This window comes from Aquisalimonas sp. APHAB1-3 (assembly GCF_048323695.1).
GTDB lineage: Bacteria > Pseudomonadota > Gammaproteobacteria > Nitrococcales > Aquisalimonadaceae > Aquisalimonas.
In genome coordinates this window covers 55384-112495 of record NZ_JBLWFT010000004.1, presented here as the reverse complement: position 1 = coordinate 112495, position 57112 = coordinate 55384, and the positions used below count along the sequence as shown (strand labels likewise).

51 protein-coding genes (2 of these 51 running past the window's edge) are annotated in these 57112 nt (G+C 65.5%); 15 read left to right on the top strand and 36 right to left on the bottom strand.

Annotated elements, in window-relative coordinates:
• From ACNSTU_RS08740 to ACNSTU_RS08715, 6 genes are all read left to right on the top strand, one after another.
• Positions 1 to 749 carry the 3' portion of a 3-(methylthio)propionyl-CoA ligase gene (locus tag ACNSTU_RS08740; protein ID WP_418212264.1) on the top strand. 886 nt of this gene lie to the left of the window's left edge, so 749 of the gene's 1635 nt are visible here — the last part of the coding sequence; the start codon falls outside the window, past its left edge; the stop codon is at positions 747 to 749.
• A 147-nt stretch (positions 750 to 896) separates the two neighbouring features.
• Positions 897 to 2348 carry a circularly permuted type 2 ATP-grasp protein gene (locus tag ACNSTU_RS08735; RefSeq protein ID WP_290630596.1) on the top strand — a complete coding sequence of 484 codons (1452 nt, stop codon included), beginning with the start codon at positions 897 to 899 and terminating at the stop codon, positions 2346 to 2348.
• A gap of 3 nt (positions 2349 to 2351) precedes the next feature.
• Positions 2352 to 3302 (top strand): alpha-E domain-containing protein, encoded by a 951-nt coding sequence (locus ACNSTU_RS08730; RefSeq protein ID WP_290630594.1) that lies wholly within the window; start codon positions 2352 to 2354, stop codon positions 3300 to 3302.
• A gap of 67 nt (positions 3303 to 3369) precedes the next feature.
• A complete protein-coding gene (locus ACNSTU_RS08725; RefSeq protein ID WP_290630592.1) occupies positions 3370 to 5904 on the top strand; it encodes a circularly permuted type 2 ATP-grasp protein in 2535 nt (844 codons plus the stop codon).
• Positions 5901 to 6797: a transglutaminase family protein gene (locus ACNSTU_RS08720; protein ID WP_290630590.1), complete on the top strand. Its 897-nt coding sequence runs from the start codon at positions 5901 to 5903 to the stop codon at positions 6795 to 6797. Before ACNSTU_RS08725 ends, ACNSTU_RS08720 begins: the two co-directional genes overlap by 4 nt.
• Positions 6794 to 7822, top strand: coding sequence for a D-alanine--D-alanine ligase family protein (locus ACNSTU_RS08715; protein ID WP_290630589.1), 1029 nt, complete (start codon positions 6794 to 6796; stop codon positions 7820 to 7822). Before ACNSTU_RS08720 ends, ACNSTU_RS08715 begins: the two co-directional genes overlap by 4 nt.
• Before the next feature lie 41 nt (positions 7823 to 7863).
• Here the strand turns inward: ACNSTU_RS08715 and ACNSTU_RS08710 are convergent, their stop codons facing one another.
• Positions 7864 to 9897: a CocE/NonD family hydrolase gene (locus tag ACNSTU_RS08710; protein WP_290630587.1), complete on the bottom strand. Its 2034-nt coding sequence runs from the start codon at positions 9895 to 9897 to the stop codon at positions 7864 to 7866.
• A gap of 41 nt (positions 9898 to 9938) precedes the next feature.
• A complete protein-coding gene (locus ACNSTU_RS08705) occupies positions 9939 to 11240 on the bottom strand; it encodes an ArgE/DapE family deacylase (RefSeq protein WP_290630585.1) in 1302 nt (433 codons plus the stop codon).
• 95 nt (positions 11241 to 11335) lie between these two features.
• On the opposite strand from ACNSTU_RS08705, the gene ACNSTU_RS08700 reads away from it, so the two are divergent.
• The gene (locus tag ACNSTU_RS08700) at positions 11336 to 11884 is read left to right on the top strand and encodes a GNAT family N-acetyltransferase (protein WP_290630583.1); all 549 of its coding nucleotides are present in this window, start codon (positions 11336 to 11338) and stop codon (positions 11882 to 11884) included.
• On the opposite strand, the gene ACNSTU_RS08695 is transcribed toward ACNSTU_RS08700, so the two are convergent.
• A complete protein-coding gene (locus ACNSTU_RS08695; RefSeq protein ID WP_290630581.1) occupies positions 11875 to 13179 on the bottom strand; it encodes an ATP-grasp domain-containing protein in 1305 nt (434 codons plus the stop codon). The genes ACNSTU_RS08700 and ACNSTU_RS08695 overlap by 10 nt on opposite strands.
• 91 nt (positions 13180 to 13270) lie before the next feature.
• Between ACNSTU_RS08695 and ACNSTU_RS08690 the strand changes: the two genes are divergently transcribed.
• Positions 13271 to 14161: an alpha/beta fold hydrolase gene (locus ACNSTU_RS08690; RefSeq protein WP_290630579.1), complete on the top strand. Its 891-nt coding sequence runs from the start codon at positions 13271 to 13273 to the stop codon at positions 14159 to 14161.
• Here the strand turns inward: ACNSTU_RS08690 and ACNSTU_RS08685 are convergent.
• From ACNSTU_RS08685 to ACNSTU_RS08665, 5 genes are all read right to left on the bottom strand, one after another.
• A complete protein-coding gene (locus ACNSTU_RS08685) occupies positions 14145 to 14963 on the bottom strand; it encodes an endonuclease/exonuclease/phosphatase family protein (RefSeq protein ID WP_290630577.1) in 819 nt (272 codons plus the stop codon). The two genes, ACNSTU_RS08690 and ACNSTU_RS08685, sit on opposite strands and share 17 nt — an antisense overlap.
• Before the next feature lie 7 nt (positions 14964 to 14970).
• Complete coding sequence (locus ACNSTU_RS08680) at positions 14971 to 15600, bottom strand: thiol:disulfide interchange protein DsbA/DsbL (protein WP_418212263.1); 630 nt, start codon at positions 15598 to 15600, stop codon at positions 14971 to 14973.
• An 85-nt stretch (positions 15601 to 15685) separates the two neighbouring features.
• Complete coding sequence (gene ccsB, locus ACNSTU_RS08675; protein WP_290636693.1) at positions 15686 to 16849, bottom strand: c-type cytochrome biogenesis protein CcsB; 1164 nt, start codon at positions 16847 to 16849, stop codon at positions 15686 to 15688.
• Positions 16846 to 18888 carry a cytochrome c biogenesis protein ResB gene (locus tag ACNSTU_RS08670; protein ID WP_290636692.1) on the bottom strand — a complete coding sequence of 681 codons (2043 nt, stop codon included), beginning with the start codon at positions 18886 to 18888 and terminating at the stop codon, positions 16846 to 16848. The genes ccsB and ACNSTU_RS08670 overlap by 4 nt, the downstream gene beginning before the upstream one ends.
• 140 nt (positions 18889 to 19028) lie before the next feature.
• Complete coding sequence (locus ACNSTU_RS08665; RefSeq protein WP_290633230.1) at positions 19029 to 19652, bottom strand: c-type cytochrome; 624 nt, start codon at positions 19650 to 19652, stop codon at positions 19029 to 19031.
• A 257-nt stretch (positions 19653 to 19909) separates the two neighbouring features.
• Here ACNSTU_RS08665 and yihA point away from each other — a divergent pair, with 257 nt between their 5' ends.
• Positions 19910 to 20515 (top strand): ribosome biogenesis GTP-binding protein YihA/YsxC, encoded by a 606-nt coding sequence (yihA, locus tag ACNSTU_RS08660; RefSeq protein WP_290633229.1) that lies wholly within the window; start codon positions 19910 to 19912, stop codon positions 20513 to 20515.
• A 219-nt stretch (positions 20516 to 20734) separates the two neighbouring features.
• Here the strand turns inward: yihA and polA are convergent, their stop codons facing one another.
• Both polA and ACNSTU_RS08650 read right to left on the bottom strand, forming a co-directional pair.
• Positions 20735 to 23434: a DNA polymerase I gene (gene polA / locus ACNSTU_RS08655; RefSeq protein WP_290636691.1), complete on the bottom strand. Its 2700-nt coding sequence runs from the start codon at positions 23432 to 23434 to the stop codon at positions 20735 to 20737.
• A gap of 13 nt (positions 23435 to 23447) precedes the next feature.
• Complete coding sequence (locus ACNSTU_RS08650; protein WP_290635473.1) at positions 23448 to 24191, bottom strand: TIGR04219 family outer membrane beta-barrel protein; 744 nt, start codon at positions 24189 to 24191, stop codon at positions 23448 to 23450.
• Positions 24192 to 24360: 169 nt separating this feature from the next.
• Here ACNSTU_RS08650 and ACNSTU_RS08645 point away from each other — a divergent pair, with 169 nt between their 5' ends.
• Positions 24361 to 25080, top strand: coding sequence for a TIGR00730 family Rossman fold protein (locus tag ACNSTU_RS08645; protein WP_290635475.1), 720 nt, complete (start codon positions 24361 to 24363; stop codon positions 25078 to 25080).
• A gap of 136 nt (positions 25081 to 25216) precedes the next feature.
• Here the strand turns inward: ACNSTU_RS08645 and uvrD are convergent, their stop codons facing one another.
• Positions 25217 to 27388, bottom strand: a complete 2172-nt coding sequence (gene uvrD, locus ACNSTU_RS08640) for a DNA helicase II (protein WP_290635477.1) — start codon at positions 27386 to 27388, stop codon at positions 25217 to 25219.
• A 40-nt stretch (positions 27389 to 27428) separates the two neighbouring features.
• Entirely contained in the window at positions 27429 to 28346 is a 918-nt protein-coding gene (locus ACNSTU_RS08635; RefSeq protein WP_290635480.1) for a LysR substrate-binding domain-containing protein, read from the bottom strand.
• A 168-nt stretch (positions 28347 to 28514) separates the two neighbouring features.
• Between ACNSTU_RS08635 and ACNSTU_RS08630 the strand changes: the two genes are divergently transcribed.
• Positions 28515 to 28928: a response regulator gene (locus ACNSTU_RS08630; protein ID WP_290635482.1), complete on the top strand. Its 414-nt coding sequence runs from the start codon at positions 28515 to 28517 to the stop codon at positions 28926 to 28928.
• A gap of 9 nt (positions 28929 to 28937) precedes the next feature.
• Here ACNSTU_RS08630 and glmS read toward each other — a convergent pair whose 3' ends face one another.
• From glmS to rpmH, 21 genes are all read right to left on the bottom strand, one after another.
• Positions 28938 to 30770, bottom strand: coding sequence for a glutamine--fructose-6-phosphate transaminase (isomerizing) (gene glmS / locus ACNSTU_RS08625; protein WP_290635484.1), 1833 nt, complete (start codon positions 30768 to 30770; stop codon positions 28938 to 28940).
• Positions 30771 to 30787: 17 nt separating this feature from the next.
• Positions 30788 to 31630, bottom strand: a complete 843-nt coding sequence (locus ACNSTU_RS08620; RefSeq protein WP_290635486.1) for a universal stress protein — start codon at positions 31628 to 31630, stop codon at positions 30788 to 30790.
• A gap of 124 nt (positions 31631 to 31754) precedes the next feature.
• The gene (gene glmU, locus ACNSTU_RS08615; RefSeq protein ID WP_290635488.1) at positions 31755 to 33125 is read right to left on the bottom strand and encodes a bifunctional UDP-N-acetylglucosamine diphosphorylase/glucosamine-1-phosphate N-acetyltransferase GlmU; all 1371 of its coding nucleotides are present in this window, start codon (positions 33123 to 33125) and stop codon (positions 31755 to 31757) included.
• Positions 33126 to 33229: 104 nt separating this feature from the next.
• Positions 33230 to 33655, bottom strand: a complete 426-nt coding sequence (locus ACNSTU_RS08610) for a F0F1 ATP synthase subunit epsilon (protein WP_091644747.1) — start codon at positions 33653 to 33655, stop codon at positions 33230 to 33232.
• A 21-nt stretch (positions 33656 to 33676) separates the two neighbouring features.
• Complete coding sequence (atpD, locus tag ACNSTU_RS08605; protein WP_290635492.1) at positions 33677 to 35053, bottom strand: F0F1 ATP synthase subunit beta; 1377 nt, start codon at positions 35051 to 35053, stop codon at positions 33677 to 33679.
• A 57-nt stretch (positions 35054 to 35110) separates the two neighbouring features.
• Complete coding sequence (gene atpG, locus ACNSTU_RS08600) at positions 35111 to 35980, bottom strand: F0F1 ATP synthase subunit gamma (RefSeq protein ID WP_290635494.1); 870 nt, start codon at positions 35978 to 35980, stop codon at positions 35111 to 35113.
• Between the two features lie 18 nt (positions 35981 to 35998).
• Positions 35999 to 37540 (bottom strand): F0F1 ATP synthase subunit alpha, encoded by a 1542-nt coding sequence (atpA, locus tag ACNSTU_RS08595; protein WP_290635496.1) that lies wholly within the window; start codon positions 37538 to 37540, stop codon positions 35999 to 36001.
• A gap of 13 nt (positions 37541 to 37553) precedes the next feature.
• Entirely contained in the window at positions 37554 to 38093 is a 540-nt protein-coding gene (locus ACNSTU_RS08590; protein ID WP_290635498.1) for a F0F1 ATP synthase subunit delta, read from the bottom strand.
• Between the two features lie 10 nt (positions 38094 to 38103).
• Positions 38104 to 38574 (bottom strand): F0F1 ATP synthase subunit B, encoded by a 471-nt coding sequence (locus ACNSTU_RS08585; RefSeq protein ID WP_290635500.1) that lies wholly within the window; start codon positions 38572 to 38574, stop codon positions 38104 to 38106.
• A gap of 46 nt (positions 38575 to 38620) precedes the next feature.
• On the bottom strand, positions 38621 to 38908 hold the full coding sequence (atpE, locus tag ACNSTU_RS08580; protein ID WP_091644757.1) for a F0F1 ATP synthase subunit C: 288 nt from the start codon (positions 38906 to 38908) through the stop codon (positions 38621 to 38623).
• Between the two features lie 51 nt (positions 38909 to 38959).
• On the bottom strand, positions 38960 to 39784 hold the full coding sequence (gene atpB / locus ACNSTU_RS08575; RefSeq protein WP_290635503.1) for a F0F1 ATP synthase subunit A: 825 nt from the start codon (positions 39782 to 39784) through the stop codon (positions 38960 to 38962).
• Between the two features lie 16 nt (positions 39785 to 39800).
• A complete protein-coding gene (locus ACNSTU_RS08570) occupies positions 39801 to 40163 on the bottom strand; it encodes an ATP synthase subunit I (RefSeq protein ID WP_290635505.1) in 363 nt (120 codons plus the stop codon).
• 200 nt (positions 40164 to 40363) lie between these two features.
• Positions 40364 to 41224 carry a ParB/RepB/Spo0J family partition protein gene (locus ACNSTU_RS08565; RefSeq protein ID WP_290635507.1) on the bottom strand — a complete coding sequence of 287 codons (861 nt, stop codon included), beginning with the start codon at positions 41222 to 41224 and terminating at the stop codon, positions 40364 to 40366.
• 17 nt (positions 41225 to 41241) lie between these two features.
• A complete protein-coding gene (locus tag ACNSTU_RS08560; protein WP_290635509.1) occupies positions 41242 to 42024 on the bottom strand; it encodes a ParA family protein in 783 nt (260 codons plus the stop codon).
• Entirely contained in the window at positions 42017 to 42685 is a 669-nt protein-coding gene (gene rsmG, locus ACNSTU_RS08555; protein WP_418212262.1) for a 16S rRNA (guanine(527)-N(7))-methyltransferase RsmG, read from the bottom strand. The genes ACNSTU_RS08560 and rsmG overlap by 8 nt, the downstream gene beginning before the upstream one ends.
• Positions 42682 to 44577 carry a tRNA uridine-5-carboxymethylaminomethyl(34) synthesis enzyme MnmG gene (gene mnmG / locus ACNSTU_RS08550; protein WP_290635513.1) on the bottom strand — a complete coding sequence of 632 codons (1896 nt, stop codon included), beginning with the start codon at positions 44575 to 44577 and terminating at the stop codon, positions 42682 to 42684. The genes rsmG and mnmG overlap by 4 nt, the downstream gene beginning before the upstream one ends.
• A 117-nt stretch (positions 44578 to 44694) precedes the next feature.
• Positions 44695 to 46035, bottom strand: coding sequence for a tRNA uridine-5-carboxymethylaminomethyl(34) synthesis GTPase MnmE (gene mnmE, locus ACNSTU_RS08545; RefSeq protein ID WP_418212261.1), 1341 nt, complete (start codon positions 46033 to 46035; stop codon positions 44695 to 44697).
• A 16-nt stretch (positions 46036 to 46051) separates the two neighbouring features.
• The gene (gene yidC / locus ACNSTU_RS08540; protein WP_290635517.1) at positions 46052 to 47728 is read right to left on the bottom strand and encodes a membrane protein insertase YidC; all 1677 of its coding nucleotides are present in this window, start codon (positions 47726 to 47728) and stop codon (positions 46052 to 46054) included.
• A gap of 6 nt (positions 47729 to 47734) precedes the next feature.
• Positions 47735 to 47962 carry a membrane protein insertion efficiency factor YidD gene (yidD, locus tag ACNSTU_RS08535; RefSeq protein ID WP_290635519.1) on the bottom strand — a complete coding sequence of 76 codons (228 nt, stop codon included), beginning with the start codon at positions 47960 to 47962 and terminating at the stop codon, positions 47735 to 47737.
• Positions 47920 to 48312, bottom strand: a complete 393-nt coding sequence (gene rnpA, locus ACNSTU_RS08530) for a ribonuclease P protein component (RefSeq protein ID WP_290635521.1) — start codon at positions 48310 to 48312, stop codon at positions 47920 to 47922. The genes yidD and rnpA overlap by 43 nt, the downstream gene beginning before the upstream one ends.
• Positions 48313 to 48324: 12 nt before the next feature.
• Positions 48325 to 48459: a 50S ribosomal protein L34 gene (gene rpmH / locus ACNSTU_RS08525; protein ID WP_290635523.1), complete on the bottom strand. Its 135-nt coding sequence runs from the start codon at positions 48457 to 48459 to the stop codon at positions 48325 to 48327.
• 375 nt (positions 48460 to 48834) lie between these two features.
• Here rpmH and dnaA point away from each other — a divergent pair, with 375 nt between their 5' ends.
• The 4 genes from dnaA to gyrB all read left to right on the top strand — a co-directional run bounded on the left by dnaA (position 48835) and on the right by gyrB (position 55027).
• Positions 48835 to 50169 (top strand): chromosomal replication initiator protein DnaA, encoded by a 1335-nt coding sequence (gene dnaA, locus ACNSTU_RS08520; protein ID WP_290635525.1) that lies wholly within the window; start codon positions 48835 to 48837, stop codon positions 50167 to 50169.
• 232 nt (positions 50170 to 50401) lie between these two features.
• The gene (gene dnaN / locus ACNSTU_RS08515; protein WP_290635527.1) at positions 50402 to 51502 is read left to right on the top strand and encodes a DNA polymerase III subunit beta; all 1101 of its coding nucleotides are present in this window, start codon (positions 50402 to 50404) and stop codon (positions 51500 to 51502) included.
• A 14-nt stretch (positions 51503 to 51516) separates the two neighbouring features.
• Entirely contained in the window at positions 51517 to 52581 is a 1065-nt protein-coding gene (recF, locus tag ACNSTU_RS08510) for a DNA replication/repair protein RecF (RefSeq protein ID WP_290635530.1), read from the top strand.
• 28 nt (positions 52582 to 52609) lie between these two features.
• The gene (gene gyrB / locus ACNSTU_RS08505; protein WP_290635532.1) at positions 52610 to 55027 is read left to right on the top strand and encodes a DNA topoisomerase (ATP-hydrolyzing) subunit B; all 2418 of its coding nucleotides are present in this window, start codon (positions 52610 to 52612) and stop codon (positions 55025 to 55027) included.
• A gap of 82 nt (positions 55028 to 55109) precedes the next feature.
• On the opposite strand, the gene ACNSTU_RS08500 is transcribed toward gyrB, so the two are convergent.
• The 3 genes from ACNSTU_RS08500 to glyS form a co-directional block, all read right to left on the bottom strand.
• Positions 55110 to 55922 carry a lysophospholipid acyltransferase family protein gene (locus tag ACNSTU_RS08500; protein WP_290637601.1) on the bottom strand — a complete coding sequence of 271 codons (813 nt, stop codon included), beginning with the start codon at positions 55920 to 55922 and terminating at the stop codon, positions 55110 to 55112.
• A 69-nt stretch (positions 55923 to 55991) separates the two neighbouring features.
• On the bottom strand, positions 55992 to 56534 hold the full coding sequence (gene gmhB, locus ACNSTU_RS08495) for a D-glycero-beta-D-manno-heptose 1,7-bisphosphate 7-phosphatase (protein WP_290635536.1): 543 nt from the start codon (positions 56532 to 56534) through the stop codon (positions 55992 to 55994).
• Positions 56535 to 56541: 7 nt separating this feature from the next.
• On the bottom strand, positions 56542 to 57112 hold the final stretch of the coding sequence (glyS, locus tag ACNSTU_RS08490) for a glycine--tRNA ligase subunit beta (protein WP_418212260.1). It continues 1508 nt past the right edge of the window; the window shows 571 of its 2079 coding nt (coding positions 1509–2079); its start codon lies beyond the right edge, outside the window; its stop codon occupies positions 56542 to 56544.

Below are 57112 nucleotides of genomic sequence, written 5' to 3'. Positions count from 1 at the left end.
TCAAGCACGTGCTCATCGGCGGTTCCGCTGCGCCCCGTGCCATGCTCAAGGAGTTCAAGGAGACCTACAACGTGGAAGGCCTCCAGGGCTGGGGCATGACCGAGATGAGCCCCATCGGCACCGTGTCGCTGGTGCGTCCGGGCGACCAGGGCCGTTCGGCGGAAGAGCAGCTGGACATCAAGTGCAAGCAGGGCCGCGCCGTGTTCGGCGTGGAGATGAAGATCGTCGACAACGACGGCAAGAGCCTGCCCCATGACGGCGAAGCCTTCGGCGAGCTGCTGGTGCGCGGGCCGGCCATTCTCTCCGGCTACTACGAGAATCCGGAAGCCAACGCCAAGGCCTTCGACGCCGAGGGCTGGTTCCGCACCGGCGACGTGGCGAAGATCGACGCCGAGGGGTACATGGAGATCGTCGACCGCACCAAGGACGTGATCAAATCCGGCGGCGAGTGGATCAGCTCCATCGACCTGGAGAACGCGGCGGTGGGACATCCGGAGATCGCCGAGGCCGCGGTCATTGCCGCGGCGCATCCGAAGTGGGACGAGCGCCCGCTGTTGGTGTGCGTGCGCGTCGAGGGCTCCAGCGTGGACAAGGACGGCGTGCTGGAGTACCTGGGTCAGCACGTGGCCAAGTGGTGGCTGCCCGACGACGTGGTGTTCGTGGAGGAACTCCCCCACAGCGCCACCGGCAAGCTGCAGAAGGCCAGGCTGCGGGAGGACTTCAAGGACTACACCCTGCCCACCGCGTAACCGAATGGCGGGCTCCGGCGATCGGCCGGGGCCCGCCCTGCCTGGTTCGGGGCGGCGGGCACGGCTTGGCGGCCTTACCGGGCGCGTGTACTCTCAAATGGGTAGGATCCGCAGGTAACCACCCACAGGCGATCACCGGGGGAGCGAATGGCCATCAACTGGCAGGCGTACGAGAATCCCGGGTTTCACGACGAGCTCATCGATTCCGGCGGCCAGGTCCGGCCTCCCGCGCGGGAACTCCTCACCTACCTCGACTCCCTCAGCACCGACGAGATCCACGAGCGCCAGCACGCCGCGGAACTGGCCATCCTGGAGATGGGCATCACGTTCACCGTCTATTCCGAAGGCGAGAACATCGACCGCGCATGGCCCTACGACATCATCCCGCGGATCATCGACGCCGCCACATGGCGCAGTGTGGACGCCGGGCTCCGGCAACGGGTGAAAGCGCTGAACCTGTTCATCGCCGATATCTACGGCGAACAGGCGGTGATCCACGACGGCGTGTTCCCGCGCACCCTGCTGGACAATTCCGCGAACTTCCGCAAGGAGTGCGTGGGCGTGCGGCCGCCCCAGGACGTGTGGGCCCACATCTGCGGCTCGGACCTGATCCGCGACCATGAGGGCCGTTTCATGGTGCTGGAGGACAACCTGCGGGTGCCCTCCGGCGTGTCCTACATGATGGAGAACCGGGTGCTCACCAAGCGGGTGTTCGGCGAACTGTTCGAGAACACCAGCATCCAGCCCGTGGGCGATTACCCTACCAAACTGTTCGACATGCTCGCGGCCCTGTCGCCCCGGCCCATGGACTACCCCGAGGTGGTGGTGCTGACCCCGGGCATCTACAACTCCGCCTATTTCGAGCATTCGTTCCTGGCCCAGCACATGGGCGCCGAGGTGGTGGAAGGTTCGGATCTGGTGGTGGGCAGCGACGACTGCGTCTACATGCGGACCATCGACGGACCGCGGCGGGTGGATGTGATCTACCGCCGCATCGATGACCTGTTCCTGGACCCTGAAGCGTTCCGCAAGGATTCCGTGCTGGGCGTCCCCGGGCTCATGCGCGCCTGGCGCAAGGGCAACGTGGGCCTGGCCAACGCGCCGGGGGCCGGTGTTGCCGATGACAAGGTGGTCTATGCCTTCGTGCCGGATTTCATCCGCTACTATCTCAACGAGGAGCCGATCCTGCCGAACGTGCCCACCTATCGCTGCTACCTGGACGACGAGCGGCAGTACGTGCTCGACCACCTGGACGAGCTGGTGGTGAAACCGGCCAACGAGTCCGGCGGCTACGGCATGCTGATCGGGCCCACGGCCACCAAGAAGGACCGCAAGCACTTCGCACGGCTGATCCGCAACGAGCCGCGCAACTACATCGCACAGCCGCTGATCCGCCTGTCCACGGTGCCCACGGTGGTGGACGGCAGCGTCGAGCCGCGGCACGTGGATCTGCGGCCATTCATCCTCCAGGGCGACGACATGTACGTCACCCCCGGCGGCCTGACCCGCGTGGCGCTGCGCAAGGGTTCCACCGTGGTGAACTCCTCCCAGGGTGGCGGCAGCAAGGACACCTGGATCGTGGATAACGGAGACGCCTGAGCCATGCTGTCGAGAGTCGCGGAACGGGTTTACTGGATGGGGCGCTACCTGGAGCGCGCCGAGAGCATGGCGCGGCTGGTGGGCGCCCACAGCAACGAGGTCATGGACCTGCCGGTGAGCATGCGCGGCGGCTGGGAGGAACTGGCGGACATCACCGGTGCGCGCGACGCCTTCGCCGGTCATTACAAGAACTACGACGAGCGCAACGTGGTGAAGTTCCTGCTCGCCGACACGTTCAATCCCGGCTCGGTGCTAACCTCCGTGCGCGCCGCCCGCGAGAACGTGCGCACCACCCGCGAGCTCCTGCCCACGGAAGCGTGGGAGGACATGAACCGCCTCTATCTGTACGTGCGCGATCACGTCCAGCGCTCCCTGGCCAGGCGTCACCGATTCGAATTCCTGCACACGGTGATCTTCCGCTGCCAGCAGATCAGTGGGGCCCTGGCGGGCACCATGAGCCACGACTCGGCGTACGATTTCGTGCGACTCGGCCAGAGCCTGGAGCGGGCGGACATGACTACCCGCATCGTCGACAGTGCCGTGGCCGTGCTCATGCCCCGGGAGGATATCCCGGAGGAGTACGCCAACGTGCTCTGGGTCCACGTGCTGAAGTCCCTGTCCGCCTACCAGATGTACCGTCAGCACGTGCACCCGCGGGTGGTCAGCCACGACGTGGTGCGCTTTCTCCTGCAGGACACCCCCTTTCCCCGCTCCGTGGACCACAACATCACGGTCGCCGAGGCGTGCATCCAGGCCCTGCCCCGCAACGAGGCCACCCTGCGCCGCGTCGGCCGGCTGCAGCGGCGCATCAACGAGGCCGAACCACGGGACATGAGCATGGATGACCTGCACGCCTACATCGACGTGCTCCAGGCGGGCATCGGCGAGATCCACGAACAGCTCACCAGCACCTGGTTCCATCTGGACCCGGACGCGGTGCCCGTGGACGGCTGACGGGTAGCACAGGCCCGCCCCAACCGGGTTATGCTGACGGCATCACCGCCGCACGGCCACCATGCCCATGTCTGCAACACCATCCTCCACGCTTCTGTCCGGTTACCGCCCCCTGCAGGGGCACCACGATGAGATGGTCGACGCGGGTGGCGGCGTGACCGGCAGCTGGCGCTACCTGGCGGATGCCTTGGATGCACTCGGCCCGGACGCGCTCCGGCAACGGCGGGAGCAGGTGCGCCGCATCCTCCGCGAGCGGGGGGTCACCTACAACGTCTACGGTGACCCGCACGGCCTGCAGCGCACGTGGGATCTGGACCCGGTACCGGTCCTCATCGACAGCGCGGAATGGGGCAGGGTGGAACACGGCTTGCAACAGCGTGCGGAGCTCCTCAACCGCGTCCTCCAGGACCTCTACGGCGACCAGGAACTGCTGACCCGCGGCCTGCTGCCGGCGGAGCTGGTTCACGGGCACGACGGCTTTCTGCGCCCCTGCCATCCCTATCGCACCGATCTGGCGCACCCCCTGACCCTGTACGCCGCCGATCTGGCCCGCGGCCCCGACGGGACGGTGCGCGTCATCGGCGACCGCACCCAGTCGCCCTCCGGCGCCGGGTACGCGCTGGAGAACCGGGTCGTCATGGCGCGGACGCTGCCCAGCCTGTTCCGGGAGTCCCACGTGCACCGGCTGGCGCTGTTCTTCCAGAATCTGCGCGCCACGCTGTCCGGCCTGGCGCCCGGGCGCGACCGGGACGACCCGCATGTGGTCGTGCTCACACCCGGGCCGCTCAACGAGACCTACTTCGAGCATGCGTTCCTCGCCAGCTACCTGGGCTACACCCTGGTGGAAGGGGGCGACCTCACCGTGCGCGACGGCCGCGTCTGGCTGCGCTCCATGGGCCGCCTGGAGCCGGTGGACGTCATCCTTCGCCGCCTCGACGACGACTACTGCGACGCCCTGGAGCTCCGGCCCGACTCCCTGCTGGGCGTCCCCGGGTTGACCGAAGTCGCCCGCCGGGGTCGGGTTGCCATCGCCAACCCGCTCGGCGCCGGCATCCTGGAGAATCCCGCACTGCACGCCTTTCTGCCGGGCATTGCCCGGCACCTGCTGGGACAGGAGCTGGCGCTGCCCGGCCTGCCGACGTGGTGGTGTGGCGATCCGGAGTCATGCGAACAGGTGCTGGCGCGACTTGAGACCCTGGTGATCAAGCCCATCGACCGGCGTGCCGGAGAACCGGCGGTGTTCCCGGGCACGCTGGACGCCGCCGGTCGCGATGCGCTCATCGCCCGCATCCGCCAGGCTCCCCACCGCTACGTGGGCCAGGAGCAGGGCCGCTTCTCGTCCGTGCCCACGCTCGGCGAGCCCGGCCTCGAGCCCCGGCTCGCGGTGCTGCGCACCTTTCTTGTAGGCCGCCCCGACGGCTACGCCGTCATGCCCGGTGGGCTCACCCGGGTCACCGGCCACCCGAACGACGCCAGCGTGTCCAACCAGGCCGGTGGACTGTCCAAGGACACCTGGGTCATCGCCTCCGAGCCGGTGCGCGAAGCGGCGCTGCTGACACCGGAGGTCACGGAAGACGGGCCCACCGACCGCTCAGCGGCCCTGCCGCCCGCCGCCACGGAGAACCTGTTCTGGATGGCGCGCTACGCCGAACGTGCGGAACAGAGCCTGCGCCTGCTGCGGATCATCCTGCGGCTGCGGGCCAGCGACGTGGGCGCCGGAACCGGAGCCCCGCTGCGGCAGCTCCTGGCCGGACTGGCGGCGATCAGCGGACAGGCCGGTGACACGCTCCGGCGCGACCCGGCTGACGACGCGCTGGTGGCGCTGCTTCAGGACGACAGCCGGACCGGCACCGTGGCGTTCAACTTCAACGCCATGATGGCCGCCTCGCACGCCGTGCGCGACCGGCTCGCGCCCGACACCTGGCGGGTCATCGGCACCATCCGTCGCCGTCTCGCGGAGCTGCCGTCGCCGTTACCGGTGGACGATCTCCCGGCGATCCTGGACGAGCTCATCACCCTGCTGGCGGCATTCCGGGGCCTGCAGGAGGACACCATGGTGCACAGCCGCTCCTGGAGCTTCCTGGAGACGGGCCGCTGCCTCGAGCGCGGCCTGCTGACCAGCGCGTTCCTGCGCGCCGTCATGGTGACACCACTGGACACACCCGACGAGCCGCGCCTGCTGGATGCCGTGCTCGAGCACCTGGAGAGCCTCAACGCCTACCACCGGGAACACCACCGGCAACCCCGGCCGGAGACCGTGCTGCAGCTGGTGCTGTCGAGCGAGACCAATCCCCGTGCGGTGGGCTTTCAGCTCGCCCGCCTGGAGTCCCGCCTCGCCTCGCTGCCGGCGGCCGGAGCACCTGACCGGCTGAGCGCCCATCAGCGTCCGGTGCTGGACGCCCGCACCAGCCTGCGCCTGAGTGACCCCGAGGCCCTTCTTCCGGGAGACGGTGGGCGGCGCGATGCCCTGGACTCCCTGCTCCGGCGGACGGCGGACCGGCTCGGTCAGGCGGCGCGTGCCCTGGCCGCCGCTTACTTCACGGATCCACAGGGTCCGCGGCAGCTGGACCCGGTTGGTGACCGCGGGGGTGAACAGACATGAGATACCGGATCACGCACCGTACCGAGTACCACTACCCCCAGGCCATCAGCCGCAGCTACAACGAAACACATCTCGCGCCCCGGCCCACGCCGACCCAGCAGATTCTCGCCCACGATCTCACCATCGCGCCGCGGCCCGACTACAGCTCCGAGCGCGTGGACTACTACGGCAACCACGTCACCCACTTCACCATCCAACGGCCCCACGACCAGCTCGCGGTCACGGCAACCACGGACGTCTCCCTGGAGGTGCCGGCCGATCCGGTTGCCGGCAAGCAGGGGCTGCCATGGGAGCAGGCCATGGCGGAAACGCGAGGAGGCACCTCGGCGGCGGCACTGGGGGCGCGAGAGTTCCTGCTGGACTCGCCACTGGTGGAAACGAGACCGGCCCTGGCGGACTACGCCAGGACATCGTTCGTCCCCAGCCGGCGCCTGCCCGAGGCGGTCCATGACCTCATGGGCCGGATACACGGGGATTTCGCCTACGACCCCGCGGCCACCACCATCAGCACGCCGCTGGAGCGGGTCTTCCGGGAACGGCGCGGCGTCTGTCAGGACTTCGCCCACCTGGCCATCGCCTGCCTCCGCGGCCTGGGCATCGCCGCCCGCTACGTCTCGGGTTACGTGGAGACCGCCCCGGAGGGCGGCGGGGCCCGCCTGATCGGCGCCGACGCCTCCCACGCGTGGTTCGCCGCCTATGATCCGTCACTGGGCTGGATCGCTTTCGACCCCACCAACAACCGCATGCCAGCGCAGCAGCACATCACCACGGCCTGGGGGCGCGACTACGGCGACGTATCACCACTCAAGGGCGTGATCTTCGGCGGCAGCCAGGGCCAGCGCAGCCAAGTGGCGGTGCACGTGCAACGACTCGACAGCGAGGACAGCCCATGACTGCAGCGCGCGCACTGACCGTCGGCGTTCTCAGCGGCGATCCGGAGCTGCCCTACAGCTACGGTGTGGACGGCCGTTTCAGCCAGGAGGACCGTGTCGCCGCGGAGACCGCCGTCACCACGGTGAATGCGCTGGACGGCTACAGCGCCGTGGCACTCAACAACCACTCGGCGCTACTGGACACGCTGCGGCGGGTCCCGCCGGATCTGGCCCTCAACTTCTGCGATACCGGTTACCGCAACCTGCTGCACCACGAACCCAACGTGCCGGCACTTCTGGAACTGCTGGAGATCCCGTACACCGGCGCGCCGTCGGGCAGCATGGCCGTATGCGCCGACAAGGCCCTGGTGCGGCTGCTGGCCGCCAGTCACGGGATTCCGGTGCCCAACGAGACGGTGGTGGACCTGCATGCCGATCCGCTGGCGCTGCCGGCACTCTACCCGGCGATGATCAAGCCCAACGACGGCTGCGGCAGCCTGGGCGTGTCACCGCGGTCCGTGGTGCATGACGCGGCCGAGGCCCTGGCGTGCCTGCACCATCTGGCGGGCGAGGCCACCACCCCCAGGCCACGGGCGCTGATCCAGGACTTCCTGACCGGCACGGAATACACCCTGGGCCTGGTGGGTAACCCGGGCACGGGCCTGACCGTGCTGCCGCTCCTGGAGATCGACTACAGCCGGCTGGATCCGTCCCTGCCGCCGATACTCTCCTACGGCTCCAAATGCGACCCCGACTCCCCCTACTGGCAGGCACTGCGGTTCCGGCGCGCAGAGCTGGATGCCGGCACGGAAGCGGCCATGGTGGAGCAGGCCATCTGGCTATTCGAACGCCTGGGTCTCCGCGACTACGCGCGGATCGACTTCCGCGCCGGCGCCGACGGCGTGCCCCGGCTGCTGGACGCCAACTTCAACCCCAGCTGGAATCCCGACGGCAAGCTGGCGATCATGGCCGGCTGGGGCGGCCACAGCTACGGCGATCTACTGCGCATGATCCTGGAGGCGGCACGCCGCCGCTACGGCCTGTAGCGCGCGATGGTCCGGCCCGGCACGACGCGGCATGTCCGGGGTCAGAGCAAACGGCGCGGTATTGTCTCGTCCCATTCGCGGCTGGAGATGCGCTCGCCCGATTCGAACGCATCCTGGGTCGCCTTCACGCGGAAGCTGCAGGCGTCTGCGGTGAGCGTGGTCCGGCACGCAATGCGCACCGACCACGCGCCCCGTCGCAGGATGGTCTTCTGCTCCACTTCGGCGCGAGCAGACAGCGGATCGTGTTCGCCGATGCGGAAGGTGCGGCGGATGGTGTAGCCGATGGTGAGGTCGATATCCTCGATGCGCGCCAGCGCGGCGCCACCGAAATCGCCGCCGTCGCCGAAGGTGGTGTAGACCGTCTCGTCCGTGGCCAGGTCCAGCTCCACCATCCGCTGTGCCTGGGCCCACTCCAGCGGCGTATGGTCGGAGACCGGGCCGCGTTCGGGTGCGTCGAACGGGCGCAGCATCTCGTCCTCGGCGCGCGGCGGGCGCACTGGCAGCTCCAGGGTGCTGGCACCGGTGAATACGGTCAGCTCCACCGGCTCCGGCGCCGGCCACAGCATGGGCCAGTAGGTGGTGGACACGGCCACGCGGATGGTGTGGCCGGGCGCAAACGAGTAACCGATGTCGTTCAACCGGATGGGCACGCGGTAGCGCTCGCCGGGAACCAGCGGCTCCGGGTGCTCGTGGCTGTCGCGGTGGGTGAGATTGAGCACACCGTAGCTCACCCGGCTGGAACCGCCGTCCGGGGCCACGTCGTTGAGGCGTACGATGACGAAGGCCACCGGCTTATCCGCGGCGAGGTCGAGGGTGACCACCGGCGCGCCGAGGATCTCCACCGGCTCGGCCAGGGGATCGGAATCGAACACCAGCGACTTGCCGTCGTCGGCCCGCTGGTCCAGGGGGGCGTCGCCGTCGGCGCCGTAACCGTAGAAGTCCCCGCCGCGCAGCCCCGTGGTCTGCGGGGCGCGGACCCGCACCGCGTCCGCGTCGGCGGCAGCGTCGCCCAGAGACAGCACGTTCAGGAACCAGCGACGCGCGCTGATACGCGGCGACGGCCATGTATCCTCCGCCACCCAGCGCCCGGGCCGCTCGGCGTGATAGGGCGCGGGCTGAATCCAGCTCTCCATCCAGGCACGCACCATGGGCTCGTCCATGATCCCCGTATCAATCCCCTTGAGCCAGTAGTCCCACCAGCGCACCGCCTCCTGAAAGAAGCCGATCTGCGGCCCCGGCTCGGCGGCGTGGGGGAAGGCGTGCGGCCAGGGTCCGATCAATGCTTTCTTCGGTGCGCTCAGCCCCTTCATCAGCCGCGGGATGGCATTCGCGTAGCCGTCCGCCCATCCGCCCACGGCGTAGACGGCACACTGTATGGCGCCGTAGTCCTCGCACACGGAGCCGTGCTTCCAGTAGTCGTCGCGATGGGGGTGCTGCATCCACAGTGCCGGGAAAAGCCGGTTCTTCTGCAGCCGCTCCAGCCACTGATCCCGCCAGCGATCGCCACTGATCAACGGGTCGGGTGGGCACGCGTTCAGGGAGAAGAAGGCGGAGCCCCAGACAAAATTCTCGTTGAGCAGGCAGCCCCCCTTGTAGTGAGCGTCGTCGGCGTAGCGGTCATCGGTGGAGCACATGGTAATGATCGCCTTTAGCGCCGGAGGCCGCCGCGCGGCCACCTGCAGCGAGTTGAAGCCGCTCCAGGACAGCCCGATCATGCCGACGCTGCCGTCACACCAAGGCTGGCAGGTGAGCCAGGCGATGGCGTCAACGGCGTCATCCTGTTCCTGCTCCAGGTACTCGTCGCGGAGAATACCTTCCGAGTCGCCGGTTCCGCGCACATCCAGGCGCACGCCGACGTAGCCATGGCCGGCGAAGTAGTGGTGCAGCGGTTCGTCGCGCAGGCGGGTGAAATCGCGCTTGCGGTAGGGCATGTACTCGAGAATGGCCGGCACCGGGGTTTGTTCGGCGTCCTCCGGCATCCACAGGCGAGCGGCGAGGTGCACGCCATCGCGCATGGGGATCCAGACGTTCTCGACCACCTTCACCCCTTCCGGGAAGGATTCAACCACCTTCATGACGCGTCTCCTGTAGCAATGACCCGCCGCGCCGCCCTCCCCTAAGGGACCGGGTCGTCGGGAATGAGCTGCATGCTCGCCGGGTCCATCTCCAGCAGGCGTTCGGTGGTCTTGACCAGAGTGCGGGCGACCTTGTAGGTGGCCTCAAGGGAGACGGACTCGTTGGGGGCATGCGCCAGGTCGATCTCGCCCGGCCCATAGATCACCGTGGGCACACCCGCAAGCCGCACCCAGCCCGACATGTCGCAGCCGTAAGGAACGGCGGCCACTTCGGGCGTGCGGCGGAACTCCTCTTCGGCCGATTCCGCCAGCGCCTCCACCAGCGGATGATCACGGCGGGTCTGGGCGGAGCCGAATCCGGACGCCAGACGGGTGATGCGTGGCGGATTCTCCCGCAGCCAGGGGTCGTTCTTGATCTGCTCCATGATGGTGTCTCGGACGCGCGCCTCGGCCTCATCGATGGTCTCCCCCAAGGCGACCCCCACGCGCACGTGCGCCTCGAGGTGATCCATGACGCTGGACGACCACAGACCACCCTGAATGGTGCCCACGTTGGTGGCGTAGGGTAGCGGGTGGACGGCCATCAAGGGATGCTGCTCGCGCTCATTGAGCCGCCGCTCGTCCTCGCGCATGGCCTGGTAGATGGTGAAGAAGTGATCCAGCGCGCTCTCACCCTGCAGGCGTTTGCTCGCATGAGCAGATTTTCCCGGCACCCGGATTCGGAGCGACATGGCGCCGGCATGGGCGATCACCAGCTCGGGTACTCCGCTGGCGCCGTTAGTGGGCTCGGGGATGATGCAGGCATCGGCCTGCCAACCGCCGCGGATGGCGGCCAGGGTGCCCAGTCCGCTGTCCTCCTCCGCCGGCACGGCAGCGAAGATGATGCGCCCCGGGAAGTTGCGGCCGCTCTCGGCAAAGGCTTCGAAACAGGCCATGGCGGCCACCAGCCCGGACTTCATGTCGGAAGCGCCACAGCCGAAAACGCGGTCGCCGCGGGTGACACCGGAGAAGGGCTCATCCTGCCAGCGCGTGTAGTCACCGGGTGGCACCACATCCACGTGTCCGGTGAGCAACACACTCGGCCCGGGCTGCTCGCCTCGCAGCACCCCCACCACCACCGGCGCCCAGGCGCGCTCCACTTCGTGGCCCGGATAGCGCGGATCACGCTGGAGGGAGGCGATGCCGTCGTTCCAGTAATCGATCTCGGCGTCGAACTGCTGCAGCCAGTTGGCAATATGGGAGACTGCGGCGTCTTCCTCGCCGGTAATCGAGGGGATGCGGATCAGCGATACCAGGCGGTCGCGAATCCTGTCGATATCAACGTAGGAGCTTCGTCTCGCCATGGCTGCGCCATCCTATCGCCGTCTTTGAGCTAGTATTGGCCCACCTTCGCGCAACGGTCAATTTCCACAGGACCTCACGGTGATATCCTGACGCCATGAGCAGAGCAGATGCCGAAAACCGCCCCGCGGACGCCCGGGCCCCGATCCGGCGCGGCGGCATGACCCTGCGGGCGACCACCCCGGACGACTGCTCCTTTGTCGTGGAAGTGGAGCGCCACCCGGACAACGCCCGGCACGTGGAGCAGTGGAGCGAGGCCCAGCACCGCGCCGCGCTGACGCTGCCGGGGACCCGGCACTGGATCATCGAGCACCGCGGTACGCCGATCGGCTACGTGGTACTCGAAGACACGGACGACCCCAACGGCAGCGTGCTGTTGCGGCGCATTGCCATCATCAGCAAGGGGCGCGGCCATGGCCGCAACGCGGTGCTGCTCGCGGCGCACGACTGCTTCGAAGTGCTGGGGTGTCACCGGCTTTGGCTGAACGTCGCCCGTGACAACCGGCGCGCCTTCAATCTCTACCGTCGTCTCGGCTTCGTGGAGGAGGGCGTCGCCCGCGAGAGCGTGCGCAAGGGCGACCGCTTCCTCTCCATGCATGTGCTCTCCATGCTCGACCGGGAGTACCGGGCGGCCCATCAGCTGTAGTTGGTGGGCACCACGTCCGCGAACTGGAAGTCGAGCACCTCCATGACGTAACGGAATTTCTCGTGCAGCGCCTCCTCGTTGTCCGCGCCCAGGAACACGTCGGCGATCTCGAAACTGTAGCTGTCCTGCGCGACCAGCTCCGACAGACGCATCCCCTCGTCCACGCCGACGTGGACGATCACCTCCGGGTGCTGCTTCTGTAGCATGGCGATGTCGTCCGCCGACGGCACCCGCGTGACCACGGTATCGCCGAACACCCGTGGCATGAACTTGCCGGCCATGGGGAAACGCCCCTCGGCGCGCGGAAAATCCGGTCTGCGGCCCAGCGCGATATCGATGGCTACCTCGTGGTGCGAGGACCCCGTGGCGATCTGAAAGATCGGGCAGTGGGACTTCGAGATGCGCGGATTGATCTCCAGCAGCCAGAGCTTGTCCGTGGCCTCCTCCCAGAAGAACTCCATGTTGAACGGCGTGTGGTCCATGCCGATATGATCCAGGATCCGCCCGGCATGGGCGATCATGCGGTTCTGCACCCCCGGCGGCAGGTGTGACGGATACTGGTAGCTGTAGAAGCTGACCTGGTTGGAGGCGCGCAGCGAATCCACCACCGCGTAGACCACCACCTCGCCGTCGTAGACATACCCTTCCAGCGTGCACAGGCGCCCGCTGATGAGCCCCTCGGCAATGCAGGTGGCCCCGCTGCCACGGCCGGGCAGCACCCCGGGGTTCTCGCAGGAGCGCATGATGTAATCGAACGGCTCCGCGAACACGTGGATGCGTTCGCGGATAGTCTGCATGGCCTGCAGGTACTGCTGCTCGTTCTCGATGCGAAAACCCAGATAGGAGGAAAACGCCACCGACGGCTTCAGCCAGAAAGGGTAGTCCATGTCCAGATCACCCAGCGGGTCATCGGAGTATGGATCCAGCCCCTGGAAGTCCGGCGTGCATTCGGGCAGGGCCTCTTCCCCGGCCAGCCGGTTCCAGTACTTGTTCTCGCAGTACAGCACACTCTCCAGCGTCGGCGTTGGCAGCCCCCACTCGCGCCGCAGGATCGGCAGCATGGAGGTGGTGGGAAAATCCCAGTGGCCGATGATGCCGTCCACGGCCGGGGCGGCGGCCAGGGTCTGGCGCGCCTCCGCCATGATGGCATCCATCGGGTAGCTGGGCGGGTTGACCATGGTGTCGTAGTCCACAAGACCGTGGAACGTGTAGTCCCCGGCATTGCGAACCGTCTTCAGCTCGCTGAGGTTGAAGTCGTCGAGGCCGATCACGAAAATGTGCCTGATATCAGTCATGCCAATGAACTCCCTGAGCGATGGGCCTGCCCTGAGCATAACCCTCAATTGCCACAGGCGGCAGAGAAAGGCAGCCGGGAATCCACAATCGATGCAACCAGCAGCGACAGCCCCTCAGCCGCAACCAACAGCGGAGACACGCACGCTCACAGCCGCCGACGGCGGTTGCTTCGAGGTCACCCTGGTACCCGCCGCCTCCGCGCTGCAACGTCCGCCGATCGTCTTTCTGCCCGGCATGTTCAGCGGTCGCGGGTTCTGGCTGTCGGACCGCGGCATCGGCCTTGCGGCCCACCTGGCCGGACACGGCTTTCCCGGGCTGATCGTGCAACGCCGCCGGAACGGGCCGGGACGACCTGGGCTGGAGGAGCACTTGCAGTGCGATCTGCCCCTGGTGAGGGACTGGGTCCGCAGCCACTGGGGCCAGCCCGCATTCTGGATCGGACATTCATTCGGCGGGGTGATTGCCAGCCGGGCCGCCGCGCAACTGCTGGAACCCGAGGATCTGGCCGGACTGGTCCTGTTCGCCGCCCAGTTCGAGGATGGCAAGCGCATGCTGGATTGGCCCGGGAATCTGCTACTGGCGGGTTTCCTGCGATTGCGCCGGCGCTTTCCCGCTCCCTTGCTGGGGATGGGGCCCAATGACGAACCCGGGGCGGCCATGCGCGACGCCATGGCGCTGGTCACCCGCGGCCGGCGGGAACCGTGGCTGCGGTCGACCCTCGGACGCATCCGGGCACCGACACTGGCCATTGCGGGGCTCGGCGATACGGTTGATCCGCCCACGGGCTGCGAAAAACTGATCGCGCACTTCGGCAGCGAAGACCGCCGGTTTATTGCCGCAGGCCGTGCAACCGGCTTCCGCGAGGACTACACGCACCCGGGTGTCGTGGTCAGCAAGCCGGCGCAGGCCGAGATCTGGCCACTGGTCACCGACTGGTTGCTCGAGCGCGCCGGGCCGGGACCTCTCAGGGCAACAGAATGACCGACTCGGGCAGGCGCACGTCCATGGCCACCGGAAGGTGGTCGGAGACGGCGTAATCGAGGACTTCGGCGCCCTCTACGGTGAGCGACGACGACACCAGGATATGGTCCAGGTGGTGGAGTGGCCGCCAGCTGGGATAGGTTGGCAGGAGTAGCTCCGGCTCCGTGAGATTGGTATTCGCCAGCAGGGCCTGGAATTCGGGGCTATCCACGGCACAGTTCAGATCCCCCATCACCACCACGTGGTCCAGACGCTCGATGAGGTTACCCACGTAGGCGAGCTGGCGCATCCGCGTGCGGCCGCCCAGGGCCAGGTGCAGCAGAATCACGTGGAGGGACTCACCGGGGCCGCCGAAGGTCATGTGCAGTGCCCCGCGCCCCGGAATCAAGCCCGGAAGGGCGTGCTCGCGGATCTCCAGCGGCCGGAAGCGGCTGAGAATACCACTGCTGTGCCGTGCGAGGCGGCCGATGTTGCGGTTGGTCTGGTCGTGCCAGTACGGAAAGCCGCCGGCGCGGCTGACGAACTCCGTCTGGTTCATGAAGCCGCTGCGCAGGCTGCCACCATCCACTTCCTGCAGGCCGACGAGGTCGTATCGACGGGTGAGCCGCGCGATGCGACGCAGCGTCCGGGGCCGTTCGGCGTGGGGAAACAGGTGCTGCCAACTGCGAGTGAAGTAATGCCCGTAATGGCTGCTCTGAATGCCGGTCTGGACATTATAGGTCAGCAGCCGCAGCAGATCCGGTCGGTCCTCATCCAGCTGCGGCGCTTCCCGAGGCTCCAGTTCGACGCTTCTATCGTTCACTTATAGATCACTGGACTTGTTCGTATTCCTTCTCGACCAGGTAACGGATGACCTGGATCATGCGCTCCTGCCGGCCCGCATCGCGGACATCAATCAGGTACTTGCCGGCCACGGCCACGGTGGGCGTGCTGCGCACGCCGTAAGCGCTGGCAATGCGATCCCCCTGCCGCATGGCCGAGTCAACGGAGAACGACTCCCAGGCATCACGAACGGCGTCCTCGTCGACGCCCTGCTCGCCCATGACCTCGGCAATCTCGTCGATCCCGCTAATACGCCGGTTGTCCTGATGCAGTGCATTGAATACCGCGCTGTGGGTGTCATCGGTAACATCGAGCACACGGCTGGTGTAGTACGCGCGCGCCAAAGGCTCCCAGCTGCGGTTGAACACCACCGGGGTGTGGACAAGCTCGGCCTGCTCGTCCAGATCCGCCATCAGGGACTGGATGAGCGGGCTGAACGTGTGGCAGTGCGGGCACGCGTAGGAGAAGAACTCGCGCACCTCGACCTTGCCGTCGGCCACGTTCGTGGGCAGGGGCTCGTCGAGAACCTGATAGTGCTCGCCTGCTTCGAAGGACTGGCCCATCACCAGTGCCGGAACCATCAACAGCCCGGCCAACAGCGCCCGAATCGCGGTCATGCAGTTGCTCCTCTCTGTCTCAACCGGCGCCCCGTGGCGCCACAGGGTCAGACCGCACCGGAACGCGGACGTTCCGGCGGTCACCTCAAAGTTCGCCGTACGAGTGCAATCCGCTCAGGAAGATGTTCACGCCGAGGAAGGTGAACGTCACCACGAACAGACCCGCCACGGCCCACCACGCCATGGGCGTACCACGCCACCCCTTGGTGAAGCGCAGGTGCAGCCAGGCCGCGTAATTGAGCCAGGTGATCAGCGACCATGTCTCTTTCGGGTCCCAGCTCCAGTAGCCGCCCCAGGCCTCCGCCGCCCACAGGGCACCGAGAATGGTGGCAAGGGTGAAAAAGGCGAAGCCCAGGGCAATGTTCTTGTACATCAGGTCGTCCATGACCTCCGCCGACGGCAGTCCGCGCCGTGCCCACCCTTCGGGATTGCGCGCCTGTATCAGGTAGGCGACGCCGATCATGGCTGCAATGGCGAAGGCGCCATAGGCGACGAAGTTGGTGGGCACGTGGATCTTCATCCACCAGCTCTGCAGGGCCGGGATCAGCGGGTCGATCTCGTACGCCCCCTGGGCGAAGTGGTACCACAGCAGGAAGCCGATGGAGGCACTGATGATGAGGCCCACGAAACCGCCCATGGCGCGGGTCTGATAGCGGTACTCGTAGTACAGGTAGATCAGGCCCGTAGTGAAGGCGAACAGAACGAACACCTCGTAGAGGTTGGTCACCGGGATCCGCCCGATGTCCGGCCCCATGAGGTAGGACTCCCACCAGCGCACCAGCAGGCCGACAAGGCCGGCGCCACTGGCCAGCCAGGTCAGCGCCGTGCCGAGCTTGTTCAGAAACTCCGAGCGCAGCAGCAAACCGGCAAAGTAGACCGGCGTCGCCGCCAGGAACAGGGCGCACATCCACATGATGGCGGCCTGGCTGGAGAACAGATAGTTCAGGAAGAAGTCGCTCTCCGCAGCGGCCAGATCCGGGTAGCGCATCACCGCAAACAGGGAGACCACCGCCACCGCGATCGTGAACGCCCGCGCCGGCTTCCACATCCAGCCAATAGCCACCGTCGACGCCCACGTCAGATACAGAATGCCGTGCTCGTAGCGGTCCATCCACGGGGCAAAGTGGTAGCTGGCGTAAACGCTTCCCACCAGCAGCGCGGCCGCCCACAGCCAGTCGAACCAGGACAGGCGCGCGAAGAAGCCGCGATCGTCGAAGGTCTCCCGGCCCAGGATCTGTTGTGTGCTCATGACCTTTCTCCATTCGTGTCAGCCGGTGGCTGGCCATCTCCGCCGAGGCGGTGATCCAGCTCGGCGCCAAGGCTGTCGAACGCCTTGGCAAAACCCAGCGGGTCACGCTGACTGTTGCCCGCCAGCAGCACCCGTGTCCCGCCACCTTCCGGCCGTATCAGGCACCACGCGCGCCGGTGCGATACGTAGAACAACAGTAACAGGCCGATGGTCAGCAGCAGTGAGCCGAAATAGACGATGTTCTGCCCCGGTGCCCGCGCAATCTGCAACCCGGTGGCCTGACGGTGATCGTAGTCGGTCAACTCCAGGAAGACCGGCGCGTCGTAATCCGCCAGCGCGGTCATGGCCGAGATGGCGTCACGGTAAAAGACCAGATCCTCCTCGGCAGGTTCCCCGGGGTCGATCCCTTCATCACGCAGCACCTGCGCATAGCCCTCCCAGAGGGTGCGCTCGATGACCAGCCGGTAGAAGTCCATCAGCCGCTCCGGCGCCTGGCCGCCACGCTCCTCGGCGCGGGCCTGCTGTTCCGCCATGACCGCGTCGAAACCGGACTCCAGCAGCGTATCAACCATGTCGTGGGCCTCGGCTGCAATCCGGCCACGCACCTGCGGGTCCTCGACGCCGATGCCATCGAGTGCGCGGTCGGAGGCGGCGGCGACCCCGTCCGGCTGCCGCAACTGCTGCAACAGCGCCATGAAGCGATCCAGTCCGCCGTCGGGATCCGCCGGGATGTAGAGGTAACGGAATTCCTCGGCGGCAGACCGGCGTACGCCGCTGAGAAAATACCGGCCGCCATCCATCTCGACGGGGAGCATGTAGTTCTCGTACTCCAGCGCTTCACCCGTTGGACGGCGCAGCAGGAACGTGAAACTGGGGCCGACGTTGCGCACCTGTCGGCGGTCCGTCGCCTCCGGCTCGGGGTGGATGTTGAACACCTCGAAGCCGGTGATTTCCACACGCCGGGCGCCCCGGGCGCCGTCGATCTCCAGTTCCTCGTTGACCCGGGTCTCGAGCCCCTCGGGATCGCCACCGTCCAGTGGCCAGGCGCGCAGGCCGAGGCGTGAGCCACCATCCCCGAAGCTGGCCTGGTAGATGGCATGGCCGTTGTGGATGAGCGGCTCGTTCACCCGGATGGTCTGGCGGATGGGCTCATCCAGCTCGGGGTCGTGCAGCACCAGGTCACTCTCGTAGGAACGGGGCTCCCCGGTATCATAGTGCTCAATCCGGAAGTCCTCCACTTCGATGCGGAACGGCAGCTCCTGCACCACGTACCCCTCACCGAGCTGCAGGAACACCACGCTCGCCCGCCCCTGCTCGGGAATCGTCACGTTCCCGCGGAACGCCGTCTGCCGTGGTGGCAGTTTGCTGCTGTCATCGATCTGGGAGACGGGGATGTTGCGGGTCTCCACCACCAGATCACCGGTCCAGTACTTCCACTGCATCAGCAGGTTCCCGTCGATCAGTCCGCCGACACAGATGACGACAATCGCCAGGTGCGTGAAGATGTAACCCAGCCGGTTGCTGGTGCCCCGCATGGCGGAGACCAGGCGGGCCTCCGGCTTGCTCTTGTGGCGTGTACGGTAGCCATTGCGACGGAGCGTGGCGTCGGCCGCCGCCGCGGCCTCGTCCGGCGACATCGCCACGAACCACTCCCGCTTGTGGCTGAATGCCCGCAGCGAACGCTCCTGCTGGTGGTCGCGGAAGCGGGTCATCTCCTTCCACATCACCGGCGTATGCCGCGTCAGGCAGACCGATGTGGAGACCACCAGGAACGCCAGCATGAACAGAAACCACGGGGCACTGTAGACGTCGTAGAGCGCCAGGCGTTCGTAGACCTCGAACCAGAACGGCCCGAACTTGATGAGGTAGTCCTGGTAAGGCTCGTTCTGGTGCAGGACCGTGCCGATCACCGAGGCTATCGCCACCGCTACCAGCAGGGTGATCGCCAGGTTCATGGAACCGAGGAAATTCAGCAGGATGGACGCCGTGCTCTTGCGCTGCCGTCCACCTCGCTTCGTGCTGTCAGCGGCTGTCGCCATACCTTAGGATCACCCGGTGCCGTGGAGCCGGCCCCTGAGACGCGCCCGCCAGAGTGGCGGCTGCAAGATGGTTGACCGCCCCCGGAAGGCCGGCGTGCTGAGCCCGGGTGCTCGTCGCGACGGGCACCCGGGGAAGACGCTTACTCCGATTCCCGCTTGTGCAGGCCGGAAATGTAGGAGGAAACGGCTTCAATCTCCTCATCGGACATCCGCTCGGCGATGTCCCGCATCATGCGGTTGCGGTCGGTGGAGCGCTCACCATCTCTGTACTTTCGCAATTGATCCGCCGTGTACTCCGCGAGCTGACCGCTCAGGCGGGGGTACCCGGCGCCGGGCATGCCTTCGCCGGCCGGACCGTGACAGGCCATGCAGGCAGCGACGCCTTCATCAGGCAGACCGCCGCGATAGATCGATTCGCCCAGGTCCTTGAGGTCCGGGTCCACGCCACCGGAGATGCCGCCTTCCTGCGAGGCGAAGTAAGCCGCCAGATCCCGCAGGTCCTGATCATCCAGGTCGGCGACCTGACTCTGCATCACGGCGTTCTCGCGGTCACCGCTCTTGTACGCCTGCAGCTGCTCATACAGGTAGCGCTTGCCCTGCCCGTGGATGATCGGCCAGTCCGGGTTGTCCGTGTTGCCCTCGGCAGCGTGGCAGGCCATGCACTCACCGGAGAGGTCTTCTCCGCGGGACACGTCGCCGGCCTGAAGGAACGGGGTGGCGATCAGCGCCGAACCGGCGATAACAACCTTGATCCAGTTGTTCATGGAATTGATTACTCCTGGCGAAGCGGAATCTCTGGGTATGAGAGTCTCTGGTGCCGGGTCGCTGCCCATCCCTCGAGGGCAAGGCACCCTGACGTGTCTGCGGCACCCGACGCTGTCAGCAAAGCGACCCGAAGTTATACCAGCCACCCCGGACACGGTCAATTTAGGCCACCGGACCGTGCCGAATGGATACCCGGGCCGCGCAACGGGTAGCATACCCCAACCGCCATCCCGCAAATCCGGAAGAAGGTCACACCATGTCAGACCGCTACACCCAGACCCGGTTCCTCAAGAGCGCCAACGAGCTCTCGCAGCTGCCCCCGGATACCGGGCTCGAGGTGGCCTTCGCCGGACGCTCCAATGCCGGCAAGTCGAGCGCCCTGAACGCGCTGACCGGGCAGAAGCGCCTGGCCCGGATCAGCAAGACGCCCGGCCGAACGCAGCTGATCAACATCTTCCCGGTCGACGAGGAGCGGGCACTCATCGATCTGCCGGGCTACGGCTACGCCAAGGTGCCGGCGGCCATCAAACACCACTGGGACCGGGTGCTGCCGCAGTACCTGGATCGCCGGCAGGCGCTGCGCGGTCTGATGCTGATCATGGACATCCGCCACCCGCTCAAGGACTTCGACCGCCAGATGCTCGCCTGGTGCGACCACGCCGGGCTGCGCGTGCATGTGCTGCTGAACAAGGCCGACAAGCTCAAACGCGGCGCGGCGGCATCCGCGCTGATGGCGGTTCGCCGCGAGTTGGAGGCGGAGTTCCCGGAGACATCTGTCCAGTTGTTCTCCGCCCTGCGGGCCACCGGCGTGGAGGAGGCGCGGGATGTGCTGGATGCGTGGTTCGCGACGGACCCGCACTGATCCCGCACGCGCCCCGATTCCCTTCATGAAAGGGGAACTTCCGATACATGAAACGGTCTCATACAGTGCGCCAGTGCCCGGCGCCGCCCGCTCACCCCCCTGTATGCTGAGCGGGCTGTCGCGACTCTCCCCAGGGTCGCACGTTGGTCCCGGTCTTTCCCCCCGAGAGCCGGGACCTTTTCTTTTCCGACCCACGATAGCCCGGCCCCTGCCGCCGATTCAGTGCGCTTCTTCCCAGTTCTGTCCGACGCCGATGTCCACCTCCAGCGGCACATCCAGGGTGGCCGCCTCGACCATGAGCCCCCGCACATGCGTCGCCACGGTATCCACCTCGCTCTCGGGGACTTCGAACACCAGTTCGTCGTGGACCTGCATGACCATGAGCACATCCGGCTCGTCGGCACGCAGCCACTCATCCACACGGATCATGGCGCGCTTGATGATATCCGCCGCCGTCCCCTGCATGGGTGCGTTGATGGCGGTGCGCTCGGCGTACTGCCGCCGCTGCTGGTTGCTGGCGTTGATCTCCGGCAGATACAGCCGGCGGCCGTAGACCGTCTCCACGAAGCCCTGCTCCCGGGCGCTGGCCCGGGTGCCGTCCATGTACGCCTTCACGCCCTGGAAGCGGTCGAAGTAGAGATCCACATACTGCTGCGCCTCACCGCGCTCCACACCGATCTGCCGCGCCAGGCCCCAGGCGGACATTCCGTAGATTAGCCCGAAGTTGATGGCCTTGGCGGCGCGGCGCTGCTCGTCGGTGATCTGCTCCGGTGCGGCGCCAAAGACCTCTGCGGCGGTGGCACGGTGGATGTCCTGACCCTCGGCGAAGGCGCGCCTGAGGGTCGCGTCGCCGGAGAGGTGCGCCATGATGCGCAGCTCCACCTGGGAGTAGTCCGCCGCCATGAGGCGGTAACCGGGGGTGGCAATGAAGGCCTTGCGGATGCGTCGGCCCTCCTCGCTGCGCACCGGGATGTTCTGCAGGTTCGGGTCGCTGGAAGAGAGCCGGCCGGTGGCCGCCACGGCCTGGTGGTAGGACGTGTGCACCCGGCCGGTGTGCGGGTTGATCATCTGCGGCAGCTTGTCGGTGTAGGTGGACTTGAGCTTGGACAGACCGCGGTGCTCGATGATGAGCCGCGGCAGCTCGTAGTCCGCCGCCAGCTCCTGCAGCACGGACTCCGCGGTGGAGGGCTGGCCCTTGGGGGTCTTCTGCAGCACCGGCAGCCCCTGGCGATCGAACAGGATCTCCTGAATCTGCTTGGGCGAACTCAGGTTGAAGGGGCCACCGGCGGCGTCGTGAGCGGCCTTCTCCAGCTGCTGCATGCTCTTCGCCAGTTCACTGCTCTGCTTGCGCAGCAGCTCGCGGTCCACCAGCACGCCGTGTCGCTCCATGCGCGAGAGCACCGGCAACAGCGGCACCTCGATCGCCTCGTAGACCGCCTGCAGGGACGGGATGGCCTGCACCCGCGGCCACAGGGTCCGGTGCAGCTGCAGGGTCACGTCGGCGTCCTCGCAGGCGTAGTCGGTCGCCTCGTCCACACCCACCTGGTTGAAGGTGATCTGCTTGGCACCCTTGCCGGCCACGTGCTCGTACTTGGTGGTGCCGCGCCCCAGGTACTTGAGCGCCAGGGAGTCCATGTCGTGACGGGTGGCGGTGGAGTCCAGCACATAGGACTGCAGCATGGTGTCGTGGCGCACACCCTGCAGATCGATGCCGTAGCGGGCCAGCACACTCATGTCGTACTTCAGGTTCTGGCCGACCTTGAGGTGGTCCTCGGCCTCCAGCAGCGGCCTGAGGGCGTCCAGCACCTGCTGGCGGTCGAGCTGATCGGGCGCGCCCGGGCCGTCGTGGGCCACGGGGATGTAAATGGCCTCGCCGGGCTCGATGGCGAACGACAGCCCGACGATGTTGGCTTCCATGTAGTTGAGGCTGTCCGTCTCCAGATCGAAGGCGAACAGCTCCGCATCCCGCAGCCGCGCCAGCCAGGCGTCGAACTCCGCCTGCTCGGTCACCATGCTGTAGTCGCCGCCGGGTGCGTCACCCTCACCCGCATCGCCGCGGTCATCACCGAGCTGGGACAGCCAGCCGGAGAACTCCTGCTGGCGGTAGAGTTCGCGCAGGGTGGCGGTGTCCGGTTCGCCGCGCTGCAGATCATCCGGGCTCTGGTCCAGGTCCAGTTCGCAGCGGATGGTGGCCAGATCCCGCGACAGGGGCAGGTCGTCCAGGTGCTCGCGCAGGCTCTCGCCCACCTTGCCCTTGATGGCGCCGGCATTGGCCACCACGCCGTCCAGGTCGCCGTAGGCGTTCAGCCACTTCACGGCGGTCTTGGGCCCCACCTTGGGAATGCCGGGGATGTTGTCGGACGTATCACCCACCAGGGCCAGGTAGTCGATGATGCGCTCCGGCGGCACGCCGAACTTCTCGCGCACGCCGTCCACGTCCAGAGACGTGCCGCTCATGGTGTTGAGCAGGGTCACCCGGTCGGTGACCAGCTGGGCCATGTCCTTGTCGCCGGTGGAGATGATCACGTCGCTGCCGGCGGCGGCCTGCCGGGCCAGGGTGCCGATGACGTCGTCCGCTTCGACGCCGCTCACTTCCACCAGGGGCAGCCCCATGGCGCGGACGATCTGCTTCAGGGGTTCGATCTGCGGACGCAGATCCTCGGGCATGCCGGGCCGGTTGGCCTTGTACTGCTCGAAGAGGTCATCGCGGAAGGTGCGCCCCGGCGCGTCGAACACCACACCGATGTGGGTGGGCTCGTATTCCGCCAGCAGCTTGCGCAGCATGTTGACCACCCCGTAGACGGCCCCGGTGGGGTCGCCTGCGGAGTTGGTCAGGGGTGGCAGAGCGTGGAAGGCCCGGAACAGGTACGAGGAGCCGTCTACCAGGATCAGCGGCTGCCTTGTGCTGCGCTCTGCCATGTCGTTCGTCCGTTCAGAAGCGGGCGGAGACCCCCATGTAGGGTCCATCAATGGTCAGGTCCGCGTCCAGATCGTCGAAGCTGTCGAGACGGATATTCTGGTACTTGTATCCGCCTTCGATGGCGATCGAGGCCAGACCGATGCCGGTACGGTAGCCGGCCGAGAGGGTCATGTCGACTATGCGGTTGCCGTCGAAGCTGAGATAGCTGACTTCACCGCCGCCGAACAGACCCGTTCCGGGCAGGCGCGCCTCGGTGCGGGCGTAGACCAGCGGCAGGGGGCCGTCGAAGCTGACGCGCTCGCGCTCGCCCTCGCTCTCAACGTCGATCTCACCGTCGATGTACTTCACATTCAGGCCGATATCGAGATCCACGAACAGGCTCCACGGCGACCAGTAGATGATGAAGTCGGTCTGGTCCAGGGTGATCTCCGATTCGTTCTCTCCCGTGAATGACTCGTCGCCGAACGAGAAGCTGCTATCTCCCTCGCCTTCGAGAGTCACCGGCGTGTGCTTGAGCTTGAGCCGGGGCAGCAGCGGAATCGGGTGGCGCAGGTCCGCCCAGACGAAGTAGCCCACCTCGGAATCCGTATCCAGGTCGTCTTCCAGATCGGCGCGATTACCGTCGGCTTCCACATGACCGCTCGGGCCCTGGTTCCACACACCAACGCCGACACTGGCACCGGTCAGCCCCGCCGTGGCGGACAGGGGCAGCGCCATCAGCACCGCCACCAACACACCCTGTTGCACAAATCGCATATGCCCTCCCATGGAGCGTTTCTTGTTGATTGCCGGCATCCACGCCGCGCCGGATGCCACGCAGGCGGTGCCATGTTACATAATGGGGCTGCGGCCTCGCCGTGCACGGCTCACGGTTCGCGACCGCATCGCATCGATTCGCAACAACGGCACAAGCCACTGGAGCAGCATGATCACACCCGACAAGTTCGCGGGGCGCGCCCCGATCAATGACTCGCTGATGACCCGGGAGTCCTGGAAGATCTTCCAGGTCATGGCGGAGTTCGTGGAGGGGTTCGAGCGCCTGGCGCAGATCAAGCCGTCGGCGAGCCTGTTCGGCTCGGCCCGCACACCGCCGGATCACCCCTGGTACGCGCTGGCGGAGGACACGGCCTACCAGCTCTCGGAGGCGGGATTCTCCGTGGTCAGCGGCGGCGGCCCCGGCATCATGGAGGCGGCCAACAAGGGCGCCTACCGCGGCAAGGCCCCCAGCATCGGCCTGAACATCCAGCTGCCCATGGAGCAGGGGGGCAATCCGTATCAGGACATCAGCCTGAACTTCCGCCACTTCTTCTCGCGCAAGGTGATGTTCGTGAAGTACGCCTCCGCCTACGTGGTGCTGCCCGGCGGCTTCGGCACCCTGGACGAGCTGGCGGAGATTCTCACCCTGGTGCAGACGGGCAAGACCCGGCGCATTCCCATCATTCTGGTGAACGAGGAGTTCTGGCGCGGGCTGGTGCGGTGGTTTCAGGACGTGCTGGTGGCCCAGGGCACCATCAACGCCGAGGACATGGATCTCTTTCACGTAGTGGAGGAGCCGAAGCAGGTGGTGGATGCCATCTTCGACCATTACGAGGAGCGCGGCTTCGAGCCCTCGGCGCGGGAGCGGGAGATTCTGCTGGATCTTTAGACATGATGGTGGACCTGAAGGTCCACGCTACGCACGCACTACGCACTCTCCAGAAACCGTAGGGTGGATCTTCAGATCCACCATGGCGGGCTCCGGTGATGCACCCTGGCCTTTTTGGTAGACCTGAAGGTCTACCCTACGCACTCTCCAGCTTGGCGTAGGCCGCCACCAGCCACTTGGTGCCGGCATCGGTGAAATTCACCTGCACCCGGGCGCTGGGACCCTGGCCCTCGTACTGCAACACGATGCCGTCACCGAACTTCGGGTGGTGCACCCGCTGGCCCAGGTTGAACGCGGCGGCGTCCCCGCCCGTCTGCTCGTCCAGCCCGGAGCGCACGGCCATCTGCGGCCGGCTGACGGTCATGCGCGTGCGCACGTGCTGCAGGCAGTCCTCCGGCATCTCGCTGAGAAAGCGTGACGGCGCACCGAAGGTCTCCTTGCCGTGGAGTCGCCGTTTCTCCGCCCAGGTGAGCACCGCCTGCTGCCGCGCCCGGGTAATCCCCACGTAGCACAGCCGCCGCTCCTCCTCGAGCCGGTCCGGGTCCTCGGCGGACATGCGGTGCGGAAACAGACCCTCTTCCAGCCCGGTGAGGAACACCACCGGGTACTCCAGCCCCTTGGCGGAGTGCAGGGTCATGAGCTGAACACAGTCTTCCCAGGCGTCGGCCTGGCCCTCACCGGCCTCCAGTGCCGCGTGGGAGAGAAAGGCCGTGAGCACGGCCATGTCGCCGTCGCCTTCCCACTCCTGCTCGAAGTGGCGGGCGGCGTTGACCAGTTCGTCCAGGTTCTCCAGCCGGGACTCGCCCCGGTCGCTGCCGTCCTTCTGGAACAGCTCGCGCAGGCCGGAGCCCCGGATCACCACGTCGATGCGCTCGGCCAGCGGCTGGTCACCGGCTTCCTCGGCCAGGGCGTCGATCAGCGCCAGGAACTTCGTCACCGCCGTGGCAGCGCGGCCGGGCAGGCTGCGATCACCGATGGCGCCCCGTGCGGCCGCCCACATGCTCACGCCCTGGCGACGGCCCAGCTCGCGGATGGTGTCCACGGTCTTGCTGCCGATCCCCCGGGTGGGCGTGTTCACCACCCGCTCGAAGGAGGGGTCGTCGTCCCGGTTGTCGATGAGCCGCAGGTAGGCGAGCGCATCCTTGATCTCGGCGCGCTCGAAAAAGCGCAGGCCACCGTAGACGCGGTAGGGCAGGCCGCGCGCTAGCAGGGCCTCCTCGAACACGCGGGACTGGGCGTTGGAGCGATACAGGATCGCCATCTCGCGGCGCGCGTGACCGTCGTTGAGCAGCGAGGCGATGCGCTCCACCACGTAGCGGGCCTCGTCCAGTTCGTTGAACGCCGCGTACACCGCAATGGGATCACCATCGGCGCCGTCGGTCCACAGGTTCTTGCCCATGCGGCCGCTGTTGTGGGCGATGAGCGTGTTCGCGGCGTTGAGGATGGTCGCCGTGGAGCGGTAGTTCTGCTCCAGCCGCATGACCCGCGTGCCGGGGTAGTCGTGGCTGAGCTGGCGGATATTCTCCACCCGCGCACCCCGCCAGCCGTAGATGGACTGGTCGTCGTCACCGACGATGAACAGGTCCGCCTGATCACCCGCGATCATGCGCAGCCAGTTGTACTGGATGCCGTTGGTGTCCTGGAACTCGTCAACCAGCAGGTGGCGGAACTGCTCCCGGTAGTGACCCTGGATGCCGGGATTGTCGCGCAATAGCTCGAAGCTGCGCAGCAGCAGCTCTGCGAAATCCACCTGGCCCGTGCGCTCGCACGCCTCCTGGTAGGCCGCATAGATACGCACCATGCGGTCGGTGTGCGGGTCGTTGCCCTCGCCGATATCCCCGGGCCGCTGACCGTCGTCCTTGCGGGCGTTGATGTAGCCCTGGACCTGGCGTACGGGGAACCGGCTCTCGTCGATCTCCAGCAGGCGCATGACCCGCTTCACCAACCGGCGCTGGTCTTCGGAGTCCAGGATCTGGAACGCTTCCGGGAGCTTCGCTTCGCGCCAGTGACGACGCAACAGGCGGTGGGACAGACCATGGAAGGTGCCCGTCCACATGCCGGCTGCGGAGTAGCCAAGCAGGCTTTCGATGCGGCCACGCATCTCTGCCGCCGCCTTGTTGGTAAAGGTGACGGCCATGATGCTGTAGGGCGATGCGTTCTCCACGCGGCCCAGCCAGGCAGCGCGGTGCACCAGCACGCGGGTCTTGCCGCTGCCGGCACCGGCCAGCACGAGATTGTGACCCAGGGGTGCGCTTACCGCCTCGCGCTGGGCATCGTTCAACGGGTCGAGAATATCGGAGACGTCCATGGGGGCGCAGTGTAGCAAGTGCGGCGGCGGAGAGCAGTGACTAACCTTCACCGAGTGCGCGCACCTCCGGCAGAGCGCGGATGACATCCGCGATTGCCTGCACCGTCGGCTCCCGGGCCGACCCCTTGCGCCAGAGAATGGCGACCTGGCGGTGCGGTTGCGGCGCCTTGAACCGGCGCAAGACCAGCCGGCCATGGCCCACCGCGGTGGCGTCCGCCGCGGCCGCCATCCGCGGCAGCAGGGTGATGCCGGCTCCCGCGGCGGCCATCTGTCGCAAGGTCTCCAGGCTCGTGGCACGGAATTCCCGCGCCTCGCGCGCGCCGACGGTCTGGCACACGCTCAGTGCCTGGTCCCGCAGGCAGTGCCCTTCTTCCAGCAGCAGCACCCGGGCGTCGACAAGGTCGGCCAGAGTAACGTCTCGGCGCTCCGCCAACGGGTGCCCGGCGGGGGCGGCCAGGACGAAGGGTTCATTGTAGAGGGTCGCCTGCGCGAACGTGTCGGCCCCCTCGAAGGGCACGGCAATGACCGCGACGTCGATGACGCCATTGCGCAGCTTCTCCAGACAGGCCGCGGTCTGCTCCTCGCGGAGCAACGGGCGCAGGCGGGGAAGCTCGCGCTCGAAGGCCGGCATCAGATAGGGCAGCAGATACGGGGCCACCGTGGGAATAATGCCCAGACGCAGGTCGCCGGCGAACGGGTCGCTGGCCGCGCGGGCCACCTCCACGATGTCATCGGCAAGATTAAGCATACTTCGTGCGCGGCGGGCGACGTCGTCGCCGATGGTGGTGAGCATGATCTGCTTGCTCGAGCGCTCCACCAACTGGACACCCAGATACTGCTCCAGCTTCTTCAGCTGGGCGCTGAGGGTTGGCTGACTCACGTGGCAGGCTTCCGCGGCCCGGCCGAAGTGGCGGTGCTCGGCGACGGCAACCAGGTAGCGGAGGTCCCGCAGGTTCATACAGCACTCCCTTGTCGGCAGTATTCGGGCGTCGGGCGGCGGCTTCGAAATGGTCGGGGGCCTGACAAACGGCCGGAACAGGTTAGTATGATACGCGGGAAAAGGGGGCGACCGGGCCAATCACATCACAATGCCCGACGCCGGTGACGATGACACAGGACTGTTGGCATGGCGTCAGACCGGACTGAACCGGTTTCCATCGTGGTCGTGGACGACGCGAAGTTCACGCTTGAAATGCTTCGGCGGGTGCTGGAAACGACGGGCTACACCGACATACGCAGTGCGGGCTCCGCCGCGGAGGCCCTGGCAATGCTGGACGACCGGCAGGCGGACATCCTCCTGGCCGACTGGTTGATGCCGGAGATGGACGGGCTGGGACTGACCCGCGAAGTGCGCGAGCAGGACGCGGGGAGTGATCACCGGACATCGATCATCCTGCTCTCCGGCAAGGACGAGGCCGGAGCGCTGACGGAAGCGTACGCCAGCGGCGTTGATCATTTCGTCACCAAGTCGCCGGACAGCGAGGGGCTGCTCGACGCCGTGCGCGTGGCAGTGGAGCGCATCCAGGGCAGCCGGGAGTAACTGCCACGCTCACTCGACGGTAACCGATTTCGCCAGATTGCGCGGCTTGTCCACATCGGTGCCCTTGAGTACCGCCACGTGATAGGCCAGCAGCTGCAGCGGCACCGTGAAAACGATGGGCGCCACCACCTCGGCCACCGCAGGCACCGGCAGCACGATCAGGCCCGGGCGTTCGGAGAAGCGCACCGCGTCGTCGGCAAACACCAGCAGTTCGCCACCGCGCGCCTGGACTTCCTGCAGGTTGGATTTCAGCTTCTCCAGCAGTTCGTCATTGGGCGCGACTGCAACCACGGGCATCTCGGCATCCACCAGCGCCAGCGGGCCATGCTTGAGCTCGCCGGAGGGGTACGCCTCGGCGTGGATGTAGGAGATCTCCTTGAGCTTCAGGGCACCCTCCAGGGCGACCGGATACTGTGGGCCCCGCCCGAGGAACAGGCTGTGGCGCTTGTCGACGAAGCGCTCGGCCAGCTCGGCGATGCGCGGCTCCAGCGCTAGGGTGCGCTCCACGGCCGCGGGCAGATCATGCAGGGCCGCCACGAGGTCCCGCTCGGCGTCCGCACTGAGAGCATGGCGCCGCCCCAGGCCCGCAACCAGCAGCAGCAGACCGGCCAGCTGGGTGGTGAACGCCTTGGTGGATGCAACGCCGATCTCCGGGCCCGCTCGGGTCATGAGCGTCAGGTCGGACTCGCGCACCAGAGAGCTCTCAGGCACATTGCAGATTGCCAGACTGGCGCTGTATCCAAGCCGTTTCGCCTCCCGCAATGCCGCCAGTGTGTCGGCGGTCTCACCGGACTGGGAGATGGTCACGAACAGGGAGTCATCGGTGACCACGTGCCTGCGGTAGCGGAATTCGCTCGCCACCTCCACATCGCAAGGCAGGCCGGCGAGAGACTCGAACCAGTACCGCGCGATGAGGCCGGCGTGGTAGCTGGTGCCGCAGGCGACGATCTGCACCCGGCGCACCGTGTCGAATATGGGCGTGGCGTCCGGGCCGAAGATCTCGGGCAGCACCCGCTCACGAGACAGCCGGCCTTCCAGGGTTTCCGCCAGGGCGTTGGGCTGCTCGTGGATTTCCTTGAGCATGAAATGGCGGTATCCGCCGCGTTCCACGGCATCCGGAGAGACCTCGGAGACGCGCACGGGCCGCTCCACTTCGCGGCCGTGCGCGTCGTAGATGCGCACGCTATCGCGGCGGACGTCGGCGATGTCCCCTTCCTCGAGGAAAATGAAACGCTGAGTAACCGGCAACAGCGCGAAGACGTCAGAGGCGATGAAGTGCTCGCCGATACCAAGCCCGATCACCAGAGGGCTCCCGCGGCGCGCCGCGACCAGGCGTTCGGGTTCATCGGCACTCAGTACACCCAGGGCGAACGCCCCTTCCAGCCGTCCCACGCTGGCCCGCACTGCGGCGAGCAGGTCATGGCCGGCCGCCAGGTGGCGGTGCACCTCGTTGACCACCACTTCGGTGTCGGTCTCCGACTCGAATGCGTAGCCAAGACTTTCCAGCTCGGCCCGCAAGGCCTCGTAGTTCTCGATGATGCCGTTGTGAACAATGGCAACCCGGTCCAGGGCCATGTGTGGATGGGCGTTGGCGTCCGTGGGCCGGCCATGGGTCGCCCAGCGCGTGTGTGCGATACCCGTCGTGCCGGTGAGCGGTTCGGCGCGCAGCGCCTCCTCCAGTGCGGCCACCTTGCCCACCGACCGCCGCCGGCGAACGCTGCCGCGGTCGTCGACCAGAGCAACCCCGGCTGAGTCGTAGCCCCGGTACTCAAGGCGTTTCAGGCCTTCGAGGAGGATGCGCGAGACTTCACGCTCGGCAACCGCGCCGACGATTCCACACATGGTCTGACTCCCTCAGATCAGATCAGCGACGCCCGCGGCACCATGAGCACGGACTGGGTGGCCCGCCGGACCACGTTCTGAGCCGTGCTGCCCAGCATCAGCTCGCGGATGGGGCTGCGGCCACGTTTGCCGATGACCATCATCGTGCTGCCTTCTTCCTCGGCGACAGCGGCAAGCACGCGTGACGGGTTGCCATACTCGATGCGAGTCACAAGCCGATCCTTGACGTTCGCGAACTGGTCGGCCAATGCGGCGAGGCGTTTCTCGGCGTCGGCCCGGGCCGCGTTCTCACCCATGGCATCCACGATATCGTCCTCGAGAACATGGCAGAGCACGACCTTCTCGGCGGAGCCGGCCAGTTCGGCCGCATGCCGTTCGGCCTCGTAACAGGACTCGGAGAAGTCGGTCCCCAGCAACAGCGAGCGGAAGCCGCGACCACTCACGCGGCGCGAGCCACCGCCAACCGGTTCGATCAACGTCGGGGTGGACGTCTTACGGATCAGCTGCAGCACGGTGGAACCGCGCAGAAACTCGCGGAAACGTCCTTCGCCGCGGGAACCGACGAGGATCAGCGACGCGTGCGCGGCACGCGCGATGGTGGAGAGCTCGTGCGCCGGCTGGCCGGTGCGGAGCTCTGCGTTGACATGGAATCCGGCCTCTTCAAGAACGGATTTCTCCTCCTCCAGACGACGGTGCGCGTCCTGACGGTGGACCTCGTCCTGGGTCTCGGAATGATGGGACAGGAGGACGTCAACAAGAGTGATCTCCTCGGTACCCAGCCGGCGAAGCTCGTCCATCTCCTCCAGCAACCTGGATGAGGCGGAAGCAAAATGCGCGGCTACTACAACGTGCTTGAACATCGACTGTCTCCTCTGGGAATCAAGGCCTCCCGTGATTGCCGCTTCCCGGCTCGACGGCTCTGGCAACCACGGCCCGCTACTTCCATCATTGGGCCCCGCACCGGACGCGTCAACAGTGGGCGCATCAGCGCCGCCGCCGGGCCCAGCCGGACACGCTGCGCGCCGGTGCACGGGTGACGGTCAGGCTGTCCGCCTCCGTATCCCGGGTCAGCGTTGTTCCCGCACCAAGGACGGAGCCAGGCGCGACCGACACCGGCGCCACAAGCTGTGTCCCGGAGCCGATGAACGCACGATCACCGATCTCTGTATGGTGCTTGCTGGCGCCGTCGTAGTTGCAGGTGATGGTGCCGGCACCAACGTTCACGTTACTGCCGAGGCGGGCGTCGCCGATGTAGCTCAGGTGATTGACCTTGCTCCCGGGTCCGATCACGGCCTTCTTGATCTCGACGAAATTGCCCACCCGCGCCGCGGCCCCGAGCTCAGCACCGGGGCGCAGACGAGCGAACGGGCCCACACGGCCATCACGGCCGACGTGCGCCCCTTCCAGCACGCTGTGGCTCTCGATCACCGCCCCGCTCTCAATGGTGACATCGCGAAGGCAGACATAAGGGCCGATGCGGACGTTGTCGCCCAGTGTCACCGAGCCCTCCATGACGACGCCGACATCCACGACACAGTCCTGGCCGAACCGCAGTATACCGCGCAGATCGAACCGGCTGCCGTCGGCCAGACCGAGCCCCTGACGCAGTACCGTATCGGCCACCCGGCACTGGTACGCACGCTCCGCCGCCTGCAGCTGCACGCGGTCGTTGACCCCGGCCACTTCGGCCGGATCGGCAGCCTGCGCCGCAGTCACCCGCACGCCGTCTGCGCGCGCCAGTGCAACGCAATCCGTCAGGTAGTACTCACCCTGAGCGTTATCGTTACCGCAGCGGCCGAGCCAATCCCGCAGGGCGGCGGCGGGCGCGGCCATCAAACCGGTATTGGTCTCCGTCAGGGCGCGTTCTTCCGGGCGCGCGTCCTTGTGCTCGACGATGCGCTCGACGAACCCCTCGGCATCCCTTATCACGCGCCCGTATCCGGCGGGGTCATCGAGTTCGACCGTAAGCACCGCCGGGCCATGCGCCGCGGCCGCCACTAACGCTTCCATGGTTTCCGCCCGCACCAGGGGCACATCACCATACAGGACCAGGACCACGGCATCGTCGCCGATCCCGGGCATGGCCTGCTGGACCGCGTGCCCGGTGCCGAGCTGCTCCGCCTGCTCGACCCAGCACAGATCCGTGTCGCCCAGGGCCTCACGGACCCGGGCGCCGCCATGGCCGTGGACCACGTGCACCGCGGCGGGCTCCAGCGCCATGGCGGCGTCGACGACGTGGCGCAGCATCGGCCGCCCGGCCAGGGGGTGCAGCACCTTCGGTAGCGCAGAGCGCATCCGCGTTCCCTGACCTGCGGCAAGGATCACAACGTGGAGAGGAGGGCGTGGATCGGACATGGGCGTAGCTCTCTGGACGGGCTCCCAACGAAAAAAAGCCGCCGCTCCCGGCTTTCGGGGCGGCGGCTGTCACAACGCGCGGTCGACCACGATCGCGGTCGCAGTCAGCTACCCCGCTTACGGCGCAGACTCTGCAACGCCCGCAGCTGCGCCGCAGCTGCGGCGAGCTCGGTCTGGGCCCGTGCATAGTCCACTTCCGAACTGCGGTCGCGCAGGGCTTCCTCGGCGCGGCGTTTCGCCTGCTCCGCCTCCGCTTCGTCGATATCCTTCGCGCGCACAGCGGTGTCGGCGAGTATGGTGACGACGTGCGGCTGAATCTCCAGCATGCCGCCGGAGACGTAGAAGAACTGCTCATCGCCGCCGGGCATGCGCACGCGGACTTCACCGGGCTGGAGCTGCGCCATCAGCGGCGCGTGTCGCGGCATGATGCCGAGCTCCCCTTCGGTGGCTCGCGCCGCCAGGAACTCGACTTCACCGGCAAACACGGCTTCTTCCGCGCTGACGATGTCCAGTTGCATGGTATTGGCCATTAGGGCACCTATGCGACAGAGTTACAGGTTCTTCGCCTTCTCGACGGCTTCGTCGATCGTGCCAACCATGTAGAAGGCCTGCTCGGGCAGTTCGTCGTACTCGCCGTCAACGATCCCCTTGAAGCCGCGGATCGTCTCCTTGAGGGAGACGTACTTACCGGGGGAGCCGGTGAACACCTCCGCCACGAAGAACGGCTGCGACAGGAAGCGCTGGATCTTGCGCGCCCGGGACACGGTGAGCTTGTCCTCTTCCGAGAGCTCGTCCATGCCCAGGATGGCGATGATGTCCTTGAGCTCCTTGTACCGCTGCAGCGTCCCCTGCACCGCGCGGGCGGTGTCGTAGTGATCGTCCCCGATGACCAGCGGATCCAGCTGGCGGCTGGTGGAGTCCAGCGGGTCCACCGCCGGGTAAATACCCAGGGAGGCGATGTCACGGGACAGCACCACGGTGGCGTCCAGGTGAGCGAAGGTCGTGGCCGGGGACGGGTCGGTCAGGTCGTCGGCAGGCACGTACACGGCCTGGATCGAGGTGATGGAACCGGTCTTGGTGGAGGTGATGCGCTCCTGCAGAACGCCCATTTCCTCGGCCAGCGTCGGCTGGTACCCCACCGCAGACGGCATACGCCCGAGCAGCGCGGAGACTTCCTGCCCGGCCAGCGTGTAGCGGTAGATGTTGTCGATGAACAGCAGCACGTCGCGGCCTTCATCACGGAAGTACTCCGCCATGGTCAGGCCGGTAAGCGCAACGCGCAGGCGGTTGCCCGGCGGCTCGTTCATCTGGCCGTACACCAGCGCCACCTTGTCCAGCACGTTGGACTCGGTCATTTCGTGGTAGAAGTCGTTACCCTCACGGGTCCGCTCACCGACACCGGCGAATACCGAGTAGCCCGAGTGCTCGATGGCGATGTTGCGGATGAGCTCCATCATGTTGACGGTCTTGCCCACGCCAGCGCCGCCGAACAGGCCGACCTTGCCGCCCTTGGCGAAGGGGCAGATCAGGTCGATGACCTTGATGCCGGTCTCCAGCAGTTCCGCGCTGGCGGACTGTTCGTCATAGGCCGGGGCGTTGCGGTGGATGCCCCAGGTCTCGTCGTTGCCGATATCGCCCTTTTCGTCGATGGGGCGACCCAGCACGTCCATGATGCGGCCCAGTGTCTTCTGGCCGACCGGCACGGAGATAGCCTTGCCGGTGTTGGAGACTTCCAGCCCGCGCTTCAGCCCGTCGGTGCTCCCCATGGCGATACACCGCACGACACCGTCGCCGGTCTGCTGCTGGACTTCCATCACCAGGTCAACTTCGTTGACCGTCAGGGCGTCGTAGACATTGGGCACGGCGTCACGAGGGAATTCGATATCCACCACGGCGCCGATGATCTGGACAATTTTTCCTGAGCTCATACCCCAGTTCCTCTAAAAACGATTCTTGAAAACGGCACGGGCATCCTGATCGCCGGCCTAGACGGCCGCGGCACCGGAGACGATCTCCGTGAGCTCCGTGGTAATGGCCGCCTGACGCGCCTTGTTGTAGACGAGCTGCAAGTCCTCGATCACGTTCTCCGCGTTATCGGATGCAGACTTCATCGCAACCATCCGCGCCGCCTGCTCGCTGGCAATGTTCTCGACCACCGCCTGATACACCATCGATTCCACGTACCGCTGCAGCAGTTCATCCAGAACGTGCTCGGCGTCGGGCTCGTAGATGTAGTCCCAGCTGTAGGGTTGCTCGTCGAGCACGGGATCAGTCAGAGCGGGCAGCGGCAGGAGGGTCTCCACCTGCGGCGTCTGCGTCATGGTGTTCACGAACTCGTTGTAGACAAGACAGACCTGATCGAGCTCGCCGTTACGGAACCCGTCCAGCATCACCTTGATGGTCCCGAGCAGATCGGCGATGTGCGGCGTATCACCAAGGTGTGTCACCTGGGCCACCAGGTTGCCGCTCAGGCGCCGCAGGAACTGGGCGCCCTTGTTGCCGACGGCACAGAGGTCCACCTCGACGCCCCGCTCCTCGCACTTGCGGAGCTCGGGGATGAGCTTGCGGAACAGATTGCTGTTCAGCCCGCCGCACAGCCCCCGGTCCGAGGTCACGACGATGAAACCCACCCGTTTCACTTCCCGTTCCGACATGAACGGGTGCCGGTACTCCGGCTGTGCGTGTGCCAGGTGGCTGACCACGTTGCGGATCTTCTCGGCGTAAGGCCGCGAGGCTTCCATCCGCCCCTGCGCAGAACGCATCTTGCTGGCCGCGACCATCTCCATCGCGCCGGTGATCTTCTGCGTGTTCTGCACGCTCTTGATCTTGGTACGTATCTCTTTAGCGCCGGACATCGGCGGACCTCGCTTGGCTTACCAGGAACCCTGCGACTTGAACTCGGAGATCAGCGTCTTGAGCTGACCCTCGATCTCGTCATTGAAATCGCCGGTCTCGTTAATGGTCTTGCAGAGATCGGGGTAGTTGGAGCGCATATGGCCATGCAGGGCCGACTCGAAGCTACCGATTTCCTTCAGATCCAGATCGTCCAGATAGCCTTCATTGACCGCATACAGGGACAGCGCCATCTCCGCGACGGGCAGCGGGCTGTACTGCTTCTGCTTCATCAGCTCCATCACGACCTGACCACGCTCCAGCTGCTGCCGGGTCGCTTCGTCCAGATCGGATGCGAACTGCGCAAATGCCGCCAGCTCACGGTACTGGGCCAGGGCGAGGCGAATACCGCCGCCGAACTTCTTGATGATCTTGGTCTGGGCAGACCCACCCACACGGGAGACGGAGATACCGGCGTTGATGGCCGGACGCACGCCCGAGTTGAACAGGTCGGACTCCAGGAAGATCTGACCGTCGGTGATGGAGATCACGTTGGTCGGCACGAACGCGGAGACGTCGCCGGCCTGCGTCTCGATGATCGGCAACGCGGTCAGCGAGCCCGTCTTGCCGGTGACTTTGCCGCCCGTCTGCTGCTCGACGAAGTCGGCATTGACCCGTGCCGCGCGCTCCAGCAGCCGGGAGTGGAGGTAGAACACGTCACCGGGATAGGCTTCACGCCCCGGGGGCCGGCGCAGCAGCAGTGAAACCTGACGGTAGGCCCACGCCTGCTTGGTCAGATCGTCGTACACGATCAGGGCGTCTTCGCCCTTGTCGCGGAAGTACTCGCCCATTGCGCAACCGGCGTAGGGGGCGATGTACTGCAGCGCGGCGGACTGGGACGCGGCCGCGGCAACGATGATGGTGTGCTCCATCGCGCCATGCTCTTCCAGCTTGCGTACGACGCTGGCGATGGAGGAGTTCTTCTGACCAATCGCAACGTAGATGCAGGTAACGCCGGTGCCTTTCTGGTTGATGATCGCGTCGACGGCGACGGCGGTCTTGCCGGTCTGACGGTCACCGATGATCAGCTCGCGCTGGCCGCGACCGATGGGCACCATGGAGTCGATGGCCTTGAGGCCGGTCTGCACCGGCTGGTCGACGCTCTGACGTGCGATGACGCCGGGGGCGACCTTCTCGATGGGCTCACTCTGGGTGGTTTCCACCGGGCCCTTGCCGTCGATCGGGTTGCCCAACGGGTCTACGACGCGGCCCTTGAGGGCATCGCCCACCGGCACTTCCAGAATGCGGCCGGTGCACTTGACCGGGTCGCCTTCCGAGATGTGGCGGTAGTCACCGAGAATCACGACACCCACGGAGTCACGCTCGAGGTTGAGCGCCATGCCGTAGGTCTCGTTAGGGAACTCGAGCATTTCGCCCTGCATGACGTCCGCCAGCCCCGCGACACGCACGATACCGTCCTGTACGGACACGGCGGTGCCTTCATTCCGGGCTTCGGCGACGGCATCGAAGTTCTCGATGCGCTGCTTGATGAGATCGCTGATTTCCGAAGCTTTGAGTTGCATAGGAGTTATCCCCTTACCGGTTCAGGGCCGTCGCCAGGCGTGTCAGGCGGCCGCGCACCGAACCATCGATTACCAGATCCCCTGCCCGAATGATCGCGCCGCCCATGAGGCGGTCGTCGATCTCGCTGGTGAGGTGAACTTTCCGCTTGAGGCGCTTGCCCAGGGAAGCCTCCAGCTCGGCCTGGAGCTTGTCGTCCACAGGCTGTGCCGAGACGATGGTCGCCTCCAGCGTCCCCTCTTCCTCGGCGCGCAGCGCCTCGTACTGCTCCGCGAGCGGGGCCAGCGCGATGAGCCGGCCCTTTTCCGCAAGCAGCCGCACGAGATTCTGCCCGGCGTCGTCCAAGTGTTCGCCGCAGATATCCCGGATCAGTGCATTCGCCTGATCGGGCGACAGCCGGGGACTGGCCAGCAACGGATGAACCCGTTCATCACTGGCCACGGCGGCGAGCAGGCCGAGCGTGTCGGACCACTTGGCCAGCTCGCCCTTTTCACGGGCGAGCTTGAACACCGCTTGAGCGTAGGGCCGTGCGATGGTGTTGAAGTCGGCAGCCATCGATATCGCCTCAGAGCTGTTTCGCCAGGTCCTGGAGCAGGTCGTTGTGCGCCTTGGCGTCCACCTCGCGCTCCAGCACACGGCTGGCGCCAGTGACGGCCAGGGTTACAACCTGATCCCGGAGTTCGGTCTTGGCCTGGTTGATCTCCTGCTCGATCTGGGCCTGCGCCTGCGCCAGCTGGCGTTCACCCTCGCTGCGAGCCGTTTCGCGCGCTTCCTCGATGATCTCGTTGGAGCGCTTGTTGGCCTGCTCAAGGATGTCGCTGGCCTGCTGACGGGCTTCCTTCAGGATTTCCGCCTGCTTGGCTTCGGCCTTTTCGAGCTCTTCACGACCACGTTCGGACGCGGCAAGACCATCGTTGATCTTTTCCTGCCGTTCCTTCATGGCCGTGGCGAGATTCGGCCAGACGAACTTCATCGTGACCCAGACGAACACCCCGAAGGCGATCATCTGGCCTAAGAGCGTGGCATTGATATCCATGCCATCACCTCCCGTGGGTGTACCTATGAATTAGACGCAACCAGCGTTACGCGCCAGCCGCGGCTTCAATAGCACCGACGAACGGGTTGGCGAAGATGAAGAACAGGGACAGACCCACACCGATCATGGAGATGGCGTCGAGCAGACCGGCCAGCAGGAACATGCGGCCCTGCAGCATGGCGGCGAGTTCGGGCTGCCGGGCAATGCTCTCGAGGAACTTGCCACCCATGATGGCGAAGCCGAGGGCGGTGCCGAGGGCGCCGGCGGAGAGGATGATGGCGACGGCGATGACGGTCATGCCCTGCACGTCGGCAATGAGTTCTGCGAGTTCCATTGTCTACCTCCGAGTCGTATGACAGATACGTAAAGTGAAATCGGTGAACGCTTAGTGATCCTCGGCCGCCATACTGAGATAGACGACACTGAGCATCATAAAGATAAATGCCTGCAGCGGAACCACCAGGATGTGGAAGATGGCCCAGATCGAGGCAAGAATGGTTTGCCCGGCGAACAGCATGAGACCACTAACACTGGTGAGCATCTCACCCCAGGCCGTACCGAAGCCGAGGGTCAGGGTGGCGATCAGGATGAAGATTAGCTCCGCCGCGTAGAGGTTGCCGAACAACCGCAGCGACAGGGAGATGGGCTTCGCCAGCAGCTCGACGATGTTCAGCACCAGGTTGAACGGCATCAGCCACGGGCCGAACGGGTGGAACAGCAGTTCCTTGATGAAGCCGCCGAGCCCCTTGTAGTAGAGGCTGAAGCCGATGATCAGCGCCAGAACGGACAGCGACAGGCCGAAGGTGATATTGAGGTTCACCACCGGCAGGACCTTGAAGTAATCCCAGCCGAGCGCGCCCATGGTGTCGGGCACCAGATCGATGGGAATGAGATCCATGAAGTTCATGAGAAAGACCCAGACGAAGATGGTCAGGGCCATGGGTGCGACGAGGGAGTTCTTGCCGTGGAAGGTGTCCTTGCTGATGCCGTCGATGAATTCGACCATCATCTCCACGAAATTCTGTAGCGGGCCGGGGACACCAGCGGTCGCACGGCGCGACACCATCCCGAAGAAGAGGAGAAAGAGCCCGCCAAGCAGGATGGACACAAGGAGGCTGTCCAGGTGCAGCGACCAGAACCCTTCGCCGATCTGCCAGTGCGTAAGGTGGTGCTCGATATAGCCCGTGACGCCCGAAGAATTATCGCTCATCGTTGTTCACCACTGTTCAGCCCGCGCCGGCTCTCAGCGCGAGCCAGTAGACGAGTATGGCCAGAATGTAGGTCGTAATCAGGGGAGCAAAAGCCGAAGCGAACACCTGCAGTGCGATGGCAAACAGCACCACGGTCAGGCCGAACTTGAGCACTTCCCCCCGATAAAACGCGCCGACGATTCGCTTTGGTTCAGCATCCGCCGGCACCGAAAACACTTTGACCGCGAGGTAGAGGGCCGGAAGTATGGCCACAACACCTCCAGCGATAGCAGCCATCCCTGCTTCACCGCCCCGGAACATGCCCCAGACGGCGCCGCTGATCAGAGTCACCGCACCTTGCCCGATGATTACGGTACGGGCGGCATTCCTAGCGCTCATGACGCACCGGGCCGGGGGCGCTTCGCCTGCTCCTGCAGCAGGCGCGCTGCCGGTGGGTAATCGGTCCGGACGCCATTTGCTGTGCCATCACGATACGGTTGTGTCGGCACCGCGCACCGCCATTGGCTGGCCGCACGGTGTCACTTGAGCCGCGGAGTATAATGACTCCCCCCCGGGGGGTCAACGCCGCCTCTGGCGGGTCAACGGATGCGCTCGATGATGCCGTCGAGCTCGTCGAGGCTGCCGTACTGGATGACGAGTTTGCCCTTGCCCTGGCGTCCCTGCTGGATGGACACGCTGGCGCCAAGGCGGTCGGCGAGGTCATCCTGCAGGCGACGAATGTCCGGGTCCACGGCTTGCTTGCGCTGCGAGGCGTCCTGCTTGCTGCCCTCCAGCGCCTTGCGAACGAGGGCTTCCGTCGCCCGTACCGACAGGTCCTTGGCAACCACGCGCGCGGCGATGGCGTTCTGGTCGGCCACGGGCAATGCGGCCAGGGCGCGGGCATGGCCCATCTCCAGTTCGCCACGCTGAACCCGCTCGCGAACCTCGGGGCTGAGATCGAGGAGCCGCAGGAGGTTGCTCACCGAGGCACGGGAACGCCCCACGGCCTCCGAAACGGCCTGGTGGGTCATGCCAAACTCTTCGACCAGCCGCCGCAGGGCCACCGCCTCTTCCAGCGGGTTGAGGTCTTCACGCTGGATATTCTCGATCAGCGCCACCGCCACGGCGACTTCATCCGGGATTTCCCGGACGATGGCCGGCACCTCGCTCAGCCCTGCCAGCTGGGCGGCACGCCAACGGCGCTCGCCGGCGATGATCTCGTAGCGGTCATCGTCGATGGGGCGCACCACCAGAGGCTGGATGACGCCCTGGGCGCTAATGGAATCCGCCAACTCCTGCAGGGCGGTCGGATCCATCTCCCGTCGGGGCTGGTACTGTCCGCGCTCCAGCCATTCCACGGGGAGCCGACGCAGATCGCCGTGGTCGTCGCTGGCGATCTCGTCGGCTGCCCCCAGCAATGCGTCCAGGCCGCGTCCGAGTCCTCGTTTCTTCGCGCTCATTGAGAGCCTCTGTCCGTTCAGGCGGTGGCCGCCGCCGTCATGTCCTTGCGGATGATCTCGCTGGCCAGTGCCATATAGGCCAGCGACCCCCGGGAATACCGGTCGTAGTGAATTGCGGAAAGCCCGTGGCTGGGGGCCTCCGCGAGGCGGATATTCCGCGGGATCAACGTGCTGTAGACCTGCTTGGGAAAATGCTGCATCAGCTGCGCCCCAACCTGGTTGGCAAGATTGTTACGGGGATCGAACATGGTGCGCAACAGCCCCTGGATCACGAGTTCGTTGTTGGCCTGCTGCTGAACGCGACGAATGGTGTCCAGCAGCGCCGTCAGCCCTTCTAGGGCATAGTATTCGCACTGGATCGGGATCAGCACGCCGTGCGCTGCCACCAGGGCGTTGACGGTGAGGATGTTCAGCGACGGCGGGCAGTCGATCAGGATGTAGTCGAAGTCGTCGCGAATCCGGGCGAGCTGGCGGCGCAGGTGCTGCTCCCGCCCCTCGGACTCCATCAGACGCACTTCCGCCGCCGTTAGATCACTGTTGCCCGGCACCACATGGAAGCCGCCTTCCGGCGCTTCAATGAGCGCGTCCCGCACGGAGCGTTCGTCCATCAACACGTGGTAGCCGCTGACCGCCACCTCATTGCGGTCGATGCCGGCGCCGACCGTAGCGTTGCCCTGCGGATCCAGGTCAACGACCAGCACGCGCTGGCGGTTCATGGCGAGCGCGGCCGCCAGATTCACACATGTGGTGGTCTTGCCGACCCCGCCTTTCTGGTTGGCGATGGCAATGATTCTACCCATCGGTTTCTCCGCTTTTGACTTTCTGACGGCGGATACGAACGACGCAGCGCGCGGCATCCAGCCCCGGGACTTCCAACGGCTCGACCTCGAACCGCCAGCCCGGCGGCATCTCCGCGGTCTCGACGTCGCCGTCGAAGTGCCCCTTCATTGCCAGGATCAGGCCGTGCGGTGCCACGATCCGGCCTGCCCCCTGGACGAAATGGTCCAATCGCGCGAAAGCGCGTGCTGTTACCGTGTCAAAAACGGAGTCCGTGGACCAGCGTTCAATCCGCTCCTGAACGACGGTAACCCGATTCAGAGCCAGTTCCAGCGCGGCCTGACGCAGAAACCGCGTCTTCTTGCCGTTGGTGTCGAGCAGAGTCACCTGCAGGTCCGGTCGGCAGAGCGCCAGCGGAATTCCCGGCAGCCCGGCCCCCGAGCCCACATCCAGCAGTCGCGATCCTTCAAGATAGGGAAGGGTCGCCAGGCTGTCCAGAAGGTGCCGGGGCACCATCTCGAACGGATCCCTGACTGCCGACAGATTGAAAGCCCGGTTCCAGCGGCTCAACAACGCCAGATAGTCGACCAACGGCTCCACGGGCGCCGTGGCCGACAGCCCCAGACGCTTGACGCCGTCGGCCACGGCACGCGTGACCGCCGCCCTCGGGAACGCCTCCGTCATGCGCGCCGACGGACCTGCGCCGGGTCGTCGCCGCGGCGGAGGTGAACCAGCAGCAGTGACACCGCCGCCGGCGTAACACCCTGGATGCGCGACGCCTGGCCAATGGTACCCGGCCGGTGATCGAGCAGTTTCTGGCGTACCTCGCTGGACAGCCCGGCGACGGCATTGAAGTCCACGTCGTCCGGTATGGTCAGGTGTTCGAAGCGCTGCGCGCGCTCGATCTCATCGCGCTGACGGTCCAGATAGCCGGCGTACTTCGCCTGAATCTCGATCTGCTCGGCCACCGCGGGGTCCGCCACGCCGGCGTCTCCGGTCAGTGCCGTCAGCCCTGCATAGTCCACTTCCGGCCGACGCAGGACGGCATCGAGATGCTGCTCACGCTTGAGCGGGCCGCCAAGCACACGCTGCGCGACGGCCGGGTCAACATCGGCCGGTCGCAGCAGGGTGGTGGCCAGCCGCTGTTGTTCGGCGGCAATGGCATCGCGCTTGCGCTGGAAGGCATCCCAGCGCCGGTCATCCACAAGGCCCAGCTCCCGGCCAACGGGAGTCAGCCGGAGGTCGGCATTGTCTTCCCGCAGCAGCAGCCGGTATTCCGCCCGACTGGTGAACATGCGGTAGGGCTCCTGCGTGCCACGGGTGATGAGATCATCAATGAGCACACCGATGTACGCCTCATCACGGCCAGGTGTCCAGGGCGCCTGGTCGCGAACGGCGCGGGCGGCGTTGAGTCCCGCGACCAGCCCCTGGGCCGCCGCCTCTTCATACCCGGTGGTGCCGTTGATCTGCCCGGCAAAGTACAGCCCGCCCACGTAATGCGTCTCCAGGCTGGGCCGGAGGTCACGCGGATCGAAGTAGTCGTACTCGATGGCATACCCGGGCCGGGTGATGTGCGCGTGTTCCAGTCCGACGCAGGAGCGCACCAGCGCCAGCTGCACGTCGAACGGCAGACTCGTGGAGATGCCGTTGGGATACACCTCGTGGGTGTCCAGACCTTCCGGTTCGAGAAAGATCTGATGGGAGGTCTTGTCGGCGAAGCGCACCACCTTGTCTTCCACGGACGGGCAGTACCGCGGACCCACGCCATCGATTTCGCCCGAGTACATGGGGGAGCGATGGAGCGCGTCGCGGATCAGGTCATGGGTGGTTTCATTGGTGTGGGTGATCCAGCAGCTGACCTGTTGCGGATGCTCGGCGCGGGACCCCATGAACGACGCCACCGGCGTCGGATCGTCACCGGGCTGCTCCGACAGGCGCGAGAAGTCGATGGTCTTGCCGTCGAGGCGCGGCGGCGTGCCCGTCTTCAGACGGCCGACCCGGAACGGGCGGGCGCGCAGCTTCTGCGCCAGCGCATTGGCCGGCGGGTCGCCGGCGCGGCCGCCCTGGAAGTTCTCCTGGCCGATGTGGATCTGCCCGCCGAGAAACGTCCCCACGGTAAGCACAACGGCAGGCGCGTGGAAACGCAGACCCATCTGCGTCACCACACCGTGAACGCGGTCGTCATCCAGCAGCAGGTCATCCACGCCCTGCTGGAATACGGTGAGGCCGGGCTGGTTCTCCACGGCCGCGCGGATGGCGGCCTTGTAGAGGGCGCGGTCCGCCTGGGCGCGGGTGGCGCGCACCGCTGGCCCCTTGCGGGCGTTGAGCGTACGGAACTGGATGCCGCCCCGGTCGGTGGCGCGCGCCATCGCGCCGCCCAGCGCGTCCACTTCGCGCATGAGATGGCCCTTGCCGATACCGCCGATGGCGGGGTTGCAGCTCATCTGGCCGATGGTCTCGATGTTGTGGGTGAGCAGCAGCGTGCGCGCACCTGTCCGCGCCGAGGCGAGCGCCGCCTCGGTGCCGGCGTGACCACCGCCAACCACGATCACGTCGAAACGATCCGGATAATCCAAAGGTGCGACCTCCCGGCCAGACAATCAGTTACGAAGAACACGGTAGTGTAGCAGGCCGTCCGGATGCGGTCCCAGCTCACAGCACCCGGGCCCCGTTCCACGTGGAACGCGGGGTGGCTACTTGCCGATACAGAAGGTGGAGAAGATCTCGCCGAGCAGGTCTTCGGTGGTGAATGACCCGGTAATCTCCCCGAGCGCGTCCTGGGCGCGGCGAAGATCGTCCGCCACTAGCTCCCCGGCACCGAGAGCCAGTTGTTGCTCCGCGGCCGCCAGCGCGGTGTCCGTGCGGACGAGGGCATCCAGGTGACGACGGCGGGCGATGAATCCACTCTCGGCGGCGGTATACCCCATGCAGTCCTTGAGGTGCTCGCGAAGATCCCCCAGCCCGGAACCGCTTACGGCGCTCAGGGTCACCGCGTCGTGGTCACCACCGTGATCGAGGCCGGTGGCGGCGCCGGAGAGATCCGCCTTGTTACGGATCAGTGTCACCGGGAGGCCGGTCGGGAGCCGGGCAAGAATCTCCCGTTCCGGTGTGCCCACGCCGTCCCGGTCATCCACCACAAGCAACAGCCGATCCGCCGTCTCGATGGCCTGCCATGCACGGCGGATACCTTCCTGCTCCACGGGCTCGTCGCTGTTGCGCAGCCCGGCCGTATCGATGACATGGAGTGGCATACCGTCGATCTGGATGTGCTCGCGCAGGACATCCCGCGTGGTGCCCGCGATGTCGGTGACGATGGCGGGGCTGTCGCCGGCCAGGGCGTTCAGAAGGCTTGATTTTCCGGCGTTGGGGCGACCGGCGATCACGACGGTCATGCCGTCGCGCAGCACGCGCCCCTGCCCTGCCGCGGCCCGGACCGCGTCCAGATCGGCACGGACCCGCCGCAGTCGCGCCGCCACTTCGCCGTCCCCGAGGAAATCGATCTCCTCATCCGGGAAATCGATGGCCGACTCCACATAGACGCGCAACGCGACCAGCGCTTCGGTCAGCGCGTGGACCCGTTCCGAGAATGCGCCCTGCAGCGAGGCCATGGCGGCCTTTGCCCCCGCTTCCGAACCTGCGGCAATGAGGTCGGCCACGGCTTCCGCCTGGGCCAGATCGAGACGCCCGTTGAGAAAGGCGCGCTCGGAGAATTCGCCCGGTCGGGCGAGCCGGGCCCCCAGGCCCGTGAGCCGACGCAGCAGACGATCCATGACCACGGGCCCGCCGTGACCCTGAAACTCGACCACGTCTTCGCCCGTAAAGGAGCGTGGGCCCGGGAACCAGAGCACCAGCCCCTCGTCCAGGGTATCGCCCCTCTCGCCGCGAAACCGGCGAAATGCGGCGTACCGTGGTTCGGGCATCGGGCCGGCAACCGTTTCCAGCAGGCGGCGAGCGCCCGGGCCGGAGGCGCGCACCACGCCCACACCCCCCTGCCCAGGGGGTGTGGCGACGGCACAGATGGTCTGGGTATCCACGGCGTCTACCGCGTCGCTACTCGCTTTCGCCGCGTTCAATCCGCCGCGTGATGAACCACTGCTGGGCAATGGACAGCACGTTGTTCGCCACCCAGTACAGCACCAGCCCGGCCGGGAAGAACATGAAGAACACGGTGAACACCACCGGCAACGCCATCATGATCTTCTGCTGGATCGGATCCATGGGGGCCGGATTCAGCTTCTGCTGCAGGAGCATGCTTGCACCCATGAGCAGCGGCAGCACGAAGAAGGGATCCGGACTGGACAGGTCATTGATCCACAGGATGAATGGCGCATGGCGCAGCTCGACACTCTCGAGCAACACCCAGTAGAGGGCGATGAACACCGGGATCTGTACAAGAATCGGCAGGCAGCCGCCGAGAGGATTGATCTTCTCCTCCTTGTACATCTTCATCATGGCCTGGTTCATGGCCTGACGGTCATCGCCATAGCGCTCCTTCAGCTGCTGCATGCGGGGCTGCAGCTTGCGCATGCGCGCCATGGAGCGATAGCTGGTCTCCGAGAGCTTGTAGAACACCAGCTTGATGCCCAGGGTCAGGATGACGATCGACCAGCCCCAGTTACCGACGATGCCGTGAATCCAGGACAGGGCGATGAACAGCGGCTTGGAGATGATGGTCAACCAGCCGTAATCGACAGTGAGATCGAGCCCTTCGGCAACTTCCGCCAGCCGTTCCTGCTCCTTGGGGCCGACCCAGAGCTTGTGCTCGAAGGTACCGGAGGACCCCGCCGTGATCGTCTTGCGCGGTGACGACAGACCGAGCAGGTACTGATTGTTGTCCAGAGCACGGCTGTAATACGTATGCCGCTCATCCCGCGGCGGAATCCACGCGCCCACGAAATAGTGCTGAAGCATGGCCGCGTAGCCGTTGGTGAGATCCCGGGAGAGATCACTGCTACGCATGTCGGAGAAGGAGATCTTGTCGTAACGCTCCTCCTCACCATGAACGACACCGCCGGTGTAGGTGTAGATGAACCAGGACGTGCCATCGTCGATCTCGCCGCTGCGCAGCTGCGCGTACTGGAACGGTGCCCAGTCCGCGTCCGAGGCATTCTCCACCTCGTGCCGCACCTCAATGACGTAGCTGTCGCGGGAGAAAATGTAGCGGCGGGTCACACGGACGCCATCCTCGTTCTCCCAGACCATGGGGACTTCGATGGTGTCCTCGTTCTCGCCCAGCTCGTACTCCGTGGACTCGATGGCGAACGTGCTCTGGGGCCCCGGACCGTCGCCTTCACGGGGCAGAAGGCCGATCTGCGCAATGAACAGTTCATCAAGACGGTCGCTCATCAGACGCAGCGGCTCTTCACCCTCCAGGGTTCTGAAGTGCTGCAGCAGGTCGACCTGGCGGATTTCCCCGCCCCTGGTGCTCAGCTCCACATCCAGCTTGTCGGTGCGGACACGGACGGTCTCCCCGCGCTCCAGCCGTTCGCCGGAAGCCGTCGCGGGCGTCTCCTCGTCCTGCGCTGCGGGCTGTTCCGCCGGTGCATCATCAGCCGGCGCTTCCGGATCAGCAGGCTCTGCCGGCGCGTCCGCGGGTGGTTCTGCCACTTCCTCTTCGGCCACCGGCTCTTCCGGGGCGCGCGCACCGTAGTCTTCCTGCCAGGCCGTCCAGATCAGGACGAGCACGAGGCCGAGGGCAAAGAACTGGAGTATCCGTTGCGTATCCATCGAGTCTCAGTCTTTCGCAGGTGGTTCGGGGACGGGGTCGACCCCGCCGGGATGCCAGGGATGGCACTTGAGCAGGCGTCTGACGGCGAGCCAGGTCCCGCGCATGACCCCGTGGCTGCTTACGGCTTCAATGGCGTACTGCGAGCAGGACGGGTGGAACCGGCAGCACGGGCCGAACAACGGGCTGATGATCAGCTGGTAGAGCCGGAGGATGCGTGTGACGACTGTTCGCATCGTTTCACCAATCGCTGCCAGAGCTTCGCCAGCGCGTTGTGGAGATCAACCCCGCTGGCGTTTCGGGCTGCGGGCCGGGCCATCAGCACCACATCAACCGGTGGCAGTGAGGCGCGTCGATGGCGGAAGGAATCCCGCGCGATTCGTTTTATTCTGTTCCGATCAACGGCCCGCTGTGACGCCTTGCGTCCGACAGCAAGTCCGAGGCGCGCGGCGTGTTGATCCGACGCCCTGAACAGGACCGTAAAATACCGGTCGGAGACGCGGTCCGCACTGGCGAACACCCGCTGGAAGTCGCGTGGCGTCAGTAATCTTGCCGCGCGCGGAAATGCCAGCGGTGCGTCACCCATCCGTCTGACGGATCAGGGGGTCAGCCGGACACGACCCTTGGCGCGACGAGCCTTGATAACCTGCCGGCCATTCTTGGTGGCCATGCGGGCGCGGAAGCCGTGAGTCCGCTTGCGCTTGATAACGCTGGGCTGATAGGTGCGCTTCATGATTCAGTTCCGTTTTCTGGTGACGTACCGGGTGAATGGATACGGCGGAAATCGAGCCGGCGAATTTACCGCTGTGGCCGGTCCGTGTCAACGAAAGTCGCGCCCAAGCCCTCACGCCGCGGGCAATTACCTGCCACTCATCCCCGAGCGTGTTCGCGTTGTGGATAGAGTCCGGCTGTGGGTATAGACTTCGGAGATTCAGAAGACGGCCGACGACCGTCGGAACAGGGCATCGCCCGCCGTGGTACCGTGCGGAATGGAGCACGTCTTTGCACCCCCCAGCGGCGTGCAGCCGGGAAGCGCCCGGCAACGCCTGGAGGGGTCACGATTCCTGAACCTTACTCGACATCCGACTGCCTGTATTGGGGGCCACTCGTGGGCAACTCAGCGTGGAATTATTGTCTCTCGCGGCTGGAAGGCGAGATCCCGGAGCAGCAACTCAACACCTGGATCCGCCCCCTGCAGGCCGTGGAAGAACAGGGCCAGCTCCGGTTGCTCGCCCCGAACCGGTTCGTCATGGACTGGGTCCGCGACCATTTTCTGGACCGGATCAGGAGCCTGATTACGGCATCCGACGGGCCCGGACTGCGTGAAGTGGTGCTGGAAATCGGCAGTCAGGCGGCGCCGGCCGTCCAGACCACCAGCCGTACCGGCAGCCAGCCGCGCCAGGAGCAGACACGGACACCGGCCAGCAGCAATATCAACCCCAAGTTTACGTTCGACACATTCGTCGAGGGTAAATCCAACCAGTTGGCGCGGGCGGCGTGCACACAGGTCGCCGGTAACCCCGGTGCCGCCTACAACCCGCTGTTCCTCTACGGCGGTGTCGGGCTCGGCAAGACCCATCTGATGCATGCCGTCGGCAACCTGATCCTCCGCGACCGCCCCGGAGCGAAAGTGCTGTATCTCCATTCGGAGCGCTTCGTGGGGGATATGGTCAAGGCGTTGCAGCACAACGCCATCAACGAGTTCAAACGACACTACCGTGGCGCCGATGCGTTGCTGATCGACGACATTCAGTTCTTTGCCCGCAAGGAGCGCTCCCAGGAGGAGTTCTTCCACACGTTCAACGCACTGCTGGAAGGACAGCAGCAGGTCGTGCTCACGTGTGACCGTTACCCCAAGGAGGTGGACGGTCTGGAGGAACGCCTGAAGTCGCGGTTCGGTTGGGGGCTCACCGTCGCCATCGAACCGCCGGAGCTGGAAACCCGGGTCGCGATCCTCATGAGCAAGGCGAGTCAGGACGGCGTCGAGTTGCCCGATGAGGTTGCCTTCTTCATCGCCAAACGCATCTGGTCGAACATCCGCGAACTGGAAGGCGCGCTGAAGCGGGTGGTCGCCAATGCGCAGTTCACCGGCCAGGCCATCACCCTCGATTTCACCAAGGAAGCGCTCAAGGATCTGCTGGCGCTGCAGGACAAGCTGGTCACGGTGGAGAACATCCAGAAGACCGTGGCGGAGTATTACAAGATCCGGGTCGCGGATCTGCTCTCGAAACGCCGCAGCCGTTCGATCACGCGGCCCAGGCAGGTGGCGATGGCTCTGGCGAAGGAACTGACCAGCCACAGCCTGCCCGAGATCGGTGACGCATTCGGTGGGCGGGATCACACCACGGTGCTGCACGCGTGCCGTAAGGTGGAGGAGCTGCGCCAGGGCGACAGTCGCATTGACGAGGACTTTGGAAACCTGTTGAGAACCCTAACAACTTGATGTGGATAACCTGGGAACAACTTTTGCCGGCGATAACCAGCCCGATTTGTCCACAGGTTGTCTCCAGGCTGTACGGTTGTATGTGCACCGTTCCATACAGCCGGGAACACGAAACAAGTAACTGACTTGCAGGGTGATTACCTGGTTGCCCACAATCCGGGGCAGCCGTAATAACAACAACAGGTTCTTTAGGTAAAGAAAAGATAGTAATTATGACCAGGTGGACACTGACATGAAGATCAAGCTCCAACGAGAAGCGCTGCTCCGGCCACTGCAGTCCGTCATTGGCGTCGTCGAACGCAGGCAAACCCTTCCGGTCCTCGGGAATGTCCTCCTGGTTGCCGACGAGCAGGGCATCGCATTGACGGCCACGGACCTTGAAGTGGAACTGGTGGCACGGACCAGCACCGGCGTCGAAGAACCCGGTCAGATCACGCTGCCGGCACGCAAGCTGATGGATATCATGCGGAACCTGCCGGAAGGCGCAGAGGTTTCCATCAATCTGGACGGCGATCGGGCGGTGATTACGGCTGAGCGCAGCCGTTTCACACTGGCAACCCTTCCCGCCACGGAATTCCCAACCGTGGAAGATATCGGTGATACCCGGCCTCTGCTCCTGCCCCAGCCCGAACTGCGCAAGCTGATCGAGAAAACGCACTTCTCCATGGCACTGCAGGACGTCCGTTACTATCTCAACGGATTGTTGCTCGAGCTGGAGCCGGGACGGCTCCGGGCGGTCGCGACGGATGGCCATCGGTTGGCGCTTGGAGAGCTCGAGGGCGATGTTGCCGCGGACGAACCGTCCCAGGTGATCGTTCCGCGCAAGGGGGTGCAGGAGCTGCTGCGCCTGCTGGACGATACGGATGAACAGGTTCGGGTGGAGCTGGGCGGTAACCACATCCGTGTCACCCTGCCGGAGCTGCGGTTCACCTCGAAGTTGATTGACGGGCGGTTCCCGGATTACCAGCGGGTTATCCCGACGGTGGAAGACCGGATCATGCAAACGGACCGGGAGCCGTTGCGCCAGGCGCTGGTCCGGGCATCCATTCTCTCGAACGAGAAGTATCGGGGGGTGCGGTTCATGCTGGAACCCGAGCAGCTGCGGATCCAGTCGAACAATCCCGAGCAGGAGCAGGCTGATGAGGAACTGGGTGTGGATTACCAGGCCGAGGGGATGGAGATCGGTTTCAACGCTAGTTACCTGCTCGACGCGCTGAACGCCATCGACGGAGATCGGATCCAGATGGGTCTGGTGGACTCCAACAGCAGCACTGTGGTCGAAGACCCGGATGATGGCCGTTATCGCTACGTCGTCATGCCCATGCGTCTGTAGCGCGTTGCGCGCCGGTGGCAATCGCAAGCCTTACACTTTCCGGCGTGCGCAACCTCGCCGACGCCACGGTCCAGTGCGACCCCCGATGCAACGTCATTGTCGGGGCAAACGCGGCGGGAAAGACCAGCGTACTGGAAGCGATTCACGTGCTGGCTCGGGTGCGGAGTTTCCGCACTGCGCGTCTCGACCGGGTTCGACGGGACGGAACCGCGGAGTTGGTGATCCGCGGCGATGTGGAGTTCGGCACGGGCGTGCACCGTCTGGGGGTCGCACGGGGAGCCGAAGGTACGCGGGTGCGTGTGGACGGGCAGGATGCACGCGGTCTGTCGGAGCTTGCGCGCTGGTTGCCGGTCCAGGTTATCAACACGGAGAGTCAGCGCCTGTTACAGGACGGGCCCGCTGCGCGCCGCAGCTACCTCAACTGGTCTGCGTTCCACGTGGAACAGGCCTACCATTCTGCCTGGCGCCGCTACGATCGGGCTTTGCGGCAGCGCAACGCGGCCCTGCGCGAAAGCGATCTCCGCACCGCACGTGCGCTTGAAGGTGAGTTGGTGGCGGCGGCCTCGTTGCTCGACGAGTTTCGTCGTTCGGTTCTGACACTCCTTCAGCCCCATCTGGATCAGTATCTCCAACGCTGGTTACCCGATGCGCCGGTGCAGCTTGTGTATCGCCGCGGCTGGTCCCAGGCCAGGTCGTTGGCCGAGGTGCTCCCGGAGCAGCGCGAGTCGGAGATGAATATGGGGTACACCCTGTCCGGTCCGCACCGTGCCGATCTACAACTGCGAGCTCAAGGGATGGAAGCACAGCATTGGCTCTCCAGGGGGCAGCAGAAGGTGCTGGTTATTGCCATGTTGCTTGCTCAGGCTTCGGTGATCGCGGATCAGGGCGGGATCCAGCCCGTGTTGCTGGTAGATGATCTCCCGGCGGAGCTGGATGTGCAGTACCGCGCAGCCGTGCTCGACGCCATCCAGGATAACCAGGGCCAGGTCTTTCTCACGGCCATTGACGCAGACGCACTGCCGGTGGCCGCAGGTCGGCTGTTCCACGTGGAACAGGGCGTGTTACAGGAAATGATATAATGCTGGCACACAGCAAAAGGGAACCGTCATGAGCACCAATCCCAGTTATGATTCCGGAAGCATCAAGGTCTTGCGAGGGCTGGATGCTGTCCGCAAGCGTCCGGGCATGTACATCGGGGACACGGACGACGGCACAGGCCTCCACCACATGGTGTTCGAGGTCGTGGACAACTCCATCGACGAGGCGCTCGCCGGCCACTGTTCGACCATCAGCGTACAGATTCACACGGACAACTCGGTCACGGTGACGGATGATGGACGCGGGATTCCGGTCGACACCCACACGGAAGAGGGGCGCTCGGCCGCCGAAGTGATCATGACGGTCCTTCACGCCGGTGGTAAGTTCGACAACAACAGTTACAAGGTGTCGGGTGGCCTTCACGGAGTCGGGGTGTCCGTGGTCAACGCTCTGTCCGAGAAACTGCAGCTCACCGTCAAGAAAAACGGACGGATCCACCTCCAGGAGTTCAGGCTCGGGGAGCCCGTGGAGCCGTTGAAGGTCATCGGCGAGACCGAAGAGTCGGGTACGCAGATCACGTTCCGCCCCAGTGCCGAGATCTTCACCAACATCGATTTCCACTTCGATCTGCTGGCAAAGCGGTTCCGGGAGCTGTCGTTTCTGAACCCCGGGATCCGGGTGGAGCTCCGCGACGAACGGACCGAGAAATCGGACGTGTTCCAGTACGACGGGGGCATTCGCGCATTCGTCGAGCATCTGAACAAGAACAAGAACCCGCTGCACAAGGACGTGATACACATCACGTCGTGGCGCGGTGACCTGGGCGTGGACGTGGCGCTGCAGTGGAACGACTCCTACCAGGAGAACATCTTCTGCTTCACCAACAACATCCCGCAGCGGGATGGCGGAACCCACATGGCGGGCTTCCGCGCGGCGCTTACCCGGACTCTCAACCAGTATCTGGAGCGTGAAGGGTTCCTCAAGAAGGTGAAGACAACGCCCACGGGGGACGACGCGCGGGAAGGACTGACGGCGGTGGTGTCCGTGAAGGTGCCGGACCCTAAGTTCTCCTCCCAGACCAAGGACAAGCTCGTGTCCTCGGAGGTGAAGACCGCCGTGGAGTCGGTGATGGCAGAGAGCCTGGGTGATTTCCTCTCCGAGCACCCAACCGAGGCGAAGGCGATCGCCGAGAAGGTGGTGGACGCCTCGCGCGCGCGGGAGGCGGCGCGCAAGGCTCGGGAGATGACCCGCCGCAAGGGCGCCCTTGATGTGGCCGGGCTGCCGGGCAAACTGGCGGACTGCCAGGAGCGGGATCCGTCGCAGTCCGAGCTCTATCTGGTGGAGGGTGACTCTGCGGGCGGGTCTGCCAAGCAGGGCCGTGACCGCCGGACGCAGGCGATTCTCCCGCTCAAGGGCAAGATCCTCAACGTAGAGAAGGCGCGTTTCGACAAAATGCTCTCCTCCGCCGAGGTGGGCACGCTGATTACGGCGCTAGGCTGCGGTATCGGTCGAGAAGACTTTGATCCGGACAAGCTGCGGTATCATCGCATCATCATCATGACCGATGCGGACGTGGACGGCTCCCACATCCGGACGCTGCTTCTCACCTTCTTTTACCGGCAGATGTTGACGCTGGTGGAGCGTGGTCACGTCTACATCGCGCAGCCGCCGCTCTACAAGGTCAAACGTGGCAAGCAGGAGCACTACGTCAAGGACGAAGCGGAGCTGACGGAATACCTGCTGCAGCTGGCACTGAACAATGCCGTCCTTTATCCGGGCGGAGACCAGGCGCCGATCCGGGAGCAGGGGCTGGAGACCCTGGCGCGGCAGTATCTTCGCGTAATGGATATCATCAAGCACATGTCCAGAACCAGGGACGGGGAGTTCCTGGAGGCCCTGCTCAGCGCGGATGTGATCGGCGAGCCGGACTTCACCGACGCCGAGCGGATGCAACAGTGGTTCCAGGGTGTAGTCGATGAACTCAACGTCCACCAACCCCAGGGGACGCGCTACCAGGTGACGGTGACCGCGGGCGGTGACGGGGGTTTCCAGGAGGCCGTGGTGTCCAAGCGGCGGCACGGCATCCGGCACGATAACCGCTTCACTCCGGAGTTCTTCCTGACGCCGGAGTACCGGGCCATCGGTGAGCTTGCGACGGTGCTGGACGGCCTGCTCGGGGACGATGCGTCCATCCAGCGCGGTGAGCGCACGCAGCCCGTGACCACGCTGCGGGAGGTCGTCGAGTGGTTGCTGGAGGAGTCGAAGCGTGGTCAGAACATCCAGCGTTACAAGGGGCTCGGCGAGATGAACCCGGAGCAGCTCTGGGAGACGACCATGAACCCGGACAGTCGTCGGCTACTGCAGGTGCGTATCGAGGATGCGGTGGCCGCCGACGAGGTGTTCACGACGCTGATGGGAGATCACGTGGAGCCCCGGCGGGACTTCATCGAGCGGAATGCCTTGGCCGCCACCAATCTCGATATCTAGTGTCGTTTGACGGCGTTGCACCAGCGATTGCAGCGCCGTCACCCCCCTTTCCGACGCACACGTGTTCCACGTGGAACAGCGCTCACTTCCTACCGGTTTCGACACCAGCCGATGCCGCTGGCTGTTCGTAGACCTGGCTGAGTTCGCGCGTGTTCGATTCGATCCACTCGCGGACCTCCTCAAGAAACGCATCTGCCGACGGTGCTGTTGGCTGCATCGGCTTGCCTATGCGTACGCGGATTACCCCAGGATACTTGAGTAGTGAATTGCGGGGCCATAATTCGCCTGCATTGTGTGCTACGGGAACCACGGGCGTTCCCGTCTCCCAGGCGAGCACCGCGCCCCCACGACGGTACTTCCCGCTGTAACCCGCCGGGATGCGGGTCCCCTCCGGATAGACGATGATCCAGCGGCCGTCGGCCAGGCGAGCCCGCCCTTGGTCCAGCATCTGCTGCATCGCCTCCTTACGCGCCGAACGGTCGATCGCGATGGGTGACAACATCCCCAGCGCCCAACCCACCATGGGAACCTTAAGCAGCTCCTTCTTCAGAACCCATGTCTGGGGATTGAACCAGTACTGAGGCGCCAGCGTCTCCCAGGCCGACTGGTGCTTGCACATCACTACGCACGGCTCGTCGGGAATGTTTTCCTCCCCCTCGATCTCGTAGCGGATGCCACAGGCGACGCGGGTCCACCACAGCAAGCCGAAGCTCCATTGCAGGAAAAACCAGTAGCGGCGGTAGTACGGAAGGAAAAGCGCGATGATGATGCCGATGGTGCCAAACAAGAGCGTCCACACCATTGCACCGATGAGCCAGAGCGCTGACCGCGGGACGGCGCGGATCTTCTCGCCGGTGGTTCGCTGCAGCAACGGGGGATGGTGTTTATCGACCACAATGTTCTCCTCGCGCCTTGCCACAGCGGCGCAGAAACTCACTGAGACATGGCTCTACTTGTTGAAAGGTTAGTCATTGTCCAGTAGCCGCGTCACAACGGCCATCAGATCGTCCTCGATCCAGCAAGGCAGTCCAGCCCCGTCGGCGATTGTCCGTGTCCCTTTGCCGGTCCGCACCAGGACGGGCGTCGCGCCGACCGCCCGCGCCGCGTCCGTGTCCCGGCGGCTGTCACCGACGAAGGGTGTGCCCTGAAGCGGGAACGACAGTGCCGCTGCGGCCTGGGTCAGTAGCCCGGGCTTCGGCTTCCTGCAGGAACAGTCTGCCTCGGGGGTGTGGGGACAGTAAAAGAAGCCGTCGACCCGCCCGCCGAGCGCGGCGAGTCGACGCTGGAGCTCCGCGTGAATGGCACTGACGGTGTCGTCGGTGAACAGACCCCGGCCGACGCCGGATTGATTCGTGCAAACGGCGATTACCCATCCTGCACGGGACAGGCGCGCGATCGCGTCCAGGCTCCCCGGTAATGGATGCCATTCGTCCACCGACTTGATGTAAGCATCAGAGTCGACGTTGATGACCCCGTCCCGGTCGAGCATGATCGCTGGCCTGGCCATGGTGTGCCTACGTGGTTGGCAACCGGGACAGATCGGCCACGCGGCCGAACAGTGTGTTCAGACGCGCCAGCAGTGCCAGGCGATTACGTCTCACGGCATCATCATCGGCCATGACCATGACACCGTCGAAGAAGGCGTCTACGGGATCCCTGACCGAAGCGAGTCGTTGCAAAGCACTCCGATAGTCGCCACGGGACGACAAATCGTCGACCTCGACCATCAGCGGCTCGAGCAGATCCGCGAGCTGGCGCTCCTCCGTCATCTGGAGAAGCCCGCTGTCTACGGTCTCCGGCGGGCTCCCGTCCAGCTTCCGCAGGATGTTGCGAACCCGCTTGTTGGCTGATGCAAGGCTGTCCGCCTCCTCCATATGCAGAAACTCTGAACAGGCCTGAAGACGCCGGTGGAAATCGACAGGGTCATCGATACCCAGGGCGTCCACCGCGTCGAAGAGCTCGGCGCCAATGCCCTGATCCTGGTAGTACCGCTTGAGCCGCTCCAGGCAGAATGCGCGCACGGTGTCCACGTGCTCTTCTCCCCGGAGTTCGGTCGGGAGCTGTGCGGCCGCTTTGCCCAGAAGT

Excerpts from the sequence above, each read along its gene's own strand:
- ACNSTU_RS08735 (WP_290630596.1), top strand. The coding sequence starts at position 897 with ATGGCCATCAACTGGCAGGCGTACGAGAATCCCGGGTTTCACGACGAG.
- ACNSTU_RS08730 (WP_290630594.1), top strand. The coding sequence starts at position 2,352 with ATGCTGTCGAGAGTCGCGGAACGGGTTTACTGGATGGGGCGCTACCTG.
- ACNSTU_RS08725 (WP_290630592.1), top strand. The coding sequence starts at position 3,370 with ATGTCTGCAACACCATCCTCCACGCTTCTGTCCGGTTACCGCCCCCTG.
- ACNSTU_RS08720 (WP_290630590.1), top strand. The coding sequence starts at position 5,901 with ATGAGATACCGGATCACGCACCGTACCGAGTACCACTACCCCCAGGCC.
- ACNSTU_RS08715 (WP_290630589.1), top strand. The coding sequence starts at position 6,794 with ATGACTGCAGCGCGCGCACTGACCGTCGGCGTTCTCAGCGGCGATCCG.
- ACNSTU_RS08710 (WP_290630587.1), bottom strand. The coding sequence starts at position 9,897 with ATGAAGGTGGTTGAATCCTTCCCGGAAGGGGTGAAGGTGGTCGAGAAC.
- ACNSTU_RS08705 (WP_290630585.1), bottom strand. The coding sequence starts at position 11,240 with ATGGCGAGACGAAGCTCCTACGTTGATATCGACAGGATTCGCGACCGC.
- ACNSTU_RS08700 (WP_290630583.1), top strand. The coding sequence starts at position 11,336 with ATGAGCAGAGCAGATGCCGAAAACCGCCCCGCGGACGCCCGGGCCCCG.
- ACNSTU_RS08695 (WP_290630581.1), bottom strand. The coding sequence starts at position 13,179 with ATGACTGATATCAGGCACATTTTCGTGATCGGCCTCGACGACTTCAAC.
- ACNSTU_RS08690 (WP_290630579.1), top strand. The coding sequence starts at position 13,271 with ATGCAACCAGCAGCGACAGCCCCTCAGCCGCAACCAACAGCGGAGACA.
- ACNSTU_RS08680 (WP_418212263.1), bottom strand. The coding sequence starts at position 15,600 with ATGACCGCGATTCGGGCGCTGTTGGCCGGGCTGTTGATGGTTCCGGCA.
- ccsB (WP_290636693.1), bottom strand. The coding sequence starts at position 16,849 with ATGAGCACACAACAGATCCTGGGCCGGGAGACCTTCGACGATCGCGGC.
- ACNSTU_RS08670 (WP_290636692.1), bottom strand. The coding sequence starts at position 18,888 with ATGGCGACAGCCGCTGACAGCACGAAGCGAGGTGGACGGCAGCGCAAG.
- ACNSTU_RS08665 (WP_290633230.1), bottom strand. The coding sequence starts at position 19,652 with ATGAACAACTGGATCAAGGTTGTTATCGCCGGTTCGGCGCTGATCGCC.
- yihA (WP_290633229.1), top strand. The coding sequence starts at position 19,910 with ATGTCAGACCGCTACACCCAGACCCGGTTCCTCAAGAGCGCCAACGAG.
- polA (WP_290636691.1), bottom strand. The coding sequence starts at position 23,434 with ATGGCAGAGCGCAGCACAAGGCAGCCGCTGATCCTGGTAGACGGCTCC.
- ACNSTU_RS08650 (WP_290635473.1), bottom strand. The coding sequence starts at position 24,191 with ATGCGATTTGTGCAACAGGGTGTGTTGGTGGCGGTGCTGATGGCGCTG.
- ACNSTU_RS08645 (WP_290635475.1), top strand. The coding sequence starts at position 24,361 with ATGATCACACCCGACAAGTTCGCGGGGCGCGCCCCGATCAATGACTCG.
- uvrD (WP_290635477.1), bottom strand. The coding sequence starts at position 27,388 with ATGGACGTCTCCGATATTCTCGACCCGTTGAACGATGCCCAGCGCGAG.
- ACNSTU_RS08635 (WP_290635480.1), bottom strand. The coding sequence starts at position 28,346 with ATGAACCTGCGGGACCTCCGCTACCTGGTTGCCGTCGCCGAGCACCGC.
- ACNSTU_RS08630 (WP_290635482.1), top strand. The coding sequence starts at position 28,515 with ATGGCGTCAGACCGGACTGAACCGGTTTCCATCGTGGTCGTGGACGAC.
- glmS (WP_290635484.1), bottom strand. The coding sequence starts at position 30,770 with ATGTGTGGAATCGTCGGCGCGGTTGCCGAGCGTGAAGTCTCGCGCATC.
- ACNSTU_RS08620 (WP_290635486.1), bottom strand. The coding sequence starts at position 31,630 with ATGTTCAAGCACGTTGTAGTAGCCGCGCATTTTGCTTCCGCCTCATCC.
- glmU (WP_290635488.1), bottom strand. The coding sequence starts at position 33,125 with ATGTCCGATCCACGCCCTCCTCTCCACGTTGTGATCCTTGCCGCAGGT.
- ACNSTU_RS08610 (WP_091644747.1), bottom strand. The coding sequence starts at position 33,655 with ATGGCCAATACCATGCAACTGGACATCGTCAGCGCGGAAGAAGCCGTG.
- atpD (WP_290635492.1), bottom strand. The coding sequence starts at position 35,053 with ATGAGCTCAGGAAAAATTGTCCAGATCATCGGCGCCGTGGTGGATATC.
- atpG (WP_290635494.1), bottom strand. The coding sequence starts at position 35,980 with ATGTCCGGCGCTAAAGAGATACGTACCAAGATCAAGAGCGTGCAGAAC.
- atpA (WP_290635496.1), bottom strand. The coding sequence starts at position 37,540 with ATGCAACTCAAAGCTTCGGAAATCAGCGATCTCATCAAGCAGCGCATC.
- ACNSTU_RS08590 (WP_290635498.1), bottom strand. The coding sequence starts at position 38,093 with ATGGCTGCCGACTTCAACACCATCGCACGGCCCTACGCTCAAGCGGTG.
- ACNSTU_RS08585 (WP_290635500.1), bottom strand. The coding sequence starts at position 38,574 with ATGGATATCAATGCCACGCTCTTAGGCCAGATGATCGCCTTCGGGGTG.
- atpE (WP_091644757.1), bottom strand. The coding sequence starts at position 38,908 with ATGGAACTCGCAGAACTCATTGCCGACGTGCAGGGCATGACCGTCATC.
- atpB (WP_290635503.1), bottom strand. The coding sequence starts at position 39,784 with ATGAGCGATAATTCTTCGGGCGTCACGGGCTATATCGAGCACCACCTT.
- ACNSTU_RS08570 (WP_290635505.1), bottom strand. The coding sequence starts at position 40,163 with ATGAGCGCTAGGAATGCCGCCCGTACCGTAATCATCGGGCAAGGTGCG.
- ACNSTU_RS08565 (WP_290635507.1), bottom strand. The coding sequence starts at position 41,224 with ATGAGCGCGAAGAAACGAGGACTCGGACGCGGCCTGGACGCATTGCTG.
- ACNSTU_RS08560 (WP_290635509.1), bottom strand. The coding sequence starts at position 42,024 with ATGGGTAGAATCATTGCCATCGCCAACCAGAAAGGCGGGGTCGGCAAG.
- rsmG (WP_418212262.1), bottom strand. The coding sequence starts at position 42,685 with ATGACGGAGGCGTTCCCGAGGGCGGCGGTCACGCGTGCCGTGGCCGAC.
- yidC (WP_290635517.1), bottom strand. The coding sequence starts at position 47,728 with ATGGATACGCAACGGATACTCCAGTTCTTTGCCCTCGGCCTCGTGCTC.
- yidD (WP_290635519.1), bottom strand. The coding sequence starts at position 47,962 with ATGCGAACAGTCGTCACACGCATCCTCCGGCTCTACCAGCTGATCATC.
- rnpA (WP_290635521.1), bottom strand. The coding sequence starts at position 48,312 with ATGGGTGACGCACCGCTGGCATTTCCGCGCGCGGCAAGATTACTGACG.
- rpmH (WP_290635523.1), bottom strand. The coding sequence starts at position 48,459 with ATGAAGCGCACCTATCAGCCCAGCGTTATCAAGCGCAAGCGGACTCAC.
- dnaN (WP_290635527.1), top strand. The coding sequence starts at position 50,402 with ATGAAGATCAAGCTCCAACGAGAAGCGCTGCTCCGGCCACTGCAGTCC.
- gyrB (WP_290635532.1), top strand. The coding sequence starts at position 52,610 with ATGAGCACCAATCCCAGTTATGATTCCGGAAGCATCAAGGTCTTGCGA.
- gmhB (WP_290635536.1), bottom strand. The coding sequence starts at position 56,534 with ATGGCCAGGCCAGCGATCATGCTCGACCGGGACGGGGTCATCAACGTC.